Origin of the sequence: Streptomyces sp. NPDC005799 (assembly GCF_040630525.1) — a bacterium.
In the GTDB taxonomy this organism is placed as follows: domain Bacteria; phylum Actinomycetota; class Actinomycetes; order Streptomycetales; family Streptomycetaceae; genus Streptomyces; species Streptomyces griseorubiginosus_B.
The window spans coordinates 397,974-453,710 of the sequence record NZ_JBEXXQ010000001.1; the positions used below are offsets into that span (position 1 = coordinate 397,974).

Below are 55,737 nucleotides of genomic sequence, written 5' to 3' on the forward strand. Positions count from 1 at the left end.
TCTCGCGGTTGAAGGACGCGTTCAATGGCCGCTGATGCCTCCGTTCCACGGGCGCTGAGTATCCGTTCCACGGGTGCTGAGGCTCACTCATTCACGTGGTCCATGGCGTGGGGGATGCCCGATTCGGACTTGTTCGGAGGACGTGACAACATGCGGTCATGTCCTCCGCGCTGACCGATCTCTTCCCGTATCCGATCGTGCAGGCTCCCATGGCGGGCGGCGTCTCCGTACCCGCGCTCGCCGCCGCCGTGTCTGAGGCCGGCGGGCTGGGGTTCCTGGCCGGTGGGTACAAGACCGCCGACGGCATGTACCAGGAGATCAAGCAGCTGCGGAGCCTGACCAGCCGCCCCTTCGGCGTGAACCTCTTCCTGCCGCAGCCGGAGTACGCCGACCAGGGCGCCGTGGAGATCTACACCCACCAGCTGGCCGGTGAGGCCGCCTGGTACGAGACCGAGCTCGGCGACCCGGACAGCGGCCGCGACGACGGCTACGACGCCAAGCTCGCCGTCCTGCTGGACAACCCGGTGCCCGTGGTGTCGTTCCACTTCGGCGTCCCCAGCCGGGACGTCGTCGACTCCCTGCACCGCCTGGGCACCTTCGTCCTGGTCACCGCGACCACCGCCGAGGAGGCTCTCGCCGTGGAGCGGTCCGGGGCCGACGTGGTGATCGCGCAGGGCGTGGAGGCCGGCGGCCACCAGGGCACCCACCGCGACACCCCGGAGAACGACGGCGCCGGCATCGGCCTGCTCTCCCTCGTCGCCCAGGTCCGCGAGACCGTGAGCGTCCCGATCGTCGCCGCCGGCGGCATCATGCGCGGCGGCCAGATCGCCGCCGTCCTCGCGGCGGGCGCGAGCGCGGCCCAGCTCGGCACCGCGTTCCTGGCCACGGCCGAGTCCGGCGCCAACGCCGTCCACAAGCAGGCGCTCACCAATCCCCTGTTCACGCGTACGGAACTCACCCGGGCCTTCTCCGGACGCCCGGCCCGCGGCCTGGTCAACCGCTTCATGCGCGAGCACGGCCCGTACGCCCCCGCCGCCTACCCCCAGCTCCACCACATCACCGCGCCGCTGCGCAAGAAGGCCGCCGCGTCCGGCGACGCCCAGGGCATGGCGCTGTGGGCGGGCCAGGGGCACCGCATGGCCCGCGAGCTGCCGGCCGGGCAGCTGGTCGAGGTTCTCGCCGCCGAGCTCGACGCGGCCCGGACAGCGGTGTCGGGCCAGGGGGACCTGCGATGACCGCACCGGTGTTCGTCGCCGAGGACCTGCCGGCCGGCGCCGGTCCGTACGTCCTCGACGGCGCCGAGGGCCGGCACGCGGTCTCGGTGAAGCGGCTGCAGCCCGGCGAGGAGGTCGTCCTCACCGACGGCGCCGGACGGCACGCGGCCTGCGAGGTGACCGGCACCGAGGGCAAGGACCGGCTGGTCGTCCGCATCGTCTCGGTGTCCGAGGAGCCGGAGCCCGCCCCGCGCATCACGGTCGTCCAGGCCCTGCCCAAGGGCGACCGGGGCGAACTGGCGGTGGAGACCATGACCGAGGTCGGTGTCGACGCCGTCGTGCCCTGGCAGGCCGCCCGCTGCATCACCCAGTGGAGGGGCGAGCGCGGACTGAAGGCGCTCGCCAAGTGGCGGGCCACCGCCCGGGAGGCCGGCAAGCAGTCCCGACGGGTCCGCTTCCCCGAGATCGCGGACGCGGCGACGACCAGACAGGTTGCCGCACTTCTCGCCAAAGCGGACCTCGCCGCCGTCCTGCACTCCGACTTCGAGCACCGCAGCGAGCACCTGGCCACCGCCGAACTCCCCGCCCACGGCGAGATCGTGCTGGTCGTCGGCCCCGAAGGGGGCGTCTCCAAGGACGAGTTGGCGCTGTTCGAGGAGGCGGGGGCGAAGGCGTACGTGCTGGGGCCTACCGTGCTGCGTACATCGACCGCCGGCACCGCGGCCGCGGCCCTGCTCCTGGGCCGCACCGGCCGCTGGTCCTGACCACCCAACGGGGGACCACATGGAACTGGCCCAAGTCCGCCTCCTCGTCGCCGACTTCGCCGCCTGCTACCGCTTCTACGCCGACGTCCTCGGCCTGAAGCCCCAGTCCGGGGCGAGCGAGGGACCGTACGAGAAGTTCAGCCCGGCCACGGGGTCGGCGGGGATCGCCCTGCAGGACCGCTCGATGATGGCCGAGGTCCTGGACGAACTGGGCGACACGGCCACCGGCCACCGCTCGATGGTGGTGCTGCGCGTCGACGACCTCGACGCCTACTGCGAGCGGATCACGGAGCGCGGGGCCACCGTGCTGCACGGTCCCGTCCCGATGACCGACCGCATGCGCGTGGCCCATCTCAAGGACCCCGAGGGGAACCTGGTGGAGCTGCAGGAGTGGCTGCTGCTGCGGACCTGAGGCCGGGTCGGCTCCTCCTCGAGGGGCGCTCCAATGACCGTATGCGCCCTTCCGCGGACGCGGACTCGGTGGCAGGCTGCCCTTCATGGGGGCGTTGAGGCGCAGTTGGCGACGGCCACCGGCACGACGGGTGGCGGCCGTGGCGGGGTTTGCCGTCGTGGCCGTCGGTGGGGCCGTGGCCTGTGATCCCGGTGGGCTCGGCACCGCGGCCGTCGCGTACACCACCGACCAGACCGCGACCAAGGAACTGAAGCGGCACAACATCGACGTGCAGTGGCTCAGCTGCACCGCCAACTACGGCAACAACAACACCAGTCACAACACCATGCCCAGCGCGAGCGAGACCACCGTCGCCAACGTCGACTGCCAGGGGCAGACCAAGGACGGCAAGGACATCACCGTCACCGGCAAGGTCACCCGCGCCGTGGACGGTGCCTGTGTGCGCGGTGACCTGACGGCCAAGGTCGGCGGGAAGACGCTGTTCCACGTCGCCGGGCTCGGCGACTGCACCTCCACGCCCTCCCCGATCGTGAACAACCCCAGCGGCGGCAACGGCAACCAGCCCGGCGCCACCGTCACCGTGACCGTCACGCGGACCATCTGGTGCAAGGGCGACCCGCAGTGCTGGCCGGTCCAGGGCAAGTGATCCAAACCGCTGCCCGGCGACCCGGCGGCTGCCTAGAGTGATCGTGTGACACAGCCCGCAGCCCCCGCGTATCTCCGGTTCCCGCACCTGCACGGCGAGTTGCTCGCCTTCACCGCCGAGGACGACGTGTGGCTCGCCCCCCTCGACGGCGGCCGGGCCTGGCGGGTCAGCGCGGACAACGTGCCGGTGAACCACCCCCGCATCTCGCCCGACGGCACCACCGTCGCCTGGACCTCCACCCGCGACGGCGCCCCCGAGGTCCATGTGGCCCCGATAGACGGCGGTGCCGCGAAACGCCTGACGTACTGGGGCAGTTCACGCACCCAGGTGCGCGGCTGGACCCCGGACGGGGACGTCCTCGCGATCAGCACCCAGGGCCAGGCCAGCCTGCGCCGCAGCTGGGCACGGGCGATTCCGCTCGACGGCGGCCCCGCGGCCACCCTGCCCTACGGCCCCGTCGGCCATGTGGCCTTCGGCCCCTCCACCGTCCTGCTCTCCGCGCCCATGGGCCGCGAGGCGGCCTGGTGGAAGCGCTACCGGGGCGGCACGGCGGGCAAGTTGTGGATCGACCGGGACGGCGACGGCGAGTTCGTGCGCCTGCACGAGGACGTGGACGGCAACCTCGAGAGCCCCGTCTGGACCGGCGACCGGATCGCCTTCCTCTCCGACCACGAGGGCGTCGGCGCCGTCTACTCCTCCCTCGCCGACGGCTCCGACCTGCGCCGGCACACCCTGATCGACGGCTTCTACGCCCGCCATCTCGCCGGCGACGGCACCCGGCTGGTGTACGCGTCGGCCGGCGAGCTGTGGATCCTCGACGACCTGGACACCGCCGAGCCGCGCCGCCTGGACGTCCGGCTCGGCGGCCCCCGGCTCGACCTGCAGCCGTTCCCGGTGAACGCCGCCCGCTGGTTCGGCTCCGCGCACCCCGACCACACCGCCCGCGGCAGCGCGGTCGCCGTCCGCGGTTCCGTGCACTGGGTCACCCACCGCTCCGGCCCCGCCCGCGCCCTGGCCGCCGAACCCGGCGTACGGGCCCGGCTGCCGCGCACCTTCCGGGTGGACGGCGAGGAACACGTCGTCTGGGTCACCGACGCCGAGGGCGACGACGCCCTGGAGTTCGCCCCGGCGACCGGCACCGCCCCCGGCGCCACCCCGCGCCGGCTGGCCGCCGGACAGCTCGGCCGGGTCCTCGACCTCGCCGTGGCCCCAGACGGCGGCCGCGTCGCCGTCGCCGCGCACGACGGACGCGTCCTGCTCGTCGAACGGGACACCGGCGAGGTCCGCGAGGTCGACCGCTCCACCGACGGGGACGTCTCCGGCCTGGTCTTCTCACCCGACTCCGGCTGGCTCGCCTGGTCCCACCCCGGCCCGCGCCCGCTGCGGCAGCTGCGCCTCGCCAACACCACCGACCTGTCGGTCACCGAGGCCACCCCGCTCCGCTTCCGCGACTACGCACCGGCGTTCACCCTCGACGGCAAGCACCTCGCCTTCCTCTCCGCGCGCTCCTTCGACCCGGTCTACGACGAGCACGTCTTCGACCTCGCCTTCGTCGGCGGCTCCCGCCCGCACCTGATCCCCCTCGCGGCGACCACCCCGTCCCCGTTCGGACCGCAGCGCCACGGCCGCCCCTTCGACGCCCCGGACAAGGACGAGACCCCCGACAGCGAGGGCACCCCCAGCACCCGGGTCGACCTCGAGGGGCTGGCCGACCGGATCGTGTCCTTCCCCGTCGAGGCCGCCCGCTACTCCACCCTGCGCTCCGCCAAGGACGGCGTGCTGTGGCTGCGCCACCCCGTGCGCGGCGTCCTCGGCGCCTCCCGGGCCACCCCCGACGACCCGGACCCCAGGACCGCCCTGGAACGCTACGACCTGGCCCAGCAGCGCATCGAGCACCTCGCCTCCGACGCCGACCACTTCGCCGTCAGCGGCGACGGCAAGCGCGTCCTGCTGTGGACCGAGGACAAGCTCAAGGTCGTGCCCAGCGACCGGCGCGCCTCGAACGACGACGACAGCGACAGCAACATCACCGTCGACCTCGGCCGCGTCCGCCACACCGTCGACCCCGCCGCGGAGTGGCGCCAGATGTACGACGAGACCGGCCGCCTCATGCGGGACAACTTCTGGCGTCCCGACCTCGGCGGCGTCGACTGGGACGGCGTCCTGGACCGCTACCGGCCCGTCCTCGACCGCGTCGCCGCCCACGACGACCTCGTCGACCTCCTCTGGGAGGTCCAGGGCGAACTCGGCACCTCCCACGCCTATGTCACCCCGCGCGGCAACCACGGCCACGGCGAACGCCAGGGCCTGCTCGGCGCCGACATCTCCCGCCACCAGGACGGCGACTGGCGCGTCGACCGCATCCTCCCCGCCGAGACCTCCGACCCCGACGCCCGCTCCCCGCTGGCCGCGCCCGGTGTCGCGGTCCGCTCCGGGGACGCGATCGTCGCGGTCGCCGGCCGCCCGGTGGACCCGGTCACCGGGCCCGGCCCCCTCCTGGTGGGTACGGCTGGCAAACCCGTCGAGCTGACGATCCTCCCCTCCGGCGGCGGCGACCCCCGGCACGCCGTCGTCGTCCCCGTCGCCGACGAGGAACCCCTGCGCTACCACGCCTGGGTCGCCGACCGCCGCGCCTACGTCCACGAGCGCTCCGACGGCCGCCTCGGCTACCTCCACGTCCCCGACATGCAGGCCCCCGGCTGGGCCCAGATCCACCGCGACCTGCGCATCGAGGTGGCCCGCGAGGGCCTGGTGGTCGACGTCCGCGAGAACCGCGGCGGCCACACCTCCCAGCTGGTCGTCGAGAAGCTGGCCCGCAGGATCGTCGGCTGGGACCTGCCACGCGGCCTGCGCCCCTACAGCTACCCCGAGGACGCCCCCCGCGGCCCCGTGGTCGCCGTGGCCAACGAGTTCTCCGGCTCCGACGGCGACATCGTCAACGCCGCGATCAAGGCCCTGGGCCTGGGCCCGGTCGTCGGCACCCGCACCTGGGGCGGGGTCATCGGCATCGACAGCCGCTACCGCCTGGTCGACGGCACCCTGGTCACCCAGCCGAAGTACGCGTTCTGGCTCGAGGGCTACGGCTGGGGCGTGGAGAACCACGGCGTCGACCCGGACGTGGAGGTCGTGCAGCGGCCCCAGGACCACGCCGCCGGTCGTGACGCCCAACTGGACGAGGCGATCAGGGTCGCGCTGGAGGCACTGGAGACCAGTCCGGCGAAGACGCCGCCGGGACTGCCGACCTGACCGCCGACGATAGAGTGGCCCCACATCCGATCACCGCTGTTCAGGAGGGCACATGGCCGGGGAACCGCAGGACGACTGCCTGTTCTGCAAGATCGCGGAAGGGCACGTCCCCGCCACGATCGTCCGTGAGACAGAGACCACCGTCGCCTTCCGGGACATCAACCCCCAGGCCCCCACCCACGTCCTGGTGATCCCCAAGGTCCACTACGAGAACGCGGCCGCCCTCGCCGTCGCCGAACCCGCCATCGCGGCCGATGTCCTCAAAGAGGCCCGGTCCGTCGCGGAGGACGAGAAGCTCGACAGCTACCGCATCGTCTTCAACACCGGCGCCGGCGCGGGCCAGACCGTCTTCCACGCCCACGCCCACCTCCTCGGCGGCCGCGGCCTGCAGTGGCCCCCCGGATAACCCACCGTGTCGGTACGTGAATTGGTCGTCCTCGGCACAGCCAGCCAGGTCCCGACCCGGCACCGCAACCACAACGGCTACCTGCTCCGCTGGGACGGCGAGGGCATCCTCTTCGACCCCGGCGAGGGCACCCAGCGCCAGATGCTGCGCGCAGGCGTCGCCGCGCACGACCTGAACCGCATCTGCGTCACCCACTTCCACGGCGACCACTCCCTCGGCCTGGCCGGCGTGATCCAGCGGATCAACCTCGACAAGGTCCCGCACGAGATCACGGCCCATTACCCGCGCGGCGGGCAACGCTTCTTCGACCGCCTGCGCTACGCGACGGCGTACCGGGAGACGGTCGCGCTCACCGAGGCCCCGGTCGACACGGACGGCCCGCTGGCCACCACCCCGGCGTACACGCTGGAGGCCCGTCGGCTCTCCCACCCCGTCGAGTCCTACGGCTACCGCCTCACCGAGCCCGACGGCCGCCGCATGCTCCCCGACCGTCTCGCCGCGCACGGCGTCAGGGGCCCGGACGTCGGCCGCCTCCAGCGCGAGGGCTCACTGGACGGCGTCTCCCTCGACGACGTCAGCGAGGTCCGCCGCGGCCAGCGGTTCGCGTTCGTCATGGACACCCGCCTCTGCGACGGCGTGCACGCGCTCGCGGACGGCGTCGACCTGCTCGTCATCGAGTCGACCTTCCTCGACGAGGACACCGACCTCGCCACCGAGCACGGCCATCTCACCGCCGGCCAGGCGGCCCGCGCGGCCCGGGACGCCGGCGTACGGCACCTGGTGCTGACGCACTTCAGCCAGCGCTACACCGAACCCGAGGAGTTCGAACGGCAGGCGCGCGCGGCCGGCTTCGAGGGCGAACTCACGGTGGCGCACGACCTGCTGCGGATCCCGGTTCCGAAACGTCGGTAAATCATCCGTACGATACTGCGATGCCCCTCCCCAAAGCAGAACTGCACCTCCACATCGAAGGAACCCTGGAGCCGGAGCTCGCCTTCGAGCTGGCCGCCCGCAACGGCGTCGAGTTGCCGTACGCCGACACCGCCGAGCTCCGCGAGGCCTATGACTTCGCGGATCTCCAGTCCTTCCTGAACCTGTACTACGAGCTCATGGCCGTCCTGCGCACCGAACGGGACTTCGAGGACCTCGCCAACGCCTACCTAGCCCGCGCCGCCGCGCAGGGCGTCCGACACGCGGAGATCTTCTTCGATCCGCAGGCGCATCTCGCGCGGGGCGTGGAGATGGGCACGGTCGTCGAGGGGCTGTCGCGGGCGCTGGAGAGCAGCGAGGCGAACCACGGCGTCTCCACCCGGCTCATCCTCTGCTTCCTGCGCGACGAATCCACCGAGTCGGCCCTTGAGACCCTGCACGCCGCGAAGCCGTACCTGGACCGGATCACCGGCGTCGGCCTCGACTCGGCGGAGGTCGGGCATCCGCCGGTGAAGTTCCGCGAGGTGTACGAGGCGGCTGCGGACCTGGGGCTGCGGCGCGTGGCCCACGCCGGTGAGGAGGGGCCGCCGGAGTACATCACCGAGGCGCTGGACGTGCTCGGAGTCGAGCGGGTCGACCACGGGCTGCGGTGCGTCGAGGACCCGGCGCTGGTCGAGCGGCTGGTGCGGGAGCGGATACCGCTGACCCTGTGCCCGCTGTCCAACGTCCGCCTCCGCACGGTCGACACCCTCGCCGACCACCCGCTGCCGGCGATGCTCGACGCGGGGCTGATGTGCACGGTCAACTCCGACGACCCGGCCTACTTCGGCGGCTACGCGGGCGACAACTTCGAGGCCGTACAGCGGACTCTGGGCCTGTCCCAGGACCGCCTCCGGGAACTGGCCCGCAACTCGTTCCTGGCGTCCTTCCTGGAGGACGACGAGGAGCGGCGGGCGCGGTACCTCGCCGAGGTCGAGGCGTACGAGTTCTAGGCGGCCGTGGTGTCGTAGTCGTGCCGGACAGGCGTTTCCACCGGGATCTCGAGGACCGGGAGAGGGCGTCTGCCCAGCGCGACCACAGTCATCGGTATGGCGATCAGCAACAGCCCCGCCGCCAGCACCGCGCCCATGACCGGGAACCCGGCCCACGCCGCCAGCACACTCCCCGTCAGCGGCCCCGCCGCCGTCCCCAGCGAGGACGCAGACCCGACCAGCACCGCCCAACGCCCCCGCGGGTCCAGGGAGGCGGCGAGACCGATGACGTACGACAGGACGACCGGGTAGAGCAGGTTCCAGGCGATCTCACCGGTCGTGAAGGAGCCCAGGCCGGTCGCGGACGCGCAGAGCACGATGCAGCCGGCGATGACCGCCGTACCGCCCCCGACCGGCACCGCCCGTCCGAACCGCGGACCCACCGCGCCCGCCGCCGTCACGCCCAGCAGTCCCGCGCCGAGCGCCACCGCGAAGACCGCACCGACGGTGGCCTCCGTCAGATGCGCCTGGGACAGGCCGATCCGGCCGCTGACGCCCCACAGGGCGTTCTGCGCGAGGGACCAGCACAGCATCGTGGCGGCGAGGACCGCGCCGGAGCGCCGGTGGGGGAGCCGGGTGCCGCCGAGGGGGCTGTGCGCGGCGGCCGTACGGACCGGGAGGCGGCCCGTGAGCGGCCAGACGGCGAGCGCGGTCAGGGCGATGGCGGCGAGCGGCTGGCCGTGGCCCGGGCCGAGGTGGGGGACCGTCAGATAGACGGCGCCGGCGAGCGCCGAGACGCCGAGCAGGCCGAGAGTGGTCGTGCGGTGCGGATCGGGTTGCGCGGCGATTCCCGTGGCGGCCACCGTCGTCGCCGTACCGGAGCCGAAGCCGCCGATCAGGGCGCCGAGGACGACGGCCGGGACGCTGCCGGTCAGGGCCGCGGTGCCGTACCCGAGGACGGCGAGGGCGAGGCCGAGGCGGGCCAGGGTGCGGGCGCCGATCCGGTCGACCCGTGAGGCGAGGACGAAGCCCGCCGACGCCGAGCTCAGCAGCAGGGCGCTGCCGAGGGCTCCGGCCTCGGTGGCGGTCAGGGGCAGACCCGAGTCCAGGCGGCCGACGGTGGTGGGGAGCAGGTAGGGAGCCAGGTACCCGGCCGTGAAAAGGGCGACGAGGGGCCAGGCGATGGTGCGAGGGGCGAACACGGGCGTTCCCAGGGCATGCGAAAGGAGCGGCTCAAGAAGGGGGTGGGGCGCAGGCCGTCGACGGACAGGAACGCGCGAGCAAGTTGTATCAAGCACGCGGTTTACGGAAGAAGCCGAAGTCGTGTGATGTGGCGCACGTTGTGTTTGGGGCTGGAGAGGTCGGGCAGACGAGCGCCCCGCTCATCGGGTCAGCGCCAGTGCGCCGAGCCTCCCGCGCCCGGTGCCGTCGCCTCGATCTTCGTCCTGATCTCCCGCATCACCGCCACGATCCGCTCCTCGTGCTCCGGAGTCAGCCGGGCCACCGGCACCGAGCAGCTGACCGCGTCCTGCGCCGGCACCTCGTAGCGCAGCGCGAACCCGAAGCCGACGATGCCGAGGACGCCCTCCTCGCGGTCGACCGCGTAGCCGCGGGCGCGGACCTCGGCGAGGTCGGCGGCCAACGCCACCCTGGTGGTGCGGGTGTTGGGGGTGAGGGCCTCGTACGGGCCCTCGGGAAGGTCGTCGTCGGGGCGTTCGGCCAGCAGCGCCTTGCCCAGCGCGCCCACGTGTGCCGGCAGGCGGCGGCCGACCCGGCTGATGGTCCGCAGGTACTCGTGCGACTCCCGGGTGGCCAGATAGGCGACGTCCCGGCCGTCCAGGCGCCCCAGGTGGATCGTCTCGCCCAGCGCCTCCGACGCCTCGTCGAGATACGGCCGTACCACCCGCACGCGCGGGTCGGAGTCCAGATAGCTGGTGCCGGTCAGCAGGGCGTGGATCCCGATGCCGTAGAGGGAGCCGGTGATGTCCGTGCGCACCCAGCCCCGGCCGATCAGCGTCTGCAGCAACGCGTACATCGAGCTGCGCGGCACCTCGAGCGCCTCCGCCAGTTCCTGCAGCCGCGCCGGCCGGTCGCCGCGCGCGGCGAGCAGTTCCAGCAGTTCGACCGTCCGTGCCGCGGACTTCACCTCGCGAACACCGCCGCCTGTCTCCGACATGGGGCGATGGTAGTCCGCCGGTGCCCGCCCGTTGACGCCCGACGTTCGCATATCTAGGCTTTGTCTCCATACGTGGATGACATCTATATGGGGAGACGTCGTGACGGGTGAGACGGATACGACCGCGCGCAGGCTGCGGGAGGGCATGGAGGGCGGAGTGCTCTCCTTCCCGCTGACCTCCTTCCACGACGACGGCTCGCTCGACCCGGACGGCTTCCGCGCCCATGTCGCGGACCGGCTCGCCACCGCGCCCGGCGCCCTCTTCCCCGCCTGCGGCACCGGCGAGTTCTTCTCGCTGGACGAGGACGAGTACCGCCAGGTCGTCACCGTCGCCGTCGAGGAGGCGGCCGGCCGGGTGCCCGTCGTCGCCGGGACCGGATACGGCTGGGCACAGGCCGCCCGCTTCGCGCGCATCGCCGAGGAGGCCGGCGCCGACGCCCTGCTCGTGCTGCCGCACTACCTCGTCGCCGCCCCGCAGGAGGGCCTCGTCGGCCAGCTGGAACAGATCGCGGCCCGCACCCGGCTCCCGCTGATCGCCTACCAGCGCGGCCAGGTCGCCTACACCCCGGCCTCCCTGCGGCGGATCGCGGACATCCCGAACGTCATCGGCCTCAAGGACGGCCACAGCGACCTCGACCGGCTCCAGCGCCTCACCCTCGCCGCACCCCAGGGCTTCCTGTTCTTCAACGGCGCCGCCACGGCCGAGATCCAGGCCCGTGCGTACGCCACCGTCGGCGTCCCCGCCTACTCCTCCGCCGTGCACGCCTTCGCGCCCGAGATCGCGAACGCCTTCCGCACCGCCCTGCGCGGACACGACGACAAGACCGTGGACCGACTGCTGCGCGACTTCTACGTGCCGTTCGTGGAACTCCGCGACCGGGTACCCGGCTACGCCGTGTCCCTCGTCAAGGCCGCGGCCCGGCTGCGCGGAGGTCCCGTCGGCCCCGTCCGCGCCCCGCTCACCGACCCCTCGCCCGCCGACCTGGCCGACCTGTGGGCCCTCCTCGCCGCCGGCCTCGACCTCGTAGGAGCCTCCCTGTGAACCTCACGATCACGGACGTCTGGCTGACCCCGATCCTGGTCGCCGACCCGCCGCTGCTCAACACCCAGGGCGTGCACCAGCCGTACACCCCGCGGCTGATCGTGGAGGTCCTGACGGCCGACGGGATCACCGGCGTCGGCGAGACGTACGGCGACACCAAGTACCTGGAACTGGCACGCCCCTTCGCCGAGAAGCTGAGGGGCCGTCAAGTGGACGACCTCAACGGCCTGTTCACCCTCGCCGACGAGGTCGCCGTGGACGGCGCCCGGGTCTCCGGGCAGGTCGACGTCGGCGGACTGCGCGGCGTCCAGACCGCCGACAAGCTGCGCCTGTCCGTCGTCTCCGCCTTCGAGGTGGCCTGCCTGGACGCCCTCGGCAAGACGCTCGGGCTGCCCGTGCACGCGCTGCTCGGCGGCAAGGTCCGGGACGCCGTCGAGTACAGCGCGTACCTGTTCTACAAGTGGGCCGCCCATCCCGAGGGCGCCTGCGAGCGGGACGACTGGGGCGCGGCCGTCGACCCGGCGGGCGTCGTCGCGCAGGCGCGACTGTTCAAGGAGCGGTACGGGTTCACCTCGTTCAAGCTCAAGGGCGGTGTCTTCCCGCCCGAGGAGGAGATCGCCGCCGTACGCGCCCTGGCCGAGGCCTTCCCCGGGCACCCGCTGAGGCTCGACCCGAACGGCGCCTGGTCCGTGGAGACCTCACTGAAGGTCGCCGGGGAGCTCGCGGACGTCCTGGAGTACCTGGAGGACCCGGCGCTCGGCACACCCGCGATGGCCGAGGTCTCCGCCGGCACCGACGTGCCGCTTGCCACCAACATGTGCGTGACGACCTTCGCCGAGATCAAGGAGGCGTTCACCCGGGACGCCGTCCAGGTCGTCCTCTCCGACCACCACTACTGGGGCGGGCTGCGCAACACCCAGCAACTCGCCGCGATCTGCCGGACGTTCGGCGTCGGGATCTCCATGCACTCCAACACGCACCTCGGGATCAGCCTGGCCGCGATGACCCACGTCGCCTCCACCGTCCCGAACCTCCACCACGCCTGCGACTCCCACTACCCCTGGCAGTCCGAGGACGTCCTCACCCAGCGGCTGACCTTCGACGACGGCAGGGTCACCGTCTCCGACGCGCCGGGCCTCGGCGTCGAACTCGACCGGGAGAAACTCGCCGTCCTGCACCAGAGGTGGCTCGACGACGACGGCGCGCTGCGCGAGCGCGACGACGCGGCGGCGATGCGGATCGCCGACCCCGAGTGGGTCACCCCCGCCGTGCCCCGCTGGTAGGACCGGGGACGGCCCGCACGGTACGGGGGGCGGCCGCTGCGGCGTGAGCGGCGGCGGAGGATCCGTGATGTGGTGCACACTGGCTGGATCCGCACCATGTCAGGGAGTGCACCGTGACCGCGCCCAACGCGTCCACCGGAAAGGGACCGTCACCCGTCATCGAGGGACCGCAGTGCCGGGCCCAGGTCGATCCGCTGGCCGGCCTGCGCACGCCCGACGACCCGCCCTGGGACGTGTACCTGACCGGCACGGTCTTCCTGGACATCATCTTCACCGGGCTCGACTCCGCCCCGGTGCGCGGCACCGAGTCCTGGGCGCGGGGCATGGGATCGAGCCCCGGCGGTGTCGCCAACATGGCCACCGCCCTCGCCCGCCTCGGCCTGCGGACCTCCCTCGCGGCCGCGTTCGGCGACGACCACTACGGCGAGTACTGCTGGGACGCGCTGGAGCAGGGCGAGGGCATCGACCTCTCCACGTCCCGCACCGCGCCCGGCTGGCACTCCCCGGTCACCGTCTCCATGGCGTACGAGGGCGAGCGCACGATGGTCTCCCACGGCCACGAACCGCCCCCGGAGGAGCCCGCGCCCGACCACCCGCCGTACGCCCGCGCGGCCGTCGCCTCCCTCACCCCCGGCCTGCGCGCCCCCTGGATCGCCCAGGCCGCGAGCCGCGGCACCCGCATCTTCGCCGACGTCGGCTGGGACGACACCGGGGCCTGGGACCTGGCGGGCCTGGCCGACCTGGAGCACTGCGAGGCCTTCCTGCCCAACGCGGAGGAGGCCATGCGCTACACCGGCGCCGCTTGCCCGCGCGCCGCCGCGCACGCCCTCACCGAACACGTGCCGCTCGCCGTGGTCACCCTGGGCGCGGAGGGCGCGTACGCCGTGGACCGGCGGACCGGGGAGAGCGCGGAGGTCCCCGCCATCGCCGTGGAGGCCCTGGACCCGACCGGCGCCGGTGACGTCTTCGTGGCCGGCTTCGTCACCGGCACCCTGGCGGGCTGGCCGCTCGCCGACCGGCTCGCCTTCGCGGGACTGACGGCGGCCCTGTCCGTCCAGGAGTTCGGCGGCTCCCTCTCGGCCCCGGGCTGGGCGGAGATCGGCGCCTGGTGGCGGAAGGTGCAGTCGGTGCAGGGACAGGAGCCGGAGGCGCTGAGCCGGTACGCCTTCCTGGACGCGCTGGTACCGGGGGAGGGAGCAACCCGCCCGTGGCCGCTGCGGCGGGCGGTGCCGACGATCGGGTTCGGGCGCTCGGCGTAGCGGACACCGAAAAGCCCTACGGCGTTGTCAGTGCACCGTCGTACCCTTGGAATCGCGAGGCCGCCCTCAGCTGCGCGGCCGTGACGAGGAGGAACCGCAGGCCTACAGAGCCGGCCCATGACTCAGACACCCACAGCTCACACCCCCGCGCAGGAGCAGGCGAGAGCACAGTTCACGGTTCCCGCCCAGCACCCGATGGTCACCGTGCTGGGATCAGGCGACTCCCTCCTGCGCGTGATCGAGAAGGCCTTCCCGGCGGCCGACATCCACGTCCGGGGCAACGAGATCAGCGCGGTCGGCCACCCGGTCGACGTCGCCCTCATCTCGCGCGTGTTCGAAGAGATGATGCTGGTGCTCCGCACCGGGCAGCCGATGACGGAGGACGCAGTGGAACGCTCGATCGCCATGCTGAAGGCGAGCGAGAACGGGACGAGCGACGGCCAGGAGACCCCGGCCGAGGTACTGACGCAGAACATCCTGTCCTCCCGCGGCCGCACCATCCGCCCCAAGACCCTCAACCAGAAGCGGTACGTCGACGCGATCGACAAGCACACGATCGTCTTCGGCATCGGCCCCGCCGGTACCGGCAAGACCTACCTCGCCATGGCCAAGGCGGTGCAGGCCCTGCAGTCCAAGCAGGTCAACCGCATCATCCTGACCCGCCCCGCGGTGGAGGCCGGAGAGCGCCTCGGCTTCCTCCCCGGCACCCTCTACGAGAAGATCGACCCGTACCTGCGCCCGCTGTACGACGCGCTGCACGACATGCTGGACCCGGACTCGATCCCGCGGCTGATGGCGGCCGGGACGATCGAGGTGGCGCCGCTGGCATACATGCGGGGTCGTACCTTGAATGACGCCTTCATCATCCTGGACGAGGCCCAGAACACGAGCCCCGAGCAGATGAAGATGTTCCTGACCAGGCTCGGCTTCGACTCGAAGATCGTGATCACCGGTGACGTGACCCAGGTCGACCTGCCCAGCGGAACCAAGTCGGGTCTGCGTCAGGTCCAGGACATCCTGGAGGGCCTCGACGACGTCCACTTCTCCCGCCTGTCGTCCCAGGACGTCGTACGGCACAAGCTGGTCGGCCGTATCGTCGACGCGTACGAGAAGTACGACAGCAAGCACGGCACGGAGAACGGCACCCACAAGGGCGGCCGGGAGAAGTCCGCGCACAAGGGGAAGTAGACACACACAGCGCCATGTCGATCGACGTCAACAACGAGTCCGGAACCGAGGTCGACGAGCAGGCGATCCTCGACATCGCCCGCTACGCACTCGCACGGATGCGCATCCACCCCCTCTCCGAGCTCTCGGTGATCGTGGTGGACGCCGACGCCATGGAGCAGCTGCACATCCAGTGGATGGACCTGCCGGGGCCCACGGACGTCATGTCCTTCCCGATGGACGAGCTGCGTCCGCCGTCGAAGGACGACGACGAGCCCCCGCAGGGCCTCCTCGGTGACATCGTGCTGTGTCCCGAGGTCGCCAAGAAGCAGGGCGAGGAGGCCGAGACGCAGCACTCCATGGACGAGGAGCTCCAACTGCTCACCGTCCACGGTGTGCTGCACCTGCTCGGCTACGACCACGAGGAGCCCGACGAGAAGGCCGAGATGTTCGGTCTGCAGGCGGCCATCGTGGACGGCTGGCGCGCGGAGAAGGGCCTGACCGGTCCGTCCCCGGCCCCGACCGTCTCATGAGCGGTCAGATCGTCGCGGGCGCGGTCGCCCTGGTCGTCGTGGCGTGGCTCGCCGCCTGCGCGGAGGCGGGCCTCGCCCGTGTCTCCAGCTTCCGCGCCGAGGAGGCGGTCCGTTCCGGCCGCCGCGGCAGCGCGAAGCTCGCGCAGGTCGCCGCCGACCCGACCCGCTATCTGAACGTCGCCCTGCTGGTCCGCGTCGCCTGCGAGATGGCGGCCGCGGCCCTGGTGACGTACGCCTGTCTGCAGTCCGTCGACGGCACCACCCGCGCCCTGCTCCTCGCGATCGGCGTGATGGTCCTGGTGTCGTACGTCGCCGTGGGCGTCTCGCCGCGCACCATCGGCCGCCAGCATCCGCTCAACACGGCCACGGCGGCGGCGTACGTCCTGGTGCCGCTCGCGCGGATCATGGGCCCGATCCCCAACCTCCTCATCCTGATCGGTAACGCCCTCACCCCTGGCAAGGGCTTCCGCCGGGGGCCGTTCGCCTCCGAGGCGGAGCTGCGGGCGCTGGTGGACCTGGCGGAGAAGGAGTCGCTGATCGAGGACGAGGAGCGCCGGATGGTGCACTCGGTCTTCGAGCTCGGCGACACGCTCGTCCGGGAGGTCATGGTCCCGCGCACCGACCTCGTGGTGATCGAGCGCTACAAGACGATCCGTCAGGCCCTCACCCTCGCGCTGCGCTCGGGCTTCTCGCGCATACCGGTCACCGGCGAGAGCGAGGACGACATCGTCGGGATCGTGTACCTGAAGGACCTGGTCCGCAAGACGCACATCAGCCGGGACGCGGAGAGCGAGCTGGTGTCGACGGCGATGCGGCCCGCCGCCTTCGTCCCCGACACCAAGAACGCCGGCGATCTGCTGCGCGAGATGCAGCAGGAGCGCAACCACGTCGCCGTCGTCATCGACGAGTACGGCGGCACGGCCGGCATCGTCACCATCGAGGACATCCTCGAGGAGATCGTCGGCGAGATCACCGACGAGTACGACCGCGAACTGCCGCCCGTGGAGGACCTCGGCGAGGACCGCTACCGCGTCACCGCCCGCCTCGACATCACCGATCTCGGCGAGCTGTACGGGCTCGACGAGTACGACGACGAGGACGTGGAGACCGTCGGCGGTCTGCTCGCGAAGGCCCTGGGCCGCGTGCCCATCGCGGGCGCGTCCAGCACGGTCGAGCTTCCGGACGGGCGTGAACTGCGCCTGACCGCCGAGGCCGCCGCCGGCCGCCGGAACAAGATCGTCACGGTGCTGGTGGAGCCGGTGGATCCGGCCGGTCCGCCCGAGGAGGAGAAGGACGCATGACCCCCGAGGAGCTGCGCGGCCTCTGTCTGTCCTTCAACGCGGCCGTGGAGGACTTCCCGTTCTCGCCGGAGATCTCCGTCTTCAAGGTCCTGGGCAAGATGTTCGCGCTCAGCTGGCTCGACAATCGGCCACTCACGGTGAACCTCAAGTGCGACCCGGAGGACGCGATCCGGCTGCGCACCGACCACCCGGGCCTGATCATCCCCGGCTACCACATGAACAAGCGCCACTGGAACACCGTCACGGTCGACGGCGACCTGCCCGACAACCTGGTGCGGGAGCTCGTCGAGGACTCGTACGACCTGGTCGTGGCCGGTCTGCCGCGTGCCGAGCGGCTCCGCCTCGACCGCCCCTGAGCTGCGCGGCGGCGGTGGTTATGCTCGGCTCATGACCGACAGCAGCGCGCTTGATCCCGAGGACCGCAAGATCGTCACCCTGGCCCGTTCCGCGCGGGCGCGCAACGGTGTGCCCGAGGGGGCGGCCGTACGGGACGAGACCGGGCGGACGTATGTCGCCGGGACCGTCGCGCTCGCCTCGCTGGAGCTGAGCGCGCTGCGCACGGCCGTTGCGATGGCGGTGGCCTCGGGCGCGAAGTCCCTGGAGGCGGCGGCCGTGGTGACCGAGGCCGGGTCCGTGCCCGAGCAGGACCTGGCGGCCGTACGGGATCTCGGTGGGGAGGGGACGCCGGTGCTGCTCGCCGGGCCCGACGGGACGGTACGCGGCACGGTCACCGCAGGCTGAGAACAGCCCTTTTCAGAGTGGGCCGGAGTCGGCCGGAAATCCTCCTTGCCGCTTCCGTGTCTCTCGGGCATCAATGGAATCCGTAGTTCCGACGGATCGTCAGATTCCTTACTCCACCCCCCACTTGGCGCCCCGCACCGCGCCTGCCGGCGGCCCGTCCGGACCTCTCCCATCCATCCCCACATGGCTTTCCCAGACACGGGAAGGGAGCCGGATTCCCCATGAGAGGCAAACGCACAGGAGCAGGTGCGGCAATGGTGGTGGGGGCCCTCGCGGCCGCCTCGCTGGCGTTCGCGCCCAGTGCCCTCGCCGTCACCCCGCAGACCGCGACGATCAGCGCGGACTGCGGCGCCTTCGGCAGCGGCGAGGCCACGCTCACCGCCACCCAGGACGGCACGGCGGCCACCATCACCGTCACCTCGGCCGTCACCGCCCCGATCGCCCTGTCTCAGGACTCGATCTCCTCGACGCTCACCCTGGTGAACGGCACCACCGGCGGCACCAGCACGTTCAGCGGGACCAAGAACCCCGCGATCGCGGCCGGTGACCCCGTCACCGTCGGCCCCCTCGACGGCACCGTCGCCTCCGGTGACAGCCTGGACGCCTACGGCGGCTCGCTGCAGTTGGTCGTCTTCGGGATCACCGTCACCTGCACGGCGACCGGACCCCAGTCGCCCGGACCGTTCGTGTTCGACTGACCCGAGCCCGGGCCTGCTCAGCCGACGGACCGTCAGTTCCTGGCAGACACAGGAACTGACGGTCCATCAGTTCATTTCGGCATCTCCATTGACTTCTCACGCGATCCACACATCAATGCCCCCAGCGAGCACAGAAGAAGAGGGGGCACACCCATGGGTTCACAGAACCGAAGACGCCGTCTGGCGTCGCTGTTCGGGGCGGCCGCGCTCGCGGTCACCGCGGGCGGCGCCCTGGCCTTTCCGGCCGGCGCCGCCACCAACGTGGACTTCCCCACGCACTGCATCCCGCCCGCCGTCGCCGGCATCCCGCCGATCGACGGCACCACCACGGCGAGCATCTCGGTGGACAACACCGCTCCGAAGGTCGGCGACACGGTCACCGTGACCTACACGGTGGTCAAGCCCGCCGCCAGCAACCCCACCGCGATCGCCCTGCCGGCCGACATCATGACGCCCACCGGCAAGATCACCCTCACCGGTGCGCAGACCGGGGACGTCACGGTCGCCGGACCCAAGAAGAACGACCCGGTGCCCGGCAACGGCGCCTTCCCGTCGTTCTCCATGACCGGCACCTTCAAGGTCACCGCGCCGGGAGCGATCAAGCTCTCGCCCGGCGACTACAACATCCACACCAGCTACATCCTGGAGCTGGACACCCCGTGCACGGTGACCAACCCGCCCGCCCCGGTCTCCGAGACCGTCACGGCGACGAACTCCACCCCGGTCAACACCCGTGCCATCACACTGAACAAGGCGTCCGGCAACCCCGGTGACAGTGTCGGCGTCAGCGGCACCGGCTTCACCGCGGGCGCCACGGTGACCCTGGCCGGACGGTCCGGATCCACCCAGACCGCGGACAAGGCCACCGTCACCGCCGACGCGAGCGGCAAGATCAGCGGATCCCTCGTCGTCAACGACAAGACGACGACCGGGATCGTGGCGTACGAGGGCAGCGCGTACAGCGACGCCCTGGGCGCCGGGCCGGCCACGTACACGGTCATCGACAACACGCCGATTCCGGCCGGGAGTCAGAAGCTGACGACCACCGTGAACGCGGGCACGCTGTCGATGTCCCAGGCCGGGGACTCCGTCGCACTGTCGGCGGTGGACTTCGGCAAGGGCGGGGCCTCCACGGGCAAGCTGCAGCCTGTCACCGTCAAGGACTTCCGCGGCGGTCCGGCCGGCTGGTCGCTCACCGGCAAGGTCACCGACTTCACCGGACCCGGCGCCAAGATCGACGCCGGGAAGCTGAGCTGGACCCCCGCCTGCGCCACCAAGGCGGGCAGCCCCAGCACCTGTCAGGCGGGTTCGGCGGGCACGGTGGGCACCTCGGGCGCGACCCTGGCGTCCACCCCCAACGGCACGCTGACCGGCGGCGAGTTCACCGCGGACGCCCAGCTCTCCCTGGACGTACCGACGTTCACGCCTCCGGGCTCGTACTCCGGGGTCCTGACCCTGACGCTCAGCTGACCGTACGGGCGTCCGCACCCGCCCGTCCCTCTCCTACCGCCGAAGTCCGTGGGGGTCCGCACCCATGAGAAAGCTCTCCGTCCTCCTGCTCGGTCTGTTCCTCGCCGCTCTCGCCACGCCCGCGCACGCCGCCGACAACGGCAGCTGGTCGGTCTATCCCCTCGCATCGAAGATCGCCGCGCGCCCCTACTTCTACCTCTCCGCCGATCCCGGTACGACCGTCTCGGACAAGGTCGTCGTCGCCAACAAGACCGCCGGGCCGCTGACCTTCCGCCTCTACGCCGCCGACGCCTACAACACCGCCCGGGACGGCGGGTTCGCGGTGCGGACGGTGCACGAGAGGCAGCGGGGCGTCGGGGCCTGGGCCAGGCCCGCCACGTCCCGGATCACCGTCCCCGCGCACGGCAGGATCACCGTCCCCTTCACGCTGCGCGTGCCCGAGGGGGCCGAACCCGGCGACCATCCGGGCGCGTTGGTCGCGCTGGACGAGCGCATCGACAAGGGCAGCGGATCCCTGGCGCTCGGGGTGCAGCGCGCGGTCGCCGCCCGTGTCTACCTGCGCGTCGGCGGACCGACCCTCCCCGCGATCTCCGTCGAGAACGTCCACATCAGCCACAGCCAGCCGCTCGTCCCCGGCTTCGGGACCAGCACGTCGACGATCTCCTACACCCTGCACAACACCGGCAACGTCACGCTCGACCCCAAGGTGGAGCTGCGCGCGAAGGGCCTGTTCGGTCGCACCCTGCTCTCCCGCGACCTGTCCCGCATCCCCTCCGAACTCCTGCCGGGCCAGCGCGCGCACCTCACGGAGCCGTGGCGCGGGGCGCCCCAACTCGACTGGGGAAACATCACGTTGACGGCGAGCGCGCAGGACACCCGGGAGTCGGCGAGCGCGTCCTTCTTCGCGGTGCCGTGGATCGCGACGGCGGTGCTGCTCGCGGTCCTGGCCGTGGGCACGATGCTCTTCGTCAGATCGCGCCGGACGCGGGTGGTCGGTCAGGGTCCGGCGCGCCCCGCCGGATCCCCGGCCACGGCGCGCGAGGTCGAGCGGGAGCGGCATCCGTCGAGGAGATGAGCTTCGCGGCGGATGCCCGGGCGTACTCCGCGCGCGCCGGGCCCGTCGACCGGAGCCGTGGTGCCCGGCCGGGAGCCGCTCCGTTCAGGTCGGGCGCGACTCCTCGGCGCGCTTCCGTCAGGCGCCGGGCGCTGTCGCCGTACACCACCCGCCGCTCCCGGCCGGCGGTGTCTCAGAGCGCGTCCGGGCCGCGCTCTCCCGTCCGTACCCGGACGACCGTCTCGACCGGCAGGGACCAGACCTTGCCGTCGCCGATCTTGCCCGTCTGCGCGGCCTTGACGATCGCGTCGATGACGGCGTCCGCGTCGGTGTCGTCGACGACGACCTCGATGCGGACCTTGGGCACCAGGTCGACCTGGTACTCGGCGCCGCGGTACACCTCGGTGTGGCCGCGCTGGCGGCCGTAGCCGCTGGCCTCGGTCACGGTCAGGCCGTGCACGCCGATCTCCTGCAGGGCCGTCTTCACCTCGTCGAGGCGGTAGGGCTTGACGATCGCGGTGATGAGCTTCATGCCTGGCTCTCGGCCTTCCGGGCGGAGGGGACGACGGACGCGCTGACCGGGGCGCCGTGGCCCAGGACGCCGTGATCGTATGCGGTCTCGGCGTGCACCGTAAGGTCCAGGCCGGTGTGCTCGTGCTCCTCGGCCGCCCGGAAGCCGATGGCCTTGTCGAGCAGCTTGCCGATGCCGTAGGTCACGGCGAAGGCGTACCCGGCGACGACCACCACCCCGACCGCCTGCTTACCCAGCTGGGCGAGCCCGCCGCCGTACAGCAGGCCCTGCGTCCCGCCGGTCATCGCCTTCTCGGCGAAGACGCCGATCAGCAGGGTGCCGATCACACCGCCGACCAGGTGGACGCCGACGACGTCCAGCGAGTCGTCGTAGTTCAGCCGGAACTTCCAGCCCACCGCGTACGAGCAGACGACACCGGCGGCGAGGCCGACGACCAGGGCGCCGAGCAGGGAGACCGTGCCGCAGGACGGGGTGATCGCGACCAGGCCCGCGACCGCGCCGGACGCGGCGCCCAGGGTCGTCGGGTGGCCGTCCCGCTTCTGTTCGACGAAGAGCCAGCCCAGCAGACCGGTGCAGCCGGCGGCGAGGGTGTTGAGGAACGCGGCGGCCGCGAGGCCGTTGGCGCCGAGTGCGGAGCCGGCGTTGAAGCCGAACCAGCCGAACCAGAGCAGACCCGCGCCCAGCATCACCATCGGCAGGTTGTGCGGACGCATGGCGTCCTTCTTGAACCCGAGCCGCGGGCCGAGGACCAGCGCGAGCGCGAGTCCCGAGGCGCCGGAGGTGATCTCGACGGGCATACCGCCCGCGAAGTCCAGGGCGCCGAGGCGGTCGAGGATCCAGCCGCCCGGGCCCCAGACCCAGTGCGCGACCGGAACGTATACGAGCAGCGTCCACACCGGCACGAAGACCAGCCATGCCGAGAACTTCGCCCGGTCCGCGATCGCGCCGCTGATCAGGGCCGCCGTGATGATCGCGAAGGTGAGCTGGAAGGTGGCGAACAGGACGGTGGGGACGGTGCCGTGCACGTTGTCGGGGCCCAGGCCCGCCATGCCGGCGTGCTTCAGGCCGCCGATGAGTCCTCCGCCGATGTCGTCGCCGAAGGCGAGCGAGTAGCCGGCGGTCAGCCAGACCACGGTGACCAGGGCGATCGACACGAAGCTCATCATCAGCATGTTGAGGACGCTCTTCGTGCGGACCATGCCGCCGTAGAAGAGGGCCAGGCCCGGGGTCATCAGCAGGACCAGGGCGGTGGCGGCGAGCAGCCAGGCGGTGTCGCCCGTGTTGATCTGCGCGGCGGCGAAGGTCACGGTCGTCTCCATCGAGGTGGGGGCTCGTCAGAGGGTCACCGGCCTGCGTTTCCGGTTGCGTACGGCTGTGTTTCCGTGACGTTTCGTTGCGGCGGGGTTACCGAATCCTCACGGTACGGCGGGGGTCCAGGGATCAGGGAGAATGGGCGGCATGAGCGTTCGTACCCAGTCATCCGAAGAGTCGGGCGAGACCGTCCACCGTGCCGGCTTCGCCTGCTTCGTGGGGCGCCCCAACGCGGGCAAGTCCACCCTCACGAACGCTCTGGTGGGGCAGAAGGTGGCGATCACCGCGAACCAGCCGCAGACCACGCGGCACACCGTGCGGGGGATCGTGCACCGGGAGGACGCCCAGCTCATCCTGGTCGACACCCCGGGGCTGCACAAGCCGCGCACGCTGCTGGGGGAGCGGCTCAACGACGTGGTGCGCACGACGTGGGCCGAGGTGGACGTGATCGGTTTCTGCCTTCCGGCGAACGAGAAGATCGGCCCCGGTGACCGGTTCATCGCCAAGGAGCTGGCGGGGATCCGCAAGACCCCCAAGATCGCGATCGTCACCAAGACCGACCTCGTCGACTCCAAGACCCTCGCCGAGCAGCTGATCGCCATCGACCAGCTGGGCAAGGAGCTCGGCTTCGAGTGGGCGGAGATCGTGCCGGTGTCGGCGGTCGGCGACAAGCAGGTGAACCTGTTGGCCGATCTCCTCGTGCCGCTGCTGCCCGAGGGGCCGGCGCTCTACCCCGAGGGCGACCTCACCGACGAGCCCGAGCAGGTCATGATCGCCGAGCTGATCCGCGAGGCGGCGCTGGAGGGTGTCCGCGACGAGCTGCCGCACTCCATCGCGGTGGTCGTCGAGGAGATGCTCCCGCGCGAGGACCGCCCGGCCGACAAGCCCCTCCTGGACATCCACGCCAACCTGTTCATCGAACGCCCCAGCCAGAAGGGCATCATCATCGGCCCCAAGGGCAAGCGCCTGAAGGAGGTCGGCATCAAGTCCCGCAAACAGATCGAGGCGTTGCTGGGCACGCCGGTGTTCCTGGACCTCCACGTGAAGGTCGCGAAGGACTGGCAGCGGGATCCGAAGCAGTTGCGCCGCCTGGGGTTCTGAGCCCGGACCCTCCTCGGCACGCCGAAGTGGCAGCTACGGCGTCCCGGCTTCTGACGGGGTCAGGTCCTGCAGTCCCACCACCCGCAGCAACTGCAGTCGCTCGTACGACTCCGTGCCGGGGCGGGCCGTGTGGAGGATCAGGTGGTGGTGGCCGGTTTCGCTGAGGAGGATCTCGCAGTCCAGTTCCAGGAGGCCGACCAGGGGGTGGCGGAAGCGCTTCGTGGACTGGCGGCGGACCGCCACCTCGTGGTCGTCCCACAGGCGCGCGAACTCCTCGCTGGAGGCGAGCAGTTCGGCCACCAGCGCGGCCGGTTCCGGGTCGTCGGGGCGGGAGGCGGCCACCGCCCGCAGGCTCGCCACATGGCTGCGCGCGTGGGCCGGTACGTCCTCCGGCGGGAACAGGTCCCGGGCCGCGGGGTCCAGGAAGAAGCGGCGCAGCATGTTGCGGTCCCGGGGCGGACGAGCGGACGTGTCGCCGCTCAGCGCCCTCGACATCGCGTTCTGCGCCAGCACCTCCCCGCAGTCCGTGGAGACCATCGCCGGGGTGTCGTGCAGGCGGTCGAGGACCAGCAGCAGACCGGGGTTGACGTGCCTGGACGCGCCGCCCCGGCGCGGCGGCTCCTCGCCGGCCAGATGGAACAGGTGGTCGCGTTCGTCGTCCGTCAGCCGCAGCGCGCGGGCCAGCGCCGTCAGGATCTGCCGGGACGGCCGCGGCCCCCGGGACTGCTCCAGGCGCGTGTAGTAGTCGGCCGACATCCCGGCCAGCTGCGCCACCTCCTCCCGCCGCAGCCCCGGAGTACGGCGGCGCGGGCCGGCCGCGAGACCCACGTCGGAGGGGTCCAGGCGGGCACGGCCACGGCGCAGGAAGTCGGCGAGTTCGGCTCGGTTCACCCCTCCAGCGTGCGGGAGCCGGCCCGGCTTATCCAGGGACTGCCGATCCCCTGATCGGGAGGTCTCTCCCGGTGGCCGGCGTCCCGCTGAAGGGTGGGTGGGGACGAGAGGAGCAGAACATGCTGACATTGGTCACGGGTACGACGGGACAGGTCGGACGGCGCTTCGTGCCGAGGCTGCTGGCACAGGCCCGGGCGGACGAGAACGTGCGGATCCTGGTGCGGGACGCGGCGCGCGCGGAGCCGTTCGCGCGGCTCGGAGCCGAGGTCGTGATCGGGGACATACGGGACAACGAGGCCCTCGCCAAGGCGGTCGCCGGAGCGGACGCCGTCGTCAACGTCGCCGCCGCCTTCCGCGGGGTCCCGGACGAGGAGGCGTGGGCCGTCAACCGGGACGCGGCGGTGGAGCTGGGCCGTGCCGCCCTGGCCGCCGGTGTGCGGCGCTTCGTGCAGGTCAGCACCGGGCTGGTGTACGGCGTGGGGCGGGGCCGTCCGGTGACCGAGGAGGACGAGAGCCGGCCCGGCGGCACGATGTGGGGCGCCTACCCCGCCTCGAAGGCGGAGGCCGAACGGGACCTGCTGGCGATGGAGGGCCTGGACGTACGGATCGCCCGGCTGCCCTTCGTCTACGGCGAGGGCGACCCGCACCTCGCCCAGTCGCTGCGCTGGGCCGGGCAGTGGGCGGCGACCCAGCGCCTGCACATGGGCCACCACGCGGACGTCGCCCAGGGCCTGCTGCGCGTCCTGCACGCCCCCGGCATCGCCGGCCGGATCTACAACATCGCCGACGACGCCCCCGTCACGGCGGTCGAGCTGCACCAGCTCAACGGGGCCGAGGTGCCCGCCGAACTGCACGAGCGCACCGACCCCGACCCATGGCTGGTGATCATGTCCACCGACCGCATCCGCCGGGAGCTGGGCTACCGCCCCCGGTATCCGTCGGTCTACGCCGCCCGGGACGCCGGCGCCCTGTAGGTCACTCCACGCCCCGGATCCGCTGGACCAGCACCGCCCCCGCCAGCCCGATCACCGCCGACACCAGGTACAGCACCCGGTATCCGCCCAGGTAGGTGACGATCGGCGCGGCGAGGGCGGGTGCCGCGACCTGGGGCAGGGCGTTGGCCACGTTGATCACGCCCAGGTCCTTGCCCCGGTCCAGGGCCTTGGGCAGGACGTCCGTCATCAGCGCGAAGTCGACCGAGGTGAAGACGCCGAACCCGATGCCGAGCACGGCGGCCGCGACGAGCGCCCCCGGCCAGGTCTGCCAGCCCGCCAGCGCCCCCGTCGCCACCGCCATCAGCACCCCGGACCAGATCACGAACGGCTTGCGCCGCCCCGTCCGGTCCGACCACACCCCGCCCACCACCACCGTGGCGAGCAGCGTCACGCCGTTCACCGCGGTCAGGATCAGCACGCCCTGATCGGGGTCGTGGTAGTGCAGCCGGTCGCGCAGGTAGTAGAGCAGGTACAGCAGCACCAGCGCGTTGCTGAGGTTGATCAGGAAGCGGGTCAGCCAGGCCCACCCCAGGTCGGGATACCGCCGCGGACTCAGCCAGAACCCGGAGAGAAAGCCGCGCCAGGACCACACCGGCCGGTCCGCGGCCCCCAGCCGCAGATCCGGATACCGCAGCGCGTACGGCAGCACGCCCAGCACCGTGAACACCGCGCACGCCACATACCCGGCCCCGATCCCGCCGGCCACCGTCGCGAGCCCGGTCCCGCCGACCACGCCCAGGATCTGCGCCGCCCCCAACCAGCCGCCGACGGACCCGCGTTGCAGCCGGGGCACCCGGTCCGGCACCGCGGCCGTCACCGCCGCGAAGGCCGCGTTCAGCGTCAGCTGGACCAGGCACCAGCCGAGCGTCATCGTCGCCATCCCGCCCGCCCCGGCGAGGACCAGCAGCGACAGCGCACCGCCCGCCGCCCCGGCCACGATCCACGGGGTTCGGCGGCCCCAGCGAGCGGTGGTGCGGTCCGAGAGGGCGCCGAAGAAGGGGTTGGCGACCAGGGAGACGACCGCGCCGATCCCGGTCACCCAGGCCAGCATGGTCTCCTTCGACATGCCGGAGCCGGGCGCGAAGTCCTTCGCCTGGGAGGCCAGCAGGATCTGCAGGGGGCCGTACCAGCCCACCCAGATCGCCCCGTTGGCGAGCGAGAGGGAGGCGGTCCAGCCCCGGCCGACCCGCTCGACCGGCTCGGCGAGTGCCTGCGGGGGCCGGGTGGTCGTCATCTCTGCGCCCGTAGCACGTCCCGGAACCAGCCGTACGAGGCCTTCGGCGTCCGCGCCTGCGTCTCGAAGTCCACGTGGACCAGTCCGAAGCGGCGCGCGTACCCCTCCGCCCACTCGAAGTTGTCCATCAGCGACCACACGAAGTACCCGCGCACGTCCACGCCCGCCTCCACCGCCCGGTGCAGGGCGCGCAGATGACCGTCCAGGTAGGCGATCCGGTCCTGGTCGTCGAGGCCCTCGTAACTGCAGCCGTTCTCGGTGATGACGACGGGCGGCAGCCGGTCGCCGTAGCGCTCGCGGAAGCCGGTGAGCAGTTCCGTCAGGCCTTCGGGGACGACGGGCCAGCCGAAGTCGGTCACCGGGACGCCCTCGATCTCCCGCACGGAGAAGGGCAGTTCGGCCGGGATGGTGAGGCCGCCGAACTCGATGTCCGTCCCCTGCGGGGCGCCCACGCGGGTCGGCGCGTAGTAGTTGATCCCGTACCAGTCGAGCGGCTCGGCGATGACCTTCAGATCGGCCTCGACGTCGCCCGGCATCAACTCGCCGATGCCGTCCGGGTACTGGCCGAGCAGCAGGGGGTCGGAGAACAGCCGGTTGAGCAGCAGGTCGTAGAAGTCGGCCGCCTCGACGTCGGCCTGTTCCGAGGACGCCGGCCAGGTCGGACCGTGCGAGTTGGCGATCCCGATGTCCGTGGCACCGGCCGCGCGCAGGGCCCGTACGGCCAGACCGTGGGCCAGCAACTGGTGGTGGGCGACCGGAAGCGCGTCGAACATCAGCTGCTTGCCGGGCGCGTGGGCGCCCAGCGCGTGCCCCAGCAGGGTCTGTTCGGCGGGCTCGTTGAGGGTGATCCACTTCCGCACCCGGTCGCCCAGCCGCTCGGCGACCACCGACACGTACTCCGCGAACCGCGAGGCCGTGTCGCGCTCCAGCCAGTCCAGGGCGACGGGCAGGTCCCAGTGGAAGAGGGTGGGGACGGGGCGGACGCCCGCGGACAGCAGTTCGTCCACGAGACGGTCGTAGAAGTCCAGGCCGCCGGGCGAGTTCACCCGCGGCCAGGAGATCGAGAAGCGGTACGCGTCCACGCCGAGGCCGGCCAGCAGGGCCACGTCCTCGCGGTAGCGGTGGTAGTGGTCGCAGGCCACCGCCGCCGTGGAGCCGTCCTTCACCCGCCCCGGCTCGGCCGTGAAGGCGTCCCAGACCGAGGGCTCGCGCTCGTCGACGGCGCCCTCGATCTGGTGGGCCGAGGTCGACACGCCCCAGAGGAAACCGGCCGGGAAACGGGGTATCGGATTGCCTGCATCAGTCGCCATGGGCGGGATCATCCTTACCGCCGGTAACGGAAGTCAACGCCCTGGCGTGAACCGGTCGTTACAGCCCTTCTCTACGGCTTTCCTCACGCCCCTTCTTTCAGTACCCGGGAGATCAGCTGCCGCTGCTCCTCGGTGAGCCGGGGATCGGCGGCGTACACCGTCCTGCCGTCGACCGTGATCTCGTAGCTGAACCCGTCGGGCACGCCCGCGGGCGGCGTGGCCCGGCCGGCGGCCACCGCCTTCTCGGCCAGGGCCTGCCACTCGTGCGCGTCGGGCCGCCCCGAGGTGTCCACCTCGGCGCGGCGCTCGATGCCCGCGAATCCACCCGTGCGCCTCACTCGAATACGCATGGGTCCGTGTCTAGTACGGAACTACGACGTGCGCACCCCGACCTGCTCCCAGGCCTTCAGAACGGCCTGAAGCTCCTCGCCGTCGCTATAGCGTGCCTTGGCCGCCGCGACCGTCAGTTTGGCGAAGTCCGCGAACAGGGCGTCCTTCTTCAGTTCACCGCCGGTCAGGACGTCGTACCAGATCTGGCCGGCCTTCTCCCAGGCGTGGCCGCCGAGGGCGTTCGCCGCCAGGTAGAAGGCGTGGTTGGGGATGCCGGAGTTGATGTGGACGCCGCCGTTGTCACGGCCGGTGCGGACGAAGTCGTCCATGGTCGCGGGCTGCGGGTCCTTGCCGAGGACGTCGTCGTCGTACGCCGTGCCCGGCTCCTTCATGGAACGCAGCGCCTTGCCCGTCACCCGGGGCGCGAGCAGGCCGGCGCCGATCAGCCAGTCGGCCTCGGCGGCGGTCTGGCCGAGCGTGTACTGCTTGATGAGGGAGCCGAAGACGTCGGACAGGGACTCGTTGAGAGCGCCGGGCTGGCCGAAGTAGGTCAGGTTGGCCGTGTACTGCGTGACGCCGTGGGTGAGTTCGTGGCCGATGACGTCGATCGGGATGGTGAAGTCGAGGAAGATCTCGCCGTCACCGTCGCCGAACACCATCTGCTCGCCGTTCCAGAAGGCGTTGTTGTAGTCCTTGTCGTAGTGCACGCTCGCGTCGAGCGGGAGCCCGTTGCCGTCGATCGAATAGCGCTCGTAGGCCTTCAGATACAGCTCGAAAGTGGCGCCGAGACCGGCGTAGGCGCGGTTGGCGGTGGCGTCCTTGCCGGGGTCGTCGCCCTCGCCGCGGACCTTGTGGCCGGGCAGGCCGGTGCCGTGACGGGCGTCGTAGATGGTCCGGTGGGGTTGCTCGGCGGCCGCTCCGGTGGGCGGGGCGACGGCAGGGGCGCCGATGACGGTGGTCAGGCGGCGGTGGGTGCGCTCGAAGGCGTCGCGCTCGAGGGTCTTGCGAGCGGCGTTGGCGAGCGCCGGGTCCTCGTGCTGGGCCAGCTTGTCGAGGATGTGCGGCGGTACGACGGTGCAGAAGACGGGCTCTGAGCCCCCGTTGGTCTTCGTCATGCCCGGCACGATGGCACTGCGTTAGCTGTATGTCACTAGGTGCGACCATGATTGGTGAAATATACGGATGATCCCGTCGTGGGGGGTTGCTCTGTGTTATGCGCTGCGGGCTCGCGGTGGCTGGTCGCGCCCTATGCGGCGGAGCCGCATATCGGCGCAGCCCCGCGCCCCTTAAAGGCATCATCAGTCCCGCATACTGGAACGGGGCCGCTGATCCCGATCGGCTCGGCTACAGTGGCTCGCATCATGCGTTTCGGGCTGCTTCTTCTTAGCTGCCGCGGCGAGGGCCTGTAGGACAGGTCGACTCCCTCCCCGCGGAGCTTCGTGTTGCGTCGTCGGCCGTCCTTCCGGACACCAAGAGGAGCCCCGCAATCATGGCGAACCGCCAGCAGCCCAGCAGCATGCCGATCCACAAGTACGGGAAGTACGAGCAGGTCGACATCCCCGACCGCACCTGGCCCGAGAAGCGGATCACCCAGGCACCCCGCTGGCTCTCCACCGACCTGCGTGACGGCAACCAGTCCCTGATCGACCCGATGTCGCCCGAGCGCAAGCGCCGGATGTTCGACCAGCTGGTGAAGATGGGCTACAAGGAGATCGAGGTCGGCTTCCCGGCGTCGGGCCAGACCGACTTCGACTTCGTACGGTCGATCATCGAGGAGCCCGGGGTCATTCCCGACGACGTCACCATCTCCGTACTGACCCAGGCCCGCGAGGACCTGATCGAGCGGACCGTGGAGTCGCTGAAGGGCGCCAAGCGGGCCAACGTCCACCTGTACAACGCCACCGCGCCCGTCTTCCGCCGGGTCGTCTTCCGGGGCTCCAAGGAGGACATCAAGCAGATCGCCGTCGACGGGACGCGGCTGGTGATGGAGTACGCGGAGAAGCTGCTGGGCCCGGAGACGGAGTTCGGCTACCAGTACAGCCCGGAGATCTTCACCGACACCGAGCTGGACTTCGCGCTGGAGGTCTGCGAGGCGGTCATGGACGTCTGGCAGCCCGGCCCGGACCGCGAGATCATCCTGAACCTGCCGGCGACCGTCGAGCGCTCCACGCCCTCCACCCACGCCGACCGCTTCGAGTGGATGGGCCGCAACCTGTCCCGCCGCGAGCACGTCTGCCTGTCGATCCACCCGCACAACGACCGGGGTACGGCCGTCGCCGCCGCCGAGCTGGCGCTGATGGCCGGCGCCGACCGCGTCGAGGGCTGTCTGTTCGGGCAGGGCGAGCGCACCGGCAACGTCGACCTGGTCACCCTGGGCATGAACCTGTTCTCCCAGGGCGTGGACCCGCAGATCGACTTCTCCGACATCGACGAGATCCGTCGTACGTGGGAGTACTGCAACCAGATGGAGGTCCACCCGCGCCACCCGTACGTGGGCGACCTGGTCTACACGTCCTTCTCCGGCTCCCACCAGGACGCCATCAAGAAGGGCTTCGACGCGATGGAGGCCGACGCGGCCGCCAAGGGTGTGACGGTCGACGACATCGAGTGGGCGGTGCCGTACCTGCCGATCGACCCGAAGGACGTCGGCCGCTCCTACGAGGCCGTGATCCGCGTCAACTCGCAGTCCGGCAAGGGCGGTATCGCGTACGTCCTGAAGAACGACCACAAGCTGGACCTGCCGCGCCGGATGCAGATCGAGTTCTCGAAGATCATCCAGGCGAAGACGGACGCCGAGGGCGGCGAGGTCACCGGCTCCGACATCTGGGCGGTCTTCCAGGACGAGTACCTGCCGAACCCCGAGAACCCATGGGGCCGTATCCAGGTCAGGAACGGCCAGTCGACGACCGACACGGACGGGGTGGACACGCTCAGGGTCGAGGCGACCGTGGACGGCGAGGACACCGTTCTGACCGGTAGCGGCAACGGCCCGATCTCCGCCTTCTTCGACGCCCTGCAGAAGATCGGCGTAGACGCCCGGCTGCTGGACTACCAGGAGCACACGATGAGCGAGGGCGCCTCCGCGCAGGCCGCCTCCTACATCGAATGCGCGATCGACGACAAGGTTCTGTGGGGAATCGGCATCGACGCGAACACGACGCGTGCCTCCCTGAAGGCGGTCGTCTCCGCGGTCAACCGCGCCGCCCGCTGACCCCTCTGACGTGCTGGTTCGGGGCCCTGATCGTCGTATACGGCGATCAGGGCCCCGCCCCTTTTCGGCCACCTGATCGTGGAGGTCACGGAAAGGTCTCTTCCGGGGTACTGACTGCGCCTCCCTGATGTGGCTAACATCACGACACCGCTGCGATGTTGCCGCGGTGTTAAGGAGGTGCGACGTGCTGCCAGTACGGGGACGAAACGGCCGAGCCGCCAGGCCTGCGCGCCTCCTGGGAACCCGCACCGCGTGGACGCCCGTCGGGGACGGCGAGTTCTTCTGCCCGGGCTGCGGAGGCGACCGCAACTACCAGCGGCTCACCGGCCGCCGCCGCTTCACCCTCCTCGGCGTCCCGGTCCTGCCGCGCGGCGAGACCGGCCCGGTCGTCGAGTGCGCGGCCTGCAGCCGCCACTTCGGCACGGACGCCCTGGACCACCCCACCACCACCCGCTTCTCCGCGATGCTCCGCGACGCCGTGCACACCGTCGCCCTCGCGGTCCTCGCGGCGGGCGGCACCTGCGCCCGTACGACGCTGGAGACGGCCGCGGCCGCCGTCCGCGCCGCCGGCTTCGAGGACTGCACGGAGGACCAGCTCGGCGCCCTGGTCGACGCCCTGGCCGCGGACACCGGCCGGGTCTACGGCGAGCCGGGCGGCGCGGGCCTGGCCATAGAGCTGCACGAGGCCCTCGACCCCCTCGCCCCGCATCTCGCCCCCGTGGGCCGCGAGTCGATCCTCCTCCAGGCCGCCCGCATCGCCCTCGCCGACGGCCCCTACACGCCCGCCGAACGGGACGTTCTGACCACGGTGGGCGCGGCCCTGACCATCTGCTCGGACGACGTCAAGCGGCTGCTGGCGGCGGCACGGACGCCGTCCTGATACTCCCGCGGGAGTAACGCCGTACGGCGGCCTCCCGTGGCAGTAGTCCCGAACTCGATCCCACGCCCGACGAACGCATCCCTGCGCGCCGGAAGTCTGGAAGCGAACCAGACACCCGAGCGGAGGGAGGCCCGTCCATGGGGGCCGGTGGGACAGATGCGGGACGTCGGCGGGCCGTGCCCTGGGTGGTGGTCGGGCTGTGGGTGGCCGCGCTGGTGCTCGTGGGGCCGTTCGCCGGGAAGTTCTCCGGGATCCAGCAGAACCGCTCCGTGGACTATCTGCCCGACAGCGCGGACTCGACCCGGGTCGCCCGTGTCCAGGACCGGCTGCCCGGCGGGGAGGCCACCGACCTGCTGGTCGTCTACCACCGGGCGGGCGGGCTCACCGCCGCCGACAAGGAGAGGGCGGGCGAGCAGGTCGCCCGGATCGAGGCGGCGTACCCGCTCGCCGACAAGCCGCGGGCCCTCCCCTCCCGGGACGGCACCACCCTGATGTACCCCGTCTCCAGCACCCGGCCCGGCCAGGACGACAAGGCGCGGGACGCCTTCGTCGACGGAGTCCGGGGCATCGCGGACGGCGGCGACGGGCTGAGCGTGCGGGTCGGCGGGCCCGGCGCGCTCAACACCGACATGGGCAAGGTCTTCGGCAGCATCGACGGCACTCTGCTGTACGCCACCCTCGGCGTCGTCACCGTCCTGCTCGTGCTCATCTACCGCAGCCCCGTCCTCTGGCTCGTCCCGCTCGCCACCGCCGGGGTCGCCGCCGGTCTTGCGATGGCCGCCGGATACGCGCTGCACGAGGCCTTCGGCGTCACCGTCACCGGGCAGAGCGGCGGTGTGATGACCGTGCTCGTCCTGGGCGCCGGCACCGACTACGCACTGCTGCTCATCTCCCGCCACCGCGAGGAGCTACGGCGGCACGAGCGGCCGTACGACGCCATGCGCGCGGCGCTGAAGGGCTGCGGCCCGGCGATCCTCGCCTCCTCGGCGACGGTCGCGGCCGGGCTGCTGTGCCTGCTCGCCGCCGATCTCAACAGCAGCAGCGGGATGGGGCCGGTCGGGACGGTCGGTGTGCTGGCCGCCCTGCTCGCCATGACCACCCTGCTGCCCGCCGTGCTGGTGCTGCTGGGGCGGCGGGTCTTCTGGCCGATGATCCCCGCTTTCGGGAGCGAGCCGAGGGTGCGGCGGTCGCTGTTCGCCGCGATGGGGACGTCCGCCACGCGCCGGCCCGTCGCGGTGCTGGCCGGCGGGGCGGTGCTGCTCGGAGCGCTCGCGCTCGGTGTCCTGCACCTCCCTGGTTCGCTCAGGCAGGAGGACTCCTTCACCAAGCAGCCCGAGTCGATCGTCGCCGCGCAGACGCTCGCGCACGCCTACCCGGGGCGCAGCAGCCAGCCCGTCACGGTCATCGCGCCGACCGGGAAGGCCGACGCCGTGGTGGCCGCGGCCCGGGCGACGGACGGGGGCGCCCGGGCGACGGCCGGGCGGAGCGGGGGCGGCTGGAGCGAGGTGCGGGTCTTTCCCACCGCCGCCCCCGAGAGCCCGGGGGAGACGCGGACCATCGAGGCCCTGCGCGCCGGGCTCGACGACCGCTACGGCACCCATGTCGGCGGACCCAGCGCCCAGCAGCTCGACCTCGCCGACAGCCAGGCCCGGGACCGTGAGGTCGTCGTGCCGCTGGTGCTGGCCGCCGTGTTCGTGATCCTGGTGGGTCTGCTGCGCAGCCTGGTCGCGCCGCTGATGCTGCTCGTCGCGGTCGTCGCGGTGTGGGGCGCGGCGCTCGGGATCGGGGGGCTGGTGTTCGGGCCGGTGCTGGGCTTCCAGGGCACGGACTCCGGCCTCGGGCTGCTGTCCTTCGTGTTCCTCGTGGCCCTGGGCGTCGACTACGGCATCTTCCTCATGCACCGCATGCGCGAGGAGTCCCTCGCCGGCGCCGAACCGCGGACGGCCGCGCTCACCGCGCTGCGCACCACCGGCGGGGTCATCGCCTCCGCCGGTGTCGTCCTCGCCGCGACCTTCGCCGTGCTGACCACGCTGCCGCTGGTGCCCCTGGTCGAGCTGGGGTTCGTGATCGCGGTCGGGGTGCTCCTCGACACCTTCCTGGTGCGGACATACCTGGTGACGACGGCGAGCATGCTGCTCGGGCGGCGGGTGTGGTGGCCGGGGCGGCTGTCGCGGGAGCCGGAGCCCGTGCGGCCGCAGCGCCGGCGGGAACCCGTGTGAAGCTGAACCCCGTGGAGCAGACGCAGACGACAGCGACCGTGCCGCGTCGGGCCGACCGGATCATGGCGGTGGTCAACCGCGACCCGCGCACCGCCCCGCACGGCACCCGCAACGACGCCGTCCTCGCCGCCGTGCTCTGTGCCGCGGCCGTGTGCCTGGCGCTGTTCACCGACCCCGGCCGCCGGCCGGACGCGCTCGGCTGGACGCTGCTGCTGGCCGCGCACGTGCCGCTGGTGTGGCGGCGGCGCCGTCCCCTGCTCGTCCTGGTCACGGGGCTCGTGCTGCTCGTGCCGTACCACGCCCTGCAGAACAACCACTTCGCGGCGACCCCGGCCACGATCGTCGCGCTCTACACGGTCGCCGTCACCGGCCGCCCGCTGCGCACCATCCTGGCGGGCGTCGTCGTCCTCGGCGTCTCCACCGGCGCCATGCTCACCGTCAGCACCCACATGGCGGTCGAGCTGCTGCGCATCTCCGGCTGGGTGATCGCCACCCTGTTCTGCGGGGTCGACGTCCGCTACTACCGGCAGTACGTCGCCGCGATCGTCGAGCGGGCCGAGCGCGCCGAACGCACCCGCGAGGAGGAGGCCCGCCGCCGGGTCGCCGAGGAACGCCTGCGGATCGCCCGCGACCTGCACGACCTGCTCGCCCACAGCATCACCCTGATCGGCGTGCAGACCTCGGTGGCCGCGCACGTCCTCGGCGCCGACCCCGAGCGCCTGGACCGGGAGACCGTCGCCAAGGCGCTGGACGACATCGCGGAGACCTGCCGGACGGCACGCGGTGAACTGCGCACCACCCTGGAGGTGCTGCGGGCCTCCGAGAACGGCGACGGACGCGGCCCGCTGCCCGGCCTCGACGGACTGCCCGACCTCGTTCGGACGGCACGGCTCGCGGGCGCGCGCGTCGAGCCGTCGCTACGGGCGCGGCAGGCGCCGCCGGCCGTGGGCGCGGCCGCCTACCGGATCGTCCAGGAGGCGCTGACCAACGCCGTGCGGCACGCCGGGCCCGAGGCCGCCGTAAGGGTCGAGGTGTACGAGACGGACGGGGCCCTGCGCCTGTCCGTCACCGACGACGGTGCCTGCCCCGACCCCGGCACCGCGCCCGGATTCGGGCTGGCCGGCATGCGGGAGCGGGCCCGCAGCGTGGGTGGCACACTCGACGCCGGGCCACGGCGGGAGGGCGGCTTCGGGGTCACCGCCGTGCTGCCGCTGACGATCACGGGGGAAGGGGCGGGATGACCATCCGCGTGCTGCTCGCCGACGACCAGACGCTGGTACGGGCCGCCTTCGCGATGCTGGTGGAGTCGGCGCGGGACATGGACGTCGTCGGCCAGGCGGGCACCGGCCGGGAGGCGGTGGAGCTGACCCGCGCCGAGCGACCCGACCTGGTGGTGATGGACATCCGGATGCCGGACCTGGACGGCATCGAGGCGACCCGGCTCATCGCCGCGGACGCGGAGCTGAGGGACGTCCGGGTCCTCGTCCTCACCACCTACGACACCGACGAGAACATCGTCGAGGCGTTGCGCGCCGGAGCCTCCGGCTTCCTGGTCAAGGACACCCGTCCGGCCGAACTCCTCGACGCCGTCCGTACCGTGGCCGCGGGCGAGGCCCTGCTCTCGCCGGGGCCCACGGCACGGCTGATCGAGCGGTTCCTGCGCAGCCCGTCGACGCCGGCGACGGGCGGCCCGGAGTGTCTGTCGGACCGGGAGCGGGAGGTGCTGGCGCTGGTGGCGCGAGGCCTGAACAACGCGGAGATCGCCGAGGCGTTGGGGCTGAGCCCGCTCACCGCCAAGACCCATGTCAGCCGGATCATGGGCAAGCTCGGGGCGCGGGACCGGGCGCAGCTGGTGATGGTGGCCTACGAGTCGGGACTGGTGACTCCGGGAACCATGGACCCGTGACCCTCCTGAGCCGCACCCTCCTCGTCACCCTCGCGGTCCTCGCGCCCACCACGGCGACGGCGCACGCCTCCACCGCCCACGGCTGCACGTCCTCCGTCCCCTACGTCTCCGACGAGGGCGGCTACGACACCTACCGCGTCCCGGCGACCGTCACGACCCGGCGGGGCACCGTGCTCGCCTTCGCCGAGGGACGGCACAACAGCCCCTCCGACACCGGGCACATCGACGTCGTCCTGCGCCGTTCGGACGACGGCGGCTGCACCTGGGGACCGTTGCGGGTGGTGGCCGCCGGGGACGGGGACACGCGGGGCAATCCGGCGCCGGTCCTCGATCCGCGCACCGGGGCGATCGTGCTGGTGACCTGCTACAACAGCGGGGCTGTGACGGAGGCGCAGATCATGCGCGGGGAGGTGACACCCGAGCGGGGACGGCGGGTGTTCGTGCAGCGCAGCCGGGACGACGGGCTGACCTTCTCCGCGCCCCGCGAGATCACGGCCCAGGTGAAGCGGCCGGACTGGCGGTGGTACGCGACGGGGCCGGGCCACGCGGTCGCCCTCACCCGCGGCCCGCACGCCGGCCGCCTGGTGGTCGCCGCCAACCACTCCGGCCCGCCGCCCGCCGGTTCCCCCGACACCGGCGCGGAGGCCAGGTACTACGGCGCGCACGACATCTACAGCGACGACGGCGGAGACAGCTGGCACATCGGGTTCACGGACGACACCTACGACGGCGTGGTCAACGCCAACGAGTCGACCGCCGCTCAACTCCCCGACGGACGGCTGTACTTCAACTCCCGCGACCAGAACGGCACGACCCCCGGCAACCGGGTGGACACCTACTCCGGGGACGGCGGCGAGAGCGTCGAGCACCCCTATGCCGGGCAGCCCACCCTCGACGACGCCCCGGTCGTCGAGGGCAGCGTCCTCCAACTCGCGGGACCGGAAGCCCCGTTGCTCTTCTCGGCCCCGTCCGTCCCGACCGTCCGCCGCTCGATGGCCGTCTGGAGCAGCGCGGACGCCGGAGCGACCTTCACGAGGTCCCTGACCCTCGCCGACCAGCCGGCCGCCTACTCCGACCTGACCCAGGTGGACGCCCGGACGGTCGGCCTGCTGTACGAGACGGGCACGACCGGCCCGTACGACACGATCGAGTTCCGCAGGCTGCCGGTCGACGGGCTCTGAGCCGCGGGCGGCACTCCCGGCGGAGCCCTCAGTGCAGTCCGGCGGCGGCGAGGTACTTGCCGATCCGTTCCACCTCCTCCGGTGACAGCGGCACCTGGGGCTCCGCCGTCGCCGGGCAGTCGATGACGCCCCGCAGGTGCAGCGCCGCCTTGAAGGCGCCCAGCGCCGACGAGCTGCCGCCCATACGGGCCGGGTCGCCGGCGCCCACCAGCCGGAACAGGGCGCACAGCCGCTCCTGTTCGCCCCGCGCCCGCTCCCAGTCACCGTCCCGGCACAGACGGACGAGACGGACGTAGCCATGGGGGTCTACGTTGGCGAGGCCCGGGACGGCTCCGTCGGCGCCGAGCGCGAGGGCGGAGTCGACGACCAGTTCCGAGCCGGTCAGGACGCTGAAGCCGGGCAGGGCGCGGGCGCCGGTGACGACCTCGCGGAAGGCGGCCAGGTCGCCGCTGGAGTCCTTCAGCCCCGCGAGGGTGCCGTCGGCGGCGAGGGCGAGGACCAGGTCGGCGGGGAGTTTCGTGTGGACGGCCACCGGGATGTCGTAGGCGATCACCGGGACCGGGGAACCCTGCGCGACCAGGCGGAAGTGGCGGGCGATCTCGGCGGGGTGGGTGCGGGTGTAGAAGGGGGCCGTCACCACCACCGCGTCCGCTCCCGCCGAGGTCACGGCCCGCACGTGGTCCAGGACGCGGGGGGTCGTCATGTCGATCACCCCGGCCAGGACGGGGAGCCGGCCCGACACATGGGCGGCCACCGACTCCACGACCAGCCGCCGCTGCCCGTCGGTCAGATAGGCCGCCTCCGACGAGGACCCCAGCACGAACAGCGCGTCCACCCCGGCGTCCACCAGATGGTCGACCAGCCTGAGCAGCGAGGGGACGTCCACCTCGCGGTCCGGTGTCAGGGGCGTGCAGACGGGCGGGACGACACCGGTCAGCGGGGTGGGAAGGGTCATGAGGGCTCCCTGGGGTGGTTCTGCCGTACGAGGTCGCGCGTCGATTCGGCCTCCTGAACAGGATGGTGGCAGCGGAACCGGTGACCGGGCGCCGACGCGGCCGAGAATTCCGGCATCTCGGACGCGCACCGGCCGTCCGCCTTCCAGCAGCGGGTACGGAAGGGACAACCGGAGGGCGGCCGGGTCGCCGACGGCACCGGGCCGGTGAGGGGGATCGGCTCGACGGGACGCAGCAGTCCGGGGGTCGCCGAGAACAGGGCCCGGGTGTAGGGGTGCCGGGCCCGGTCCGTGACCTCGGTGGCCGGGGACTCCTCCACGATCCTGCCGAGGTACATGGTGATCACGCGGTCGCTCATCCGCCGTACCGTCTGGATGTCGTGCGAGACGAAGACCAGGGCGAGGCCCAGGCGCTCCCTCAGGTCGAGGAGGAGGTTGAGGATCTGGGCGCGGACGGAGACGTCGAGGGCGCTCGTGGGTTCGTCCGCCACGACCAGCTCGGGGTCCAGGGCCAACGCCCGTGCGATCGCCACCCGTTGGCGCTGACCGCCGGACAACTGGCCGGGCAGGGCGGAGGCGAGGGCGCGGGGCAGACCGACAAGTCCCATCAACTCCCGTACCCGGTCCTCGCGTTCGGCGGTCGTGCCGTGCCGGTGCACGTCCAGCGGGTCGCGCAGGATCCGCCGTACCGGCAGCCGGCGGTTCAGGGCGGTCGAGGGGTCCTGGAAGACCATTCCGGTGCCGGTGCCGAGAGTGGTCCGGCGTTCGGCGGGCGGCATCGACCACAGGTCGCGGCCCCGGAAGGACACCGTGCCCCCGGTCGGCCGCTGGATGCCGACCAGCACCTTCGCCAGCGTCGACTTGCCGCAGCCGGACTCGCCGACGACGCCGACCGTCTCGCCGGGTGCGACGGCGAGGTCGGCGCCGGTGAGGGCGTACACCCGGTCGCGGGTGAACAGGCCGCCGCTGCGGGCCCGGTGGACGACATGGGCGCCGGACAGCTCGACGATCGCGTTCACTGCACCGCCTCCGACGACGTCACGAGATCGACCGCGGGGTGGTGACAGGCCGCCGTGTGCGCGGGCGTGCCGAGCAGGTCGGGCGGGGTGGTGCGGCAGACGCCGGTGGCGAGCGGGCAGCGGTCGGCGAAGCGGCAGCCGGCCGGGAAGTCGGCGGGGGACGGGACGACGCCCCTGATCTGGGTCATGCGCTCCTCGGCGGACTCCAGGGACAGCACGCTGCCCAGCAGTCCGCGCGTGTAGTGGTGGGCCGGCTCCTCGACCAGGTCGGCGGTGACGCCCGTCTCCACGATCTGCCCGCCGTACATCACCACCACCCGGTCGGTGACGTCCGCGACCAGCGCCAGGTCGTGCGAGACGAGGATCAGCGCGAACCCCAGCTCCTCGCGCAGCCGCAGCAGCAGCTCCATGACCTGCGCCTGGACCGTCACGTCCAGCGCGGTCGTCGGCTCGTCGGCGATGATCAGTCTCGGCTCGCGGGAGAGGGCCATGGCGATCAGGACCCGCTGCCGCTGGCCGCCGGAGAGTTCGTGCGGGTAGCTGCGCAGGGTGCGGTCGGGGTCGAGGCCGACCAGGGCGAGCAGTTCGGCGGGAGCGCGGTGGCCGCCGCGCCGTACGACCTGCTTGAGCTGGGCGCGGACGGTCATCGCCGGGTTCAGGGAGGACAGCGCGTCCTGGTAGACCATCGCCATCTCGTGCCCCAGCAGCCGACGCCGTACCCGCAGCGGTTCGGCGAGCAACTCCCGCTGTTGGAAGCGGACTTGACCACCGACCCGGGCGCCTTTCGGCTGGAGTCCCATGACGGTCAGGGCGGTCAGCGACTTGCCGCATCCCGACTCCCCGACAAGCCCCAGCACCTCACCGGGCCGTACCTCGAAGCTGATGCCGTCCACGATGTCGACGCCGCCGTGCCGGGAGTCGAAGCCGATGGTGAGGTCCTCCACCGCGAGCACGGGTTGCCGCCCCTGGGGGAGGGGACGGGCCCTGGTACGCAGCCGCGCCGCTGCCGCCGCCAGCCCGGGCAGCCGCAGCACTTCCCCGCTCCCCGGCTCCGGAGCCTGAACCGGGTCGTCCTCGCCCCGCACCTCCACCTCACGTCCCGCCGGGACGGCCCACGCGTCCGACACGCCCTCGGACAGGACGTTCAACGACAGCACGGTCACCAGCATCAGCAGCCCGGGAAAGACGGTCGCCCACCACCCCCCGGTCAGCACCATGTTCTTGCCGTCCGCGATGACACTGCCCCAGGACGGGTCCGGCGGCCGGACCCCCGCCCCGGCGAACGACAGCGAGGCCTCGAAGACGACCGCCTCGGCGACCTGCACGGTGCAGAACACCAGCACTGGGGCGGCGCAGTTGACCGCTACATGGCGCAGCACGATGTGCGGGGTCCGGGCGCCGATCACCCGTTCCGCCGTCACATAGTCCTCGCCGTACTGGTCGAGGACGTTGGCCCGCACGACCCGTGCCACCGGCGGGGTGAACAGGAACGCGATCGCGCAGATCAACACCGTGATCCCGCCCCCGAAGACCGCCACCAGCACGGCGGCCAGCGCGATGCCGGGGAACGCCATCACCACGTCCAGGCAGCGCATCAGCGTCTCGTCGACCCCCTTGCGCGAGGTCGCGGCGACCGCCCCGATCAGCGCTCCCACGACCAGCGCGAGCGCGGTCGCGCCGAGCCCGATGGCCAGCGACCAGCGGGCGCCGTACATCAGCCGGCTGAGGATGTCCCGGCCGAGGCTGTCCTGGCCCATCCAGTGCTCGGCGGACGGATGCCCGGTGTCGTCGACGAGCGGCTGCTGGTCGAGCGGGTCGTCCGGCGCGATCAGCGGGGCCAGCAGGGCGACCAGGACGACGACGGCCAGGAAGCAGACGGCGGCCTTCGACAGCGGCGGGAGCCGCCGCCATCCGCGCGGACGCAGCCCCGGTCGGGACAGGACCCCGGCGAGGCCCTTGCGGGTGGGGAGCGTCATGACGCCTCCCTGAGGCGTGGGTTGAGCAGCAGGTACAGGACGTCGATGACGAGGTTGACCACGACGAACCCGGTCGCGGTCGTCAGGACGACGCCCTGCACGACCGCCGGGTCGCCGTTCTGCACGGCGTCGATCATCAGCTTGCCCATGCCGGGCAGCGCGAAGATCGTCTCGATGACGACGGCGCCGCCGAGCAGATAGCCGACGCGCAGCCCGAGCACGGTCAGCGGGTTGACGAGCGCGTTGCGCAGGACGTTGCGGCCCACGACGACACGCGGCGGCAGTCCGCTGCCGATCGCCGTCCGGACGTAGTCCTTGTCCAGCTCCTCCACCACCGACGTCCTGACGATCCGGGTGAGTTGGGCCGCGACCGGCAGTGACAGGGCCAGGGCGGGCAGGGTCATGGTCCGCAGCCAGCCCGTGAGCGAGTCGGCCGGGTTGATGTAGCCGCCGGTCGGGAACCAGCCCCGGTCGACCGCCAGGTACTGGATCATCAGCAGCGCCAGCCAGAAGGCGGGGGCCGCGACGCCGATGAGGGAGACGACCCGGATGATCTGGTCGGGGAGGCGGTCGCGGTGGATGGCCGCCGTGACCCCGCCGAGCAGGGACAGCACCACGGCGATCGCCAGGCCCAGGAAGGTGAGCTGGAGGGTGAGCGGCAGCGCGGTGGCGACCTGGTCGAGGACCGGGGCGCGGGTCAGGGCGCTGGTGCCGAGGTCGCCGTGGAGCAGACCGCCGACGAAGTGGACGTAGCGCACGGGCAGCGGGTCGAGCAGGCCGTTGCGCTCACGGAAGTCGTGCAGCTGTCGCGCGGTCGGGTTGGAGCCCTGGAAGAACGCGGACGCCGGGTCGACGTCGGAGAAGCGCATCACCAGGAAGACGAACAGCACCACGCCGAGCATCAGCGGCACGAGCAGGGCGACACGGCGGACGAGGACGCGCAGGACGGCGATCACGACGGTGCCCCTAGACCCATGTCGCCCGGAGCAGGTTGATGCCGGGGTACGGCTGTGCCCTTATCCCCCTCAGCCTGCGCGGATCCCACGCCGTCATCAGCTCGTTGTGGACGACCGGGTAGAGCACGGCCTGCTCGGCGACGATGTCGATGTAGTCCTGGATCATCGCCCTCTTCCTCTCCGGGTCGGGCTCCCGGGTCGCCCGGTCCATGTCCGAGAAGAGCCGCTTGGCGACCGGGTCGTCGGCCCAACGGCTGTAGCCCATCCAGAGGTTGGCGGGGCCGTAGTTGTAGTGCATGATCAGGTCGGCGTCGAGGCCGAACTGGTTGGGGTTCGAGGCGGCGGCCACGACCTGGTAGTCCCGCTTCTGGTCCAGCTTGGTGAAGACGGCGGTCGTCTCCTGCGGTGAGAGGGTGGTCCGCACCCCGATCGCGTCCCAGGACGCCTTGACGGTCGGCAGACAGTCGACGATCCAACTCACGTTCACCGCGAGGACGTCGACCCTCAGCCCGCTGACCCCGGCCGCCTTCAGCAGCGCCTTCGCCTTCTCGGGGTCGTGGTCGTAGACGGTCCTCGCCCGCCGGTAGGCCGGGTTGCCCTCGTTCAGGAAGGAGGACGACGGCTTCCCGTGCCCCTTGAGCGCGACCCGCACCATCTTCTCGGTGTCGATGGCGTAGTGCAGCGCCTGCCGCACCCGTACGTCGTCGAAGGGCTTGTGCCGGGTGTTGAACATCAGGAACAGGTTGTTCATCCCGGCTCCGCCCGCGACCGACAGCCCGCCGCTTCTGAGCTGCTCGATGTCGGCGTACGGGATGTTGTCGGCGATCTGCGCGCCCGCGCTCACGCCGGAGACGCGGGCCACGCGCGGGGCCGCGTCCACGATCGTCAGCCAGTTCATCCTCCGGAAGGCCGGCGGGCGCGGGCCGTTGTAGTGCTCGAAGGCCGCGAAGGTCGTGTTCGACTTCGGGTGGTGCGCGGTCTGCCGGTACGGCCCCGAGCCGACCGCCAGTCCCCTGATCGCGTCGTCCCAGGCGCCGGGCCGGGAGAAGACGTGCCTCGGCATGATCTTGGCGATGGTGAGCCGTGCAGCCCCTTCGGGGAAGGGGAACGCGAGCACCAGCTCGACCGTGCGCGCGTCGACCTTCCGGACCTGCCTCAGCCAGCTCGCGAAGAAGCCCTTGGCGAGGGTCTGGGTCTTCGGGTCGAGGATGCGGTCGAAGACGAAGACCACGTCATCGGCGGTGACGGGCCTGCCGTCGTGGAAGGTCGCGCCCTGCCGGAGCGTGAAACGCCAGGTCGTGGCGTGGAGGTCCGTGGGCACCTCGGTCGCGAGCGCCGCGTACGGCTCGCGGGAGATCGGGTCGGTGTCCAGCAGCCCCTCGTAGACGTGGTTGTTGGCGGCCATGCAGAAGGCCGACGCGGTCTGTGTGGGGTCCCAGCTGCCGTCGTTCCCGTAGCCGATGACGGCGGTGAGCGTGCGGTCCTCGCCGCCGCCGCTCCCGGTGTCGATCGTGGACTGCGGCCCCCACGAGCAGGCGGACAGGGACGCGGAGACGGCCGCCGCCGCGCCCAGCGCGCCGGTGTGCTTCAGGAAGGTCCGGCGGTGCACGGTTCCTCCAGCGGTGAGGAGATACGACGTCCTACGTCCTGGCGTCAGCCGCGACCCTAGGAGTGGCCCACAGGGCGGTCAAGGGAACGCACACGAATGGCGTAGCCGTCAGAGGTCGGACCAATGACGTGCTGTTATGGCCGAGTTGACGCCCCGTCGGCCCGCGGCGGCGAGCGCCGTACGCTGACCGGATGACGGACACGTGGAACCCCGCGGACCCCGGCGTGCTGCGCCTGCCCTCCGGCCGGCTGATCCGGGGCCGGGGACTGCGCCGGCCCCTCCCGCCCGGGGCGCCCCCACCCTCGTACGCCCTCTACCTCCTCGGCGGCCAACCCCCGCCCGTGCCCTGGGAGTTCACCTGGATCCGCTGGCCGGACTTCCGGCTGCCCGGCGACCGCCCGGCGGCCCGCGCCGCACTCACCGCGGCCTGGGAGCGGGCCGCGCATGAGCGGGTCGAGGTCGCCTGCGGCGGCGGCCGGGGGCGTACCGGGACGGCACTGGCGTGTCTGGCGGTGCTGGACGGGGTGCCGGCCGAGGAGGCCGTGGACTTCGTACGCCGGCACTACGACCGGCGGGCCGTGGAGACGCCCTGGCAGAAGCGGTACGTGCGGACCTTCATCGACTGAGCGCGTCCGCCACCAGCGCGGCGGCCTCCGCCACCAGCGCGTCGTCGTAGGCGGCCTCGGGGTCCGGCTTGGTCGTCAGGACCGCCAGGACGACGGGACCGCCGGTCGCGGTCCAGGCGACGCCGACGTCGTTCGCCGTGCCGTAGGAGCCCGAGCCCGTCTTGTCGGCGACCGTCCAGTCCGCCGGCAGCCCGGCGCGGAAACGCCGTGCGCTGGTCGTGTTGTTCAGCAGCCAGTGCGTCAGCAGGGCGCGGTCCGGGCGGTTCAGGGCGCCGCCGAGGACCAGACGGGCGTACGACCGTCCGATGGCGCGCGGGCTCGTCGTGTCCGTGACGCGCCAGGGCTCGGCCGAGTTGAGCTCCGTCTCCCAGCGGTCCAGACGAGTCACCGGGTCTCCGACGGAACGCGCGAAGCGGGTGATCGCCGTCGGGCCGCCCAACTCGCGCAGCAGGAGGTTGCCGGCGGTGTTGTCGCTGTAGCGGATCGCCACGTCGGCCAGTCCGGCGACCGTCATGCCCTCCGACAGGTGCGCGCGGGTGTGGTCGGAGCCGTCGACGAGATCGGCCTCGGTGTAGTGGATCCGCCGGGACAGGACCTCGCCGTGCCGGTCCAGGTCACGCAGGACGGCCGCCGCGGCCAGGGTCTTGAAGACGGAGCAGACGGGGAAGCGCTCGTCGGCGCGGTGGGTGACGGTCCGCCGGGTGCGGACATCGTGCGCGAAGACGCCGAGACGGGCGCCGTGCCGCCGTTCCAGGTCGCGCAGGGGCTCGGTGGCGGCGCGGGCGGGGGCGCTCAGCAGGAGCGTGGCCGCTCCGGCGGTGCCCGCGGTGAGGAGGGTGCGTCGGGTCGTCCGGGAGATGGGTGCGCCTGGGATCGTGCTCTCCTTCGCTCGGTTCGGGACGTCGATCTCTTCCCTGACCGACGTCGTACGTCATTCCTTGGTTGCCGGACCGTAGACCATCGGCGGACGGCGGGGCGGGAACGCGGGCGCCACGCTGGGGGCATGGATGAGACGAAGGGGATCAGCCGGGCGCGGTTCCTGGCGGGGGCCGCGGCCGTGTCGGTCGCGGCGGCGACCCGGCCCGCGACCGCCGTGGGACGCCGCGGCCTCCGTCACCGGGGGGTCGTCTACACCGTCGGCGAGGGGGAGACCCCGGGGACCGCGTGGAGTGCCGCCCGGATGCGGCGCGACGTCCGGGCCATCCGCGACCGCCTGCACGCGGACACCGTCGACGTGACCGGCGACGGTGTCGAACGGCTCACCGCCACCGCCGCCGAGGCCGCCGAGCGGGGACTGCACGTATGGCTGCAGCCGACCCTCGCGGACGCCCCGGAGCGGGACGTCCTCGAGCACATGGCCGAGTGCGGGCGGTTCGCGGAGCGGCTGCGGCGGCAGGGGGCGAGCGTCGACTTCAGCGTGGGTTGTGAGTTCTGGCTGTTCGTGCCCGGGATCGTGCCGGGGGAGACGGTCCTGGAGCGGGTCCGCAACCTCCTGGACGGGAAGGTCGACCCCGTGGCGATGCAGCGCCGCCTCGACCGCTTCACCGCGAAGGCGGCGGCACTCGGGCGGTCCGTCTTCCACGGCGACCTGAGCTATGCCGCCGCCCAGGACGACAAGGTCGACTGGCGGCTGTTCGACGTCGTCGGCATCGACTACTACTCGTCCTTCCGCCACCACTCCGACTACATACGGGAGTTGAGGCGCTACCAGCGCTGGGGCAAGCCCCTCGCCATCACCGAGTTCGGCACCTGCACCTACGTCGGCGCCCCCGAGGCGGGCGGCATGGGCTGGGACGTCGTCGACTACGACAAGGGCGAGATCAAGGGACACCTGGTCCGCAGCGAGCACACCCAGGCCGCCTACCTCCTCGACGTGCTGTCGGTGTTCGAGGCGATGGGGCTGTACGCGGCGATGGCCTTCGAGTTCGTCACCCCTGACGCCCCGCACCGCGCGGACGACCCGCGCAAGGACCTCGACATGGCGAGCTACAGCATCACCAAGGTCATCAAGAACCTCCCGGACGACCCGCGTTCGGGCTGGCACTGGGAGCCGAAGGAGGCCTTCCACGCCCTCGCCCGCCGTTACGCCCGGTGCGCTCACCCGCAGTAGACGTCCCGCCGCGGCCGCTCGCCCGTCGCCAGGAACCGCGAGACCGTCTCGTCGCCGCACGCGTTGCCGTTGTCGAGATAGGCGTCGTGGCCGGTGGAGTTCACCGTGACCATGACCGCGCGGCGGCCGAACGCCTCGCGCATCTTCAGGGCGCTGCTCAGCGGGGTCGCCACATCGCGTACGTCCTGCACGAGCAGTACGTCGGCGGGCCCCTGGTCGGTGATCCGCACGGGTGCCCGCTTCGGCTGCCACGGCCAGGCGGCGCACACCATCGCGTTACGGGGCATGCCCGCCGTCAGCGGGTACTTGGCGCGGCTCTCCTCGACGCCCTTCCGGTACACGCCGGCCGACCGGGGCCAGGCGGCGTCGTTGCAGATGGTGGCGGCGCCGACCGCGGTGTAGTTCTGCATCACCTCGTCCGGCGGGGACTGCGGCGCGGGCAGCGCCCCGCCCTTCAGCGCGGCCAGGATCAGCCGGGCCGCGGTGGGATAGTCGTCGGGGTCGTAGAGGCTGTTCAGCAGGGTCTGGCGCAGGACGTCGCCGTTCAGCTCCTCGGGGTTGGCGCCGGGCCAGGGGATCGGCTCGCGGTCCAGGCGGGCGGCGAGGCGCAGGAAGAGCGGGCGCACCTCGGCGGCCGTGGGAGCGAGGCGGTACGGACTGCCGGGCGTCGACGCCCACCTGGCGAACTCGGGGAAGTTGTCCTCGACGCCGACCTCGTACGCCTGCAGCCAGGCGCGTTCGGCCCGGACCGGATCCGGGTTGCCGCTGCTGTCGAGCACGATCCGGTCGGTGCGCTGCGGGAAGAGCTGGGCGTAGACGGCCGCGACGTACGTCCCGTACGAGACCCCCCACGCGGAGAGCTCGCGGTCGCCGAGGGCGGCCCGGATCCGGTCGATGTCACGGGCGTTGTCGACGGTGCTGATGTGCCGCAGCAGCTCGCCGCCGTTGCGGGCGCAGGCGTCCGCCATGCGGCGGGCGGTGGCCATGTTCCGGTCGACGGATCCGTCGGGGCCGGGCCAGGGGCGCAGCGCGGTGACGGCGAGGTCACGGTGTTCGAGGCCGCAACTGACGGAGGTGGAGGGCGCGTTGCCGCGCGGAGCGAAACCGATCAGGTCGTAGGAGTCCCGGACGCCCTGCGGCAGCTTCTGCCCCTTGCCGGAGGGGTCGCCCAGGCTGTCCCCGCCCGGCCCGCCGGGAACGAGCAGCAGCGCGCCCCGGCGGGCGGACGGGTTCTCGGCCGGGATACGGGAGACGGCGAGGTCGATCCGTGCGCCGTCGGGGTGGGCGTAGTCCATCGGCACGGCGAGGGTCGCGCACTCCTGACGCGGATCGAGGCCGGCGCCCTGGCACTTGGTCCAGTGGAGGGTCTGCTCGGGGCGGGCGGAGGCGGTGACCGGCGCGAGAAGACCGAGGACGACCCCGGTGGCGGCGACCAGTGAGGCGGTGCGGATGCTCTTCGTCATGGCCATGAGCCTCGCGGATCCGCACCGCCCGCCCCATCCGGTCAACTGGCTTGTCGCGAAGGGGGTTTACCCCACCGCCGGCCGCGGGTTTCTCAGACGTCCCGCCGGTCGACGGCCACCACCGCGACCACCGCGCTCACCGCCGCCCACACCCCGAACACGACCCACTCGCCCGCGACGGTCGTCGGGTACTTGGAGACCAGGGTGAAGGGATGGGTGCCGTATCCGATGTCGACGAGCCGCACCCAGGCGTTGAAGGGCAGCGCGTTCCGCACGCAGGCGGTCCAGTGGTAGGTGTCGGTGACGAAGGACGGCAGCAGGAGCAGCACGAGGGTCGTCAGGACCATCGTCGTGGCGCTGTGCCGGATCAGCGCCCCCATGCCCATGCCGACCAGCGCGCTCACCGGGGCCAGCAGCGCCGACGCCACGACCACGCGCCAGGCGCCGGGAAACCCGATCGACACGCCCGCGCCCCGGCCGTCGAGGACGGCCTGGGTCGCCGCGAAGGAGGCGCCCGCGACCAGCGCGCCGTACAGCGTCATCACCGCCGTCACCACGACCACCTTCGCCGCGACCAGCGCCCGGCGGTCCGGGACGGCGGTGAAGGTCGTGCGGATCAGGCCCGTCGCGTACTCGCCGACGATCGTGATCGCGCCGATGCCCGCGCACGCCAGCACCAGCATCAGGGCGGCGCCCTGGGTGAAGGCGTCCCGCAGCGCCCAGTAGACGAAGTCGCGGTGGATCGGGCCGTCGTAGTGCGGGTAGTTGACGTAGTCGGCGCGGGCCGCGTTCGTGTTGAAGGCGACCAGGGCCAGGGCGCTCGCACCGAGGGCCCAGTAAGTGGAGCGCAGGGAACGGAGTTTGATCCACTCGGCGGCCAGCAGGTCGGTGAAGCGGGCGGCGGGCGGAGCGAGCGTGGTCATCGGCGGTCTCCGGCGAGGTACTCGACACGGTCGGCGGTCAGTTCCATGAACGCGGTCTCCAGGGAGGCGGCCGACGTCGACAACTCCCAGAGAAGGAAGCGGTGTTCATGGGCGATCTCACCGACCCGCACCGCACTCGCCCCGCTCACCCGCAGCGTCTCCACGTCGTCCGGCGCCACCACCGCGCCCTGCGCCTGAAGTACGGCGGCCAGCGGGCCGGCGTCCGGCGTGCGCACCGTCACGGTCGGCGCCGTACCGCGTGCGGCGAAATGGGCCAGGCTCTCGGCGGCGATCAGCTCGCCCCGGCCGATGACGACCAGCTCGTCGGCGGTGTGCTCCATCTCGGACATGAGGTGACTGGAGACGAGGACGGTACGGCCCTCGTGGGCCAGCCGCCGGAACAGCTCCCGCACCCACAACACCCCTTCCGGATCGAGTCCGTTGAGGGGTTCGTCGAACATCAGCACCGGTGGGTCGCCGAGCAGGGCGGCCGCGATGCCCAGCCGCTGCTTCATGCCGAGCGAGAAGGTGCCGACCCGGCGCCGGGCCGCCGCGTCGGTGAGACCGACCTCGGCGAGCACCTCGTCCACCCGGCGGCGCGGGATCCGGTTGCCGCGGGCCAGCGCGTGCAGATGCGCCCGCGCGCTGCGGCCGCCGTGCACGTCGTGCGCGTCGAGGAGGGCGCCGACGTGGTGCAGACCGCGGGGATGGCGGCGGAAGGAGTGGCCGCTGATCGTCGCCGTGCCGGACGTCGGCTCGACGAGGCCCAGCAGCATCCGCAGGGTGGTGGTCTTGCCCGCGCCGTTGGGGCCGAGGAAGCCGGTGACATGGCCGGGGCGGACGGTGAAGGACAGGTCGCGTACGGCGGTCGTGGGGCCGTACCGCTTGGTGAGCTGTTCGACTTCGATCATGTGGACCACGGTCGCGCGGGCGGGTGGTCCCGGGCATCGGGCGGACGCTGACACTCGTCCGGACCGGCTGTCGACCGTGGTTGTACGTCCCCGGGCCGATGACCGGCGCGGGAGGGGCCGCCTACGATCACGGCATGTCCGCCACCCCGCCTCCGCAGCCCCTGCTCAAGCGTCTGTCGCCGGGTGACTGGACGGCGGTCGTGTGGTGCGTGAGCACGCTGTTCACGCTGGTGACGACGTTCCGGCTGCCCGGCGAGCTGGAGCCCAGCCAGTGGCCGGCGGCCCAGCTCTACCGCTGGGACGGGATGCTGTTCCTGGCAGTGTCCACCGTGCTGGCGTTCCGGGGCGCCCGGCTGCTGCAACGCAGGCCGCTGCGCGCGCTGACGTGGACGATCCTCGCCGCGGTCGTCGAGACGACCACCCTCGGCGTGGGTGAGCTCCCCCTGGCGCAGTACCTCACCACCATCGTCGCGCTGTACTTCATCGCCGCGGCCCATCCCCGGCGCACCGCGCTCATCGCCCTGGCCCTGGCGGTCGGCACCCTGGCCGTCTACGTATCGGTGCGGATGCTGTGCGGCTGGGTCGCCGGTACGGGACCCGAACTGGCCGTCGCCCTCGTCACCGTCATCGCCTGGCTGCTCGGCAACTCCAGCCACCAGTCCCGACTGCACGCCGAACGCCTGAGCGCCGAGCACGCGGGCCGGGCCGTCACCGCCGAACGGCTGCGCATTGCCCGTGAGATGCACGACACCGTCGCCCACAGCATCGGCATCATCGCCCTCCAGGCGGGCGCCGCGGCCCGGGTGGCCGGGACCCGTCCCGAGGCGGCCCTCGCGGCCATGCGGGCGGTGGAGACCGAGGGCCGCGAGACACTGGCCGGCCTGCGCCGCATGCTGGTCGCGCTGCGGGCGGCGGACGACGGCGGCACCGGCGACGCGATCCCGGCGGGCCTGGACGACGTCGACCGCCTGGCGGCCACGACGACCGCGGCGGGCGTACGGGTGGAGGTACGGCGCCTCGGCGAGCCCCGCCGGCTCCCGCCGGAGATCGACCTGTCGGCGTTCCGGATCATCCAGGAGTCGGTGACGAACGTGGTCCGGCACGCGGGAACCCCCCGGTGCCAGGTCACCCTGCGCTACACCGACGACGACCTCACCCTCGAGATCACCGACGAGGGCCGCGGCCACGGCGCCCGCACCGACACCGGGTTCGGTCTGGCCGGGATGCGCGAGCGGGTCGCCCTGCTGCACGGCGAGTTCACGGCGGCCCCCCGCCCCGAGGGCGGTTTCCGGGTCGCGGCGCGCCTGCCGGTACCGGCAGGCGTGCGATGACGGACCGGGCGGTACGGGTCGTCCTCGCCGACGACCAGGAACTCATCCGCACCGCGCTGAGCATGGTGATGGCCGAGCTCGACGACCTGGAGGTGGTCGGCGAGGCGGCGGACGGCACGGAGGCCGTACGGCTGACGGCCGAACTCGCCCCGGACGTCGTCGTCATGGACATCCGCATGCCGGGCATGGACGGCATCGAGGCCACCCGCCGCATCACCGCCTCCGGCTCCGACGCCCGGGTGGTCGTCCTGACCACCTTCGACGACGACGACCACGTCTACGGCGCCCTGCGGGCCGGCGCGTCCGGCTTCTTGGTCAAGGACATGGGGCTGGACGACATCATCGGCGCGGTGCGCGTCGTGGCGGCCGGTGACGCGCTGATCGCGCCGAGCGTGACCCGCCGCCTCATCCACGACTTCGCCGCACGCCCCGAACCGGCCGTCGGCCGCCGGGAACTGACCGGTATCACGGACCGCGAACGCGAGGTCCTCACCCTGGTCGGCTCCGGCCTGTCCAACACGGAGATCGCGGCCGAGCTGTGCATCAGCGTCGCGACCGCGAAGACGTACCTCACCCGGCTGCTGACCAAACTCGACGCGCGGGACCGCGTCCAGCTGGTCATCCTGGCGTACGAGGCCGGGCTGGTGTCCGTACGGCCCCGGTGAATTCCGCTGTCCCTCCGTCAGACGCGTGAAGTGCGCAGACTCCTGCCGATTTTAGGGGCTGTACGCCGTTATCGGCAGCAAAAGCGTGAAATCAAAAAGGGAAGGGGAAGCACGCTGGAGTGCCGGGTCTCACCTCCGCCCGGAATTCCGAGTCGCTTTTATTACGGTCGTTAAGGAGAGGAAATGAAGCCCCCCAAACCACCGGTCGGCAGTCATGTCGTGGACACGTGTACCGGGAAGGCCGGGATCGTGATGGGCCACGAGGGGCCGTACGTCCAGCTGAGACCCTTCGGCGGTGGCAAGGAGTGGGACGCCGATCCGGGGGCTGTGCGGGAGGCCCCCGCGGTGGGCGAGAATGGGGCCCATGAGCCTGTTCCGCGACGACGGCATCGTGCTGCGCACCCAGAAGCTCGGTGAGGCGGACCGCATCATCACGCTGCTCACGCGCGGGCACGGGCGGGTGCGGGCCGTGGCCCGCGGTGTGCGGCGGACCAAGTCGAAGTTCGGGGCGCGGCTCGAACCCTTCTCCCATGTCGACGTGCAGTTCTTCGTGCGGGGGAGCGAGCTGGTGGGGCGCGGGCTGCCGCTGTGCACGCAGAGCGAGACCATCGCCCCGTACGGCGGGGGGATCGTGAGCGACTACGCCCGCTACACCGCGGGCACCGCCATGCTGGAGACCGCCGAGCGCTTCACGGACCACGAGGGCGAGCCGGCGGTCCAGCAGTACCTGTTGCTCGTCGGCGCCCTGCGGACGCTGGCCCGCGGCGAGCACGCCCCGCACCTCGTCCTCGACGCCTTCCTGCTGCGCTCCCTCGCCGTCAACGGCTACGCGCCCAGCTTCAGCGACTGCGCCAAGTGCGGGCTGCCCGGGCCGAACCGGTTCTTCTCCGTCGCCTCCGGCGGCTCGGTCTGCGCCGACTGCCGGGTGGCCGGCAGTGTCGTACCGTCTCCGCAGACCCTGGACCTCCTCGGCGCGCTGCTTACGGGAGACTGGGAGACCGCGGACGCGTGCGAGCCGCGGTACGTCCGGGAGGGGAGCGGGCTGGTGTCCGCGTATCTGCACTGGCATCTGGAACGCGGACTGCGTTCGCTTCGTTACGTAGAGAAGTAAGCGGTAAGAGGAGACGAGAAGCACATGGTCGTACGCGGGATCCTGGGAAGCCGGCGCCGCGAGTACAAGGCGCCGGAGCCGCACCCGTCGGGCGCCCGCGCGCCGAAGCTCCCGGGTGAGCTCGTCCCCAACCATGTGGCGATCGTCATGGATGGGAACGGCCGCTGGGCCAAGCAGCGCGGACTGCCCCGCACCGAGGGCCACAAGGTCGGCGCCGAGCGCGTCGTGGACGTGCTGCAGGGCGCGATCGAGATGGGCGTCGGCAGCATCTCGCTGTACGCCTTCTCCACCGAGAACTGGAAGCGTTCGCCCGACGAGGTCCGCTTCCTGATGAACTTCAACCGCGACTTCATCCGCAAGAGCCGGGACACGCTCGACGAACTGGGCGTCCGGGTGCGTTGGGTGGGCCGGATGCCCAAGCTGTGGAAGTCGGTCGCCAAGGAGCTCCAGGTCGCCCAGGAGCAGACGAAGGACAACGACCGGCTGACCCTGTACTTCTGCATGAACTACGGCGGCCGCGCGGAGATCGCCGACGCGGCGAAGGCGCTCGCCGAGGACGTGGCGGCGGGCCGCCTGGATCCCGGCAAGGTCAACGAGAAGACCCTCGCCAAGTACCTGTACTACCCGGACATGCCGGACGTGGACCTGTTCCTGCGGCCCAGCGGCGAGCAGCGCACCTCCAACTACCTGCTCTGGCAGAGCGCCTACGCCGAGATGGTCTTCCAGGACGTGCTCTGGCCCGACTTCGACCGCCGTGACCTGTGGCGGGCGTGCGTCGAGTTCGCCTCCCGCGACCGCCGCTTCGGCGGCGCCGTGCCGAACGAGGAACTGCTCGCCATGGAGGCGGCGATGAGGGGCGACGACACCACGTCGTGAAGCCCCCCGCCTCCAGGCCCGTGCGTTCCTCAGGCTGTGAGCACAGGGCGCGGCCGCACCCTGACCGGCTCAACCTGCGGCGCAGTCCGCGCAGGTGCCGAAGATCTCCACCGTGTGGGCCACGTTGACGTAGCCGTGTTCGGCGGCGATGGCCTCCGCCCATTTCTCGACCGCCGGGCCCTCCACCTCCACCGCCTTGCCGCAGACGCGGCAGACCAGGTGGTGGTGGTGCTCGCCGGTCGAGCAGCGGCGGTAGACCGACTCGCCGTCGGAGGTGCGCAGGACGTCGACCTCGCCGGCGTCGGCGAGGGACTGCAGGGTGCGGTAGACCGTGGTGAGGCCGACCGAGTCGCCCTTGTGCTTGAGCATGTCGTGAAGCTCCTGCGCGCTGCGGAACTCGTCGACCTCGTCCAGGGCTGCCGCCACGGCGGCCCGCTGCCGGGTGGCACGGCCCTTCACGGGCGGTCCAGCGGTCGTCACCGGTTCCTCCTTCACGAGGGTCGCGTCTGCGCCTGCCCGGTCATTGTGCCAGCCCGGGCTGTGGGCGGTCAGACGCCGACCTTCCCCCCGGCCTCCCGACCGGCCGGAATCGCGCACTCCACGGGGTCGCCGGCGGGCCGCGCGGCGGCGGCCGCACGGGCGCGGCGGCGGGCGAGAGGGGCGGCGAGGGCGGTCAGCAGGACGAAGGCCGCGATGGTCAGCAGCACGATCGTCGCCCCGGGCGGCACGTCCTGGTAGTACGAGGTGATCGTGCCGCCGAGGGTCACCGACACGCCGATGGCCACCGCGATCGCG

54 protein-coding genes (1 of these 54 cut by a window edge) are annotated in these 55,737 nt (G+C 72.0%); 34 read left to right on the plus strand and 20 right to left on the minus strand.

Features of this window, described 5'->3' with window-relative positions:
- The first annotated feature begins 158 nt into the window (after positions 1 to 158).
- The 8 genes from ABZ453_RS01695 to ABZ453_RS01730 all read left to right on the plus strand — a co-directional run bounded on the left by ABZ453_RS01695 (position 159) and on the right by ABZ453_RS01730 (position 8,610).
- Complete coding sequence (locus ABZ453_RS01695) at positions 159 to 1,235, plus strand: nitronate monooxygenase (RefSeq protein ID WP_359010460.1); 1,077 nt, start codon at positions 159 to 161, stop codon at positions 1,233 to 1,235.
- On the plus strand, positions 1,232 to 1,978 hold the full coding sequence (locus tag ABZ453_RS01700; RefSeq protein WP_359010462.1) for a 16S rRNA (uracil(1498)-N(3))-methyltransferase: 747 nt from the start codon (positions 1,232 to 1,234) through the stop codon (positions 1,976 to 1,978). The genes ABZ453_RS01695 and ABZ453_RS01700 overlap by 4 nt, the downstream gene beginning before the upstream one ends.
- 19 nt (positions 1,979 to 1,997) lie before the next feature.
- The gene (locus tag ABZ453_RS01705) at positions 1,998 to 2,390 is read left to right on the plus strand and encodes a VOC family protein (RefSeq protein WP_359010463.1); all 393 of its coding nucleotides are present in this window, start codon (positions 1,998 to 2,000) and stop codon (positions 2,388 to 2,390) included.
- An 85-nt stretch (positions 2,391 to 2,475) separates the two neighbouring features.
- Positions 2,476 to 3,036: a hypothetical protein gene (locus ABZ453_RS01710; RefSeq protein ID WP_207929622.1), complete on the plus strand. Its 561-nt coding sequence runs from the start codon at positions 2,476 to 2,478 to the stop codon at positions 3,034 to 3,036.
- Between the two features lie 45 nt (positions 3,037 to 3,081).
- Positions 3,082 to 6,282 (plus strand): S41 family peptidase, encoded by a 3,201-nt coding sequence (locus ABZ453_RS01715; RefSeq protein ID WP_359010465.1) that lies wholly within the window; start codon positions 3,082 to 3,084, stop codon positions 6,280 to 6,282.
- A 52-nt stretch (positions 6,283 to 6,334) separates the two neighbouring features.
- Positions 6,335 to 6,688 (plus strand): histidine triad nucleotide-binding protein, encoded by a 354-nt coding sequence (locus ABZ453_RS01720; protein ID WP_359010467.1) that lies wholly within the window; start codon positions 6,335 to 6,337, stop codon positions 6,686 to 6,688.
- A 6-nt stretch (positions 6,689 to 6,694) separates the two neighbouring features.
- Positions 6,695 to 7,600 carry a ribonuclease Z gene (locus tag ABZ453_RS01725; protein ID WP_359010469.1) on the plus strand — a complete coding sequence of 302 codons (906 nt, stop codon included), beginning with the start codon at positions 6,695 to 6,697 and terminating at the stop codon, positions 7,598 to 7,600.
- A 20-nt stretch (positions 7,601 to 7,620) separates the two neighbouring features.
- On the plus strand, positions 7,621 to 8,610 hold the full coding sequence (locus tag ABZ453_RS01730) for an adenosine deaminase (RefSeq protein ID WP_359010471.1): 990 nt from the start codon (positions 7,621 to 7,623) through the stop codon (positions 8,608 to 8,610).
- Here the strand turns inward: ABZ453_RS01730 and ABZ453_RS01735 are convergent.
- Positions 8,607 to 9,791 carry an MFS transporter gene (locus tag ABZ453_RS01735; protein WP_359010473.1) on the minus strand — a complete coding sequence of 395 codons (1,185 nt, stop codon included), beginning with the start codon at positions 9,789 to 9,791 and terminating at the stop codon, positions 8,607 to 8,609. The genes ABZ453_RS01730 and ABZ453_RS01735 overlap by 4 nt on opposite strands.
- 188 nt (positions 9,792 to 9,979) lie before the next feature.
- On the minus strand, positions 9,980 to 10,765 hold the full coding sequence (locus ABZ453_RS01740; RefSeq protein WP_359010475.1) for an IclR family transcriptional regulator: 786 nt from the start codon (positions 10,763 to 10,765) through the stop codon (positions 9,980 to 9,982).
- A gap of 76 nt (positions 10,766 to 10,841) precedes the next feature.
- On the opposite strand from ABZ453_RS01740, the gene ABZ453_RS01745 reads away from it, so the two are divergent.
- The 11 genes from ABZ453_RS01745 (at position 10,842) to ABZ453_RS01795 (ending at position 21,334) form a co-directional block, all read left to right on the plus strand.
- Positions 10,842 to 11,807, plus strand: a complete 966-nt coding sequence (locus ABZ453_RS01745; RefSeq protein ID WP_359010477.1) for a 5-dehydro-4-deoxyglucarate dehydratase — start codon at positions 10,842 to 10,844, stop codon at positions 11,805 to 11,807.
- Positions 11,804 to 13,090 carry a glucarate dehydratase family protein gene (locus ABZ453_RS01750; protein ID WP_359010479.1) on the plus strand — a complete coding sequence of 429 codons (1,287 nt, stop codon included), beginning with the start codon at positions 11,804 to 11,806 and terminating at the stop codon, positions 13,088 to 13,090. The genes ABZ453_RS01745 and ABZ453_RS01750 overlap by 4 nt, the downstream gene beginning before the upstream one ends.
- Positions 13,091 to 13,203: 113 nt before the next feature.
- Positions 13,204 to 14,349 (plus strand): PfkB family carbohydrate kinase, encoded by a 1,146-nt coding sequence (locus ABZ453_RS01755; RefSeq protein ID WP_359010481.1) that lies wholly within the window; start codon positions 13,204 to 13,206, stop codon positions 14,347 to 14,349.
- 117 nt (positions 14,350 to 14,466) lie between these two features.
- Positions 14,467 to 15,537 (plus strand): PhoH family protein, encoded by a 1,071-nt coding sequence (locus tag ABZ453_RS01760; protein WP_359010483.1) that lies wholly within the window; start codon positions 14,467 to 14,469, stop codon positions 15,535 to 15,537.
- Between the two features lie 14 nt (positions 15,538 to 15,551).
- Positions 15,552 to 16,049 (plus strand): rRNA maturation RNase YbeY, encoded by a 498-nt coding sequence (gene ybeY / locus ABZ453_RS01765; protein WP_133041065.1) that lies wholly within the window; start codon positions 15,552 to 15,554, stop codon positions 16,047 to 16,049.
- The gene (locus tag ABZ453_RS01770; RefSeq protein WP_359010486.1) at positions 16,046 to 17,350 is read left to right on the plus strand and encodes a hemolysin family protein; all 1,305 of its coding nucleotides are present in this window, start codon (positions 16,046 to 16,048) and stop codon (positions 17,348 to 17,350) included. The genes ybeY and ABZ453_RS01770 overlap by 4 nt, the downstream gene beginning before the upstream one ends.
- On the plus strand, positions 17,347 to 17,706 hold the full coding sequence (locus tag ABZ453_RS01775) for an MmcQ/YjbR family DNA-binding protein (protein WP_359010488.1): 360 nt from the start codon (positions 17,347 to 17,349) through the stop codon (positions 17,704 to 17,706). The genes ABZ453_RS01770 and ABZ453_RS01775 overlap by 4 nt, the downstream gene beginning before the upstream one ends.
- Before the next feature lie 31 nt (positions 17,707 to 17,737).
- The gene (locus ABZ453_RS01780; protein ID WP_359010489.1) at positions 17,738 to 18,091 is read left to right on the plus strand and encodes a cytidine deaminase; all 354 of its coding nucleotides are present in this window, start codon (positions 17,738 to 17,740) and stop codon (positions 18,089 to 18,091) included.
- A gap of 221 nt (positions 18,092 to 18,312) precedes the next feature.
- Positions 18,313 to 18,789: a hypothetical protein gene (locus ABZ453_RS01785; protein WP_359010491.1), complete on the plus strand. Its 477-nt coding sequence runs from the start codon at positions 18,313 to 18,315 to the stop codon at positions 18,787 to 18,789.
- 153 nt (positions 18,790 to 18,942) lie between these two features.
- A complete protein-coding gene (locus ABZ453_RS01790; RefSeq protein WP_359010493.1) occupies positions 18,943 to 20,259 on the plus strand; it encodes a beta-xylosidase in 1,317 nt (438 codons plus the stop codon).
- A 64-nt stretch (positions 20,260 to 20,323) separates the two neighbouring features.
- Positions 20,324 to 21,334, plus strand: a complete 1,011-nt coding sequence (locus ABZ453_RS01795; protein WP_359010495.1) for a DUF916 domain-containing protein — start codon at positions 20,324 to 20,326, stop codon at positions 21,332 to 21,334.
- 172 nt (positions 21,335 to 21,506) lie between these two features.
- Here ABZ453_RS01795 and ABZ453_RS01800 read toward each other — a convergent pair whose 3' ends face one another.
- Entirely contained in the window at positions 21,507 to 21,845 is a 339-nt protein-coding gene (locus ABZ453_RS01800) for a P-II family nitrogen regulator (RefSeq protein WP_133041072.1), read from the minus strand.
- Entirely contained in the window at positions 21,842 to 23,164 is a 1,323-nt protein-coding gene (locus tag ABZ453_RS01805) for an ammonium transporter (protein WP_359010498.1), read from the minus strand. Before ABZ453_RS01805 ends, ABZ453_RS01800 begins: the two co-directional genes overlap by 4 nt.
- 139 nt (positions 23,165 to 23,303) lie before the next feature.
- Between ABZ453_RS01805 and era the strand changes: the two genes are divergently transcribed.
- Complete coding sequence (gene era, locus ABZ453_RS01810) at positions 23,304 to 24,257, plus strand: GTPase Era (protein ID WP_240867561.1); 954 nt, start codon at positions 23,304 to 23,306, stop codon at positions 24,255 to 24,257.
- A gap of 33 nt (positions 24,258 to 24,290) precedes the next feature.
- On the opposite strand, the gene ABZ453_RS01815 is transcribed toward era, so the two are convergent.
- Entirely contained in the window at positions 24,291 to 25,148 is an 858-nt protein-coding gene (locus tag ABZ453_RS01815) for a helix-turn-helix transcriptional regulator (protein ID WP_359010500.1), read from the minus strand.
- A gap of 119 nt (positions 25,149 to 25,267) precedes the next feature.
- On the opposite strand from ABZ453_RS01815, the gene ABZ453_RS01820 reads away from it, so the two are divergent.
- Positions 25,268 to 26,122 carry an NAD(P)-dependent oxidoreductase gene (locus ABZ453_RS01820; protein ID WP_359010501.1) on the plus strand — a complete coding sequence of 285 codons (855 nt, stop codon included), beginning with the start codon at positions 25,268 to 25,270 and terminating at the stop codon, positions 26,120 to 26,122.
- Position 26,123: 1 nt separating this feature from the next.
- Here ABZ453_RS01820 and ABZ453_RS01825 read toward each other — a convergent pair whose 3' ends face one another.
- The 4 genes from ABZ453_RS01825 to ABZ453_RS01840 form a co-directional block, all read right to left on the minus strand.
- Positions 26,124 to 27,377, minus strand: coding sequence for an MFS transporter (locus ABZ453_RS01825; protein WP_359010503.1), 1,254 nt, complete (start codon positions 27,375 to 27,377; stop codon positions 26,124 to 26,126).
- Positions 27,374 to 28,687 carry a GH1 family beta-glucosidase gene (locus ABZ453_RS01830; RefSeq protein ID WP_359010505.1) on the minus strand — a complete coding sequence of 438 codons (1,314 nt, stop codon included), beginning with the start codon at positions 28,685 to 28,687 and terminating at the stop codon, positions 27,374 to 27,376. The genes ABZ453_RS01825 and ABZ453_RS01830 overlap by 4 nt, the downstream gene beginning before the upstream one ends.
- Positions 28,688 to 28,770: 83 nt before the next feature.
- Entirely contained in the window at positions 28,771 to 29,037 is a 267-nt protein-coding gene (locus ABZ453_RS01835) for a protealysin inhibitor emfourin (protein WP_133041078.1), read from the minus strand.
- 21 nt (positions 29,038 to 29,058) lie between these two features.
- Positions 29,059 to 30,132: a M4 family metallopeptidase gene (locus ABZ453_RS01840; protein ID WP_359010507.1), complete on the minus strand. Its 1,074-nt coding sequence runs from the start codon at positions 30,130 to 30,132 to the stop codon at positions 29,059 to 29,061.
- Positions 30,133 to 30,506: 374 nt separating this feature from the next.
- Between ABZ453_RS01840 and leuA the strand changes: the two genes are divergently transcribed.
- From leuA to ABZ453_RS01870, 6 genes are all read left to right on the plus strand, one after another.
- Entirely contained in the window at positions 30,507 to 32,228 is a 1,722-nt protein-coding gene (gene leuA, locus ABZ453_RS01845) for a 2-isopropylmalate synthase (protein WP_359010509.1), read from the plus strand.
- A gap of 184 nt (positions 32,229 to 32,412) precedes the next feature.
- Positions 32,413 to 33,108, plus strand: a complete 696-nt coding sequence (locus ABZ453_RS01850; protein WP_359010511.1) for a TerB family tellurite resistance protein — start codon at positions 32,413 to 32,415, stop codon at positions 33,106 to 33,108.
- Positions 33,109 to 33,245: 137 nt separating this feature from the next.
- Complete coding sequence (locus ABZ453_RS01855) at positions 33,246 to 35,327, plus strand: MMPL family transporter (RefSeq protein WP_359010513.1); 2,082 nt, start codon at positions 33,246 to 33,248, stop codon at positions 35,325 to 35,327.
- Positions 35,328 to 35,389: 62 nt separating this feature from the next.
- On the plus strand, positions 35,390 to 36,568 hold the full coding sequence (locus ABZ453_RS01860) for a sensor histidine kinase (protein WP_359010586.1): 1,179 nt from the start codon (positions 35,390 to 35,392) through the stop codon (positions 36,566 to 36,568).
- Positions 36,565 to 37,233, plus strand: a complete 669-nt coding sequence (locus ABZ453_RS01865; protein ID WP_359010515.1) for a response regulator transcription factor — start codon at positions 36,565 to 36,567, stop codon at positions 37,231 to 37,233. Before ABZ453_RS01860 ends, ABZ453_RS01865 begins: the two co-directional genes overlap by 4 nt.
- Complete coding sequence (locus ABZ453_RS01870) at positions 37,230 to 38,414, plus strand: sialidase family protein (protein WP_359010517.1); 1,185 nt, start codon at positions 37,230 to 37,232, stop codon at positions 38,412 to 38,414. Before ABZ453_RS01865 ends, ABZ453_RS01870 begins: the two co-directional genes overlap by 4 nt.
- Positions 38,415 to 38,442: 28 nt before the next feature.
- Here the strand turns inward: ABZ453_RS01870 and ABZ453_RS01875 are convergent, their stop codons facing one another.
- Genes ABZ453_RS01875 through ABZ453_RS01895 form a run of 5 tightly spaced genes read right to left on the minus strand, consistent with a single transcriptional unit; the run spans position 38,443 to position 44,926 of the window.
- Positions 38,443 to 39,369 (minus strand): dihydrodipicolinate synthase family protein, encoded by a 927-nt coding sequence (locus ABZ453_RS01875; protein WP_359010519.1) that lies wholly within the window; start codon positions 39,367 to 39,369, stop codon positions 38,443 to 38,445.
- On the minus strand, positions 39,366 to 40,385 hold the full coding sequence (locus tag ABZ453_RS01880; RefSeq protein ID WP_359010521.1) for an ABC transporter ATP-binding protein: 1,020 nt from the start codon (positions 40,383 to 40,385) through the stop codon (positions 39,366 to 39,368). Before ABZ453_RS01880 ends, ABZ453_RS01875 begins: the two co-directional genes overlap by 4 nt.
- A complete protein-coding gene (locus ABZ453_RS01885; protein ID WP_359010523.1) occupies positions 40,382 to 42,361 on the minus strand; it encodes a dipeptide/oligopeptide/nickel ABC transporter permease/ATP-binding protein in 1,980 nt (659 codons plus the stop codon). The genes ABZ453_RS01880 and ABZ453_RS01885 overlap by 4 nt, the downstream gene beginning before the upstream one ends.
- Positions 42,358 to 43,317 carry an ABC transporter permease gene (locus ABZ453_RS01890; RefSeq protein ID WP_359010525.1) on the minus strand — a complete coding sequence of 320 codons (960 nt, stop codon included), beginning with the start codon at positions 43,315 to 43,317 and terminating at the stop codon, positions 42,358 to 42,360. The genes ABZ453_RS01885 and ABZ453_RS01890 overlap by 4 nt, the downstream gene beginning before the upstream one ends.
- Positions 43,318 to 43,327: 10 nt before the next feature.
- Entirely contained in the window at positions 43,328 to 44,926 is a 1,599-nt protein-coding gene (locus ABZ453_RS01895) for an ABC transporter substrate-binding protein (RefSeq protein ID WP_359010527.1), read from the minus strand.
- Positions 44,927 to 45,117: 191 nt separating this feature from the next.
- Between ABZ453_RS01895 and ABZ453_RS01900 the strand changes: the two genes are divergently transcribed.
- Positions 45,118 to 45,552, plus strand: a complete 435-nt coding sequence (locus ABZ453_RS01900) for a protein-tyrosine phosphatase family protein (protein ID WP_359010528.1) — start codon at positions 45,118 to 45,120, stop codon at positions 45,550 to 45,552.
- On the opposite strand, the gene bla is transcribed toward ABZ453_RS01900, so the two are convergent.
- Positions 45,542 to 46,411, minus strand: a complete 870-nt coding sequence (gene bla / locus ABZ453_RS01905) for a class A beta-lactamase (RefSeq protein WP_359010588.1) — start codon at positions 46,409 to 46,411, stop codon at positions 45,542 to 45,544. The two genes, ABZ453_RS01900 and bla, sit on opposite strands and share 11 nt — an antisense overlap.
- 144 nt (positions 46,412 to 46,555) lie before the next feature.
- Between bla and ABZ453_RS01910 the strand changes: the two genes are divergently transcribed.
- The gene (locus ABZ453_RS01910) at positions 46,556 to 47,662 is read left to right on the plus strand and encodes an abortive phage infection protein (RefSeq protein WP_359010530.1); all 1,107 of its coding nucleotides are present in this window, start codon (positions 46,556 to 46,558) and stop codon (positions 47,660 to 47,662) included.
- Here the strand turns inward: ABZ453_RS01910 and ABZ453_RS01915 are convergent.
- From ABZ453_RS01915 to ABZ453_RS01925, 3 genes are all read right to left on the minus strand, one after another.
- Positions 47,650 to 49,125 carry an alpha/beta hydrolase gene (locus ABZ453_RS01915; protein ID WP_359010532.1) on the minus strand — a complete coding sequence of 492 codons (1,476 nt, stop codon included), beginning with the start codon at positions 49,123 to 49,125 and terminating at the stop codon, positions 47,650 to 47,652. The two genes, ABZ453_RS01910 and ABZ453_RS01915, sit on opposite strands and share 13 nt — an antisense overlap.
- A 92-nt stretch (positions 49,126 to 49,217) precedes the next feature.
- Positions 49,218 to 50,048 carry an ABC transporter permease gene (locus tag ABZ453_RS01920; protein ID WP_359010534.1) on the minus strand — a complete coding sequence of 277 codons (831 nt, stop codon included), beginning with the start codon at positions 50,046 to 50,048 and terminating at the stop codon, positions 49,218 to 49,220.
- Positions 50,045 to 50,959 carry an ABC transporter ATP-binding protein gene (locus ABZ453_RS01925; RefSeq protein ID WP_359010536.1) on the minus strand — a complete coding sequence of 305 codons (915 nt, stop codon included), beginning with the start codon at positions 50,957 to 50,959 and terminating at the stop codon, positions 50,045 to 50,047. The genes ABZ453_RS01920 and ABZ453_RS01925 overlap by 4 nt, the downstream gene beginning before the upstream one ends.
- A 134-nt stretch (positions 50,960 to 51,093) precedes the next feature.
- Between ABZ453_RS01925 and ABZ453_RS01930 the strand changes: the two genes are divergently transcribed.
- The 5 genes from ABZ453_RS01930 to ABZ453_RS01950 all read left to right on the plus strand — a co-directional run bounded on the left by ABZ453_RS01930 (position 51,094) and on the right by ABZ453_RS01950 (position 54,942).
- The gene (locus ABZ453_RS01930; protein ID WP_359010538.1) at positions 51,094 to 52,290 is read left to right on the plus strand and encodes a sensor histidine kinase; all 1,197 of its coding nucleotides are present in this window, start codon (positions 51,094 to 51,096) and stop codon (positions 52,288 to 52,290) included.
- The gene (locus tag ABZ453_RS01935; RefSeq protein ID WP_359010540.1) at positions 52,287 to 52,955 is read left to right on the plus strand and encodes a response regulator transcription factor; all 669 of its coding nucleotides are present in this window, start codon (positions 52,287 to 52,289) and stop codon (positions 52,953 to 52,955) included. The genes ABZ453_RS01930 and ABZ453_RS01935 overlap by 4 nt, the downstream gene beginning before the upstream one ends.
- A 183-nt stretch (positions 52,956 to 53,138) precedes the next feature.
- The gene (locus ABZ453_RS01940; protein WP_359010542.1) at positions 53,139 to 53,372 is read left to right on the plus strand and encodes a hypothetical protein; all 234 of its coding nucleotides are present in this window, start codon (positions 53,139 to 53,141) and stop codon (positions 53,370 to 53,372) included.
- Complete coding sequence (gene recO / locus ABZ453_RS01945; RefSeq protein WP_359010544.1) at positions 53,320 to 54,066, plus strand: DNA repair protein RecO; 747 nt, start codon at positions 53,320 to 53,322, stop codon at positions 54,064 to 54,066. The genes ABZ453_RS01940 and recO overlap by 53 nt, the downstream gene beginning before the upstream one ends.
- A 24-nt stretch (positions 54,067 to 54,090) precedes the next feature.
- Positions 54,091 to 54,942, plus strand: a complete 852-nt coding sequence (locus ABZ453_RS01950) for an isoprenyl transferase (protein WP_359010546.1) — start codon at positions 54,091 to 54,093, stop codon at positions 54,940 to 54,942.
- Positions 54,943 to 55,011: 69 nt separating this feature from the next.
- Here ABZ453_RS01950 and ABZ453_RS01955 read toward each other — a convergent pair whose 3' ends face one another.
- A complete protein-coding gene (locus ABZ453_RS01955; RefSeq protein ID WP_359010548.1) occupies positions 55,012 to 55,422 on the minus strand; it encodes a transcriptional repressor in 411 nt (136 codons plus the stop codon).
- 68 nt (positions 55,423 to 55,490) lie between these two features.
- Positions 55,491 to 55,737 carry the 3' portion of a metal ABC transporter permease gene (locus tag ABZ453_RS01960; RefSeq protein ID WP_359010550.1) on the minus strand. The gene runs 656 nt beyond the window's last position, so only the last 247 of its 903 coding nucleotides appear in the window; the start codon falls outside the window, past its right edge; its stop codon occupies positions 55,491 to 55,493.

Excerpts from the sequence above, each read along its gene's own strand:
- ABZ453_RS01820 (WP_359010501.1), top strand. The coding sequence starts at position 25,268 with ATGCTGACATTGGTCACGGGTACGACGGGACAGGTCGGACGGCGCTTC.
- ABZ453_RS01780 (WP_359010489.1), top strand. The coding sequence starts at position 17,738 with ATGACCGACAGCAGCGCGCTTGATCCCGAGGACCGCAAGATCGTCACC.
- ABZ453_RS01875 (WP_359010519.1), bottom strand. The coding sequence starts at position 39,369 with ATGACCCTTCCCACCCCGCTGACCGGTGTCGTCCCGCCCGTCTGCACG.
- ABZ453_RS01720 (WP_359010467.1), top strand. The coding sequence starts at position 6,335 with ATGGCCGGGGAACCGCAGGACGACTGCCTGTTCTGCAAGATCGCGGAA.
- ABZ453_RS01925 (WP_359010536.1), bottom strand. The coding sequence starts at position 50,959 with ATGATCGAAGTCGAACAGCTCACCAAGCGGTACGGCCCCACGACCGCC.
- ABZ453_RS01855 (WP_359010513.1), top strand. The coding sequence starts at position 33,246 with ATGGGGGCCGGTGGGACAGATGCGGGACGTCGGCGGGCCGTGCCCTGG.
- ABZ453_RS01790 (WP_359010493.1), top strand. The coding sequence starts at position 18,943 with ATGGGTTCACAGAACCGAAGACGCCGTCTGGCGTCGCTGTTCGGGGCG.
- ABZ453_RS01825 (WP_359010503.1), bottom strand. The coding sequence starts at position 27,377 with ATGACGACCACCCGGCCCCCGCAGGCACTCGCCGAGCCGGTCGAGCGG.
- ABZ453_RS01860 (WP_359010586.1), top strand. The coding sequence starts at position 35,390 with ATGGCGGTGGTCAACCGCGACCCGCGCACCGCCCCGCACGGCACCCGC.
- ABZ453_RS01910 (WP_359010530.1), top strand. The coding sequence starts at position 46,556 with ATGGATGAGACGAAGGGGATCAGCCGGGCGCGGTTCCTGGCGGGGGCC.
- ABZ453_RS01865 (WP_359010515.1), top strand. The coding sequence starts at position 36,565 with ATGACCATCCGCGTGCTGCTCGCCGACGACCAGACGCTGGTACGGGCC.
- ABZ453_RS01730 (WP_359010471.1), top strand. The coding sequence starts at position 7,621 with ATGCCCCTCCCCAAAGCAGAACTGCACCTCCACATCGAAGGAACCCTG.
- leuA (WP_359010509.1), top strand. The coding sequence starts at position 30,507 with ATGGCGAACCGCCAGCAGCCCAGCAGCATGCCGATCCACAAGTACGGG.
- ABZ453_RS01940 (WP_359010542.1), top strand. The coding sequence starts at position 53,139 with ATGAAGCCCCCCAAACCACCGGTCGGCAGTCATGTCGTGGACACGTGT.
- ABZ453_RS01900 (WP_359010528.1), top strand. The coding sequence starts at position 45,118 with ATGACGGACACGTGGAACCCCGCGGACCCCGGCGTGCTGCGCCTGCCC.
- ABZ453_RS01920 (WP_359010534.1), bottom strand. The coding sequence starts at position 50,048 with ATGACCACGCTCGCTCCGCCCGCCGCCCGCTTCACCGACCTGCTGGCC.
- ABZ453_RS01770 (WP_359010486.1), top strand. The coding sequence starts at position 16,046 with ATGAGCGGTCAGATCGTCGCGGGCGCGGTCGCCCTGGTCGTCGTGGCG.
- era (WP_240867561.1), top strand. The coding sequence starts at position 23,304 with ATGAGCGTTCGTACCCAGTCATCCGAAGAGTCGGGCGAGACCGTCCAC.
- ABZ453_RS01740 (WP_359010475.1), bottom strand. The coding sequence starts at position 10,765 with ATGTCGGAGACAGGCGGCGGTGTTCGCGAGGTGAAGTCCGCGGCACGG.
- ABZ453_RS01930 (WP_359010538.1), top strand. The coding sequence starts at position 51,094 with ATGTCCGCCACCCCGCCTCCGCAGCCCCTGCTCAAGCGTCTGTCGCCG.
- ABZ453_RS01710 (WP_207929622.1), top strand. The coding sequence starts at position 2,476 with ATGGGGGCGTTGAGGCGCAGTTGGCGACGGCCACCGGCACGACGGGTG.
- ABZ453_RS01840 (WP_359010507.1), bottom strand. The coding sequence starts at position 30,132 with ATGACGAAGACCAACGGGGGCTCAGAGCCCGTCTTCTGCACCGTCGTA.
- ABZ453_RS01695 (WP_359010460.1), top strand. The coding sequence starts at position 159 with ATGTCCTCCGCGCTGACCGATCTCTTCCCGTATCCGATCGTGCAGGCT.
- ABZ453_RS01885 (WP_359010523.1), bottom strand. The coding sequence starts at position 42,361 with ATGACGCTCCCCACCCGCAAGGGCCTCGCCGGGGTCCTGTCCCGACCG.
- ABZ453_RS01835 (WP_133041078.1), bottom strand. The coding sequence starts at position 29,037 with ATGCGTATTCGAGTGAGGCGCACGGGTGGATTCGCGGGCATCGAGCGC.
- recO (WP_359010544.1), top strand. The coding sequence starts at position 53,320 with ATGAGCCTGTTCCGCGACGACGGCATCGTGCTGCGCACCCAGAAGCTC.
- ABZ453_RS01805 (WP_359010498.1), bottom strand. The coding sequence starts at position 23,164 with ATGGAGACGACCGTGACCTTCGCCGCCGCGCAGATCAACACGGGCGAC.
- ABZ453_RS01705 (WP_359010463.1), top strand. The coding sequence starts at position 1,998 with ATGGAACTGGCCCAAGTCCGCCTCCTCGTCGCCGACTTCGCCGCCTGC.
- ABZ453_RS01950 (WP_359010546.1), top strand. The coding sequence starts at position 54,091 with ATGGTCGTACGCGGGATCCTGGGAAGCCGGCGCCGCGAGTACAAGGCG.
- ABZ453_RS01700 (WP_359010462.1), top strand. The coding sequence starts at position 1,232 with ATGACCGCACCGGTGTTCGTCGCCGAGGACCTGCCGGCCGGCGCCGGT.
- ybeY (WP_133041065.1), top strand. The coding sequence starts at position 15,552 with ATGTCGATCGACGTCAACAACGAGTCCGGAACCGAGGTCGACGAGCAG.
- ABZ453_RS01795 (WP_359010495.1), top strand. The coding sequence starts at position 20,324 with ATGAGAAAGCTCTCCGTCCTCCTGCTCGGTCTGTTCCTCGCCGCTCTC.
- ABZ453_RS01800 (WP_133041072.1), bottom strand. The coding sequence starts at position 21,845 with ATGAAGCTCATCACCGCGATCGTCAAGCCCTACCGCCTCGACGAGGTG.
- ABZ453_RS01745 (WP_359010477.1), top strand. The coding sequence starts at position 10,842 with ATGACATCTATATGGGGAGACGTCGTGACGGGTGAGACGGATACGACC.
- ABZ453_RS01785 (WP_359010491.1), top strand. The coding sequence starts at position 18,313 with ATGAGAGGCAAACGCACAGGAGCAGGTGCGGCAATGGTGGTGGGGGCC.
- ABZ453_RS01935 (WP_359010540.1), top strand. The coding sequence starts at position 52,287 with ATGACGGACCGGGCGGTACGGGTCGTCCTCGCCGACGACCAGGAACTC.
- ABZ453_RS01830 (WP_359010505.1), bottom strand. The coding sequence starts at position 28,687 with ATGGCGACTGATGCAGGCAATCCGATACCCCGTTTCCCGGCCGGTTTC.
- ABZ453_RS01915 (WP_359010532.1), bottom strand. The coding sequence starts at position 49,125 with ATGACGAAGAGCATCCGCACCGCCTCACTGGTCGCCGCCACCGGGGTC.
- ABZ453_RS01775 (WP_359010488.1), top strand. The coding sequence starts at position 17,347 with ATGACCCCCGAGGAGCTGCGCGGCCTCTGTCTGTCCTTCAACGCGGCC.
- ABZ453_RS01760 (WP_359010483.1), top strand. The coding sequence starts at position 14,467 with ATGACTCAGACACCCACAGCTCACACCCCCGCGCAGGAGCAGGCGAGA.